Below are 55,044 nucleotides of genomic sequence, written 5' to 3'. Positions count from 1 at the left end.
GGTAAGCGGCACTTGTTCGAGGCCGAGATGAAAGAGGACCGGCGCTCCCACGGGCGCGCCCACCACGAGGCACGCCCGCAGGAAGCGGGATATCCGCGGTCCGAACCGGTCAGCGACCCTGCTTGAGGCGGAGGTAGCACCCGGCCCTGGACACTACGGCCGCCGGACCTGGCTAGGTCGGGGGTTCCTTAGGCCGGAGCCCTAGGACCGGATGGCGGCGTAGAGCAGCATGTCCCGACGCTCACCGCCGATGCTCTGGTGGCTGCGCAGCAGTCCTTCGCGCTGGTAGCCGGCGGCTTCGGCCGTGCGGATGGAACCGGTGTTCCACGGTTCGATGTACAGCTCCACGCGGTGCAGGACTGGCAGAGTCCAGGCGAAGGCGGTGAGCGCGGTCAGTGCCGCAGCGCCCACGCCTCGTCCGCGTGCCGACGGCGCAACCAGGTAACCCGCTGTCGCTCTTCCTGTTTCTACCGCTTTCAGCCACATGCCGATCTGGCCGAGCGCCCGGTCCGTCGCGGCGTCGGCAATGGCGAAGGAGTAGCCCATCCCCTCGGTGAAGCGCCCGTTCTGGTGCAGGATCCACTCCATCGCTTCTTCCGCGGTGGGCCTGGCCGGAATGGTGCTGATCAGCCGAATGTATGGATCCTGTGTGAGCTCGGCGGCGAGGTGTGCGTCGGAGTCGCGGAACGGGCGGAGCACCACGCCGGCGTGCGATGGCGGCGCTGCGGGCCATGCGAGCGGCAGGTGGAGCTTCATGAGTGCGATTCTGCCATTCGTGGCAGTTCCCGCAAGGGCAACCGCCGGATTGCCCCTTAAGCCCGGCGCGTTCCACCCGCGTTTACCCGCGTCCCACCTGCTTAGCCGTGCTATCCGCCGGAGGGCGCGGCTGTTTGCCACAGCCCCATCAGATTCCCCTCGCTGTCCCGGAAGTAGGCCGCGAACCCCATGTCGCCGACGGCCATTTTGGCTTCCACCGTGGACCCGCCCAGGCTGCCCACCTTCTCCAGCGCAGCATCGATGTCCTCGACGTCGAGCGTAATAATAGGTGTCTTCAACTCACCTTCGCGCCGGAACATACCGCCGTTGATCGCGCCCGGTTCGCTCGGCATGCCCTGGTCATCCGTCGGCGTGGTCATGACCATGTTGTAATTCATTTCCGGCATAGGCTGGATGTTCCAGCCGAAGGCCGCGTTGTAAAAGTTCCTTGCCCGTTCTTCGTCTTCCGCGGGAATCTCGAAATGCACTACACGTCCGGTCATTGCGCTCACCTGCATTCTGGTAAATGAACCCGATTACTGAAAGGCGCGGGCGGTCCACGCCCCAAGCGTTAAGTCTAGGAGCGGGCGGGCCGCTTGGGGAGGGGCGTGTGGGCCCAGGGTCCGCGGGCGGTCTGGCCCAGCCTGTCAGTTTGCGGAAAGGTTGGTCGTTTACACTGTGCACAGACATTAGATGAGACGTCATCAAAGAAAGAGGAGTGGACCGTCTGCAGTCGACAATTGATACAACCGCGTTCGGTGCTGGCCACCTCCCCGTCCCAGGAGTTAATTTGCCTGCCCCAGACGTTCCGAGCGTAACCGTGCGCCCGGCCACGCCGACCGACCTCACCACCATGGCGGCCTGGCAGTGCCGTTACGTGCCCGATGGGCTGTTCCCGCAGATGGGCGAGCGCTTTGTCCGCCGCTGGCATGCGAGCTTCCTGGACTCGCCCTTTGGCGTCGCACTGGTTGCCGAGCGCGTTGATGCCCAGGGCACGCAGGCCGTCGGCTTCCTCGTGGGCTCCACCGATCAGTTCCGCCATATTGACGACGTCGTTCGCCGCCACCGCGTCCGTCTTGCCTTGGCAGGGTTGCTGGCTTTGGCCCAGCGGCCCCGGCTCGGCGCCCATTTCGTCCGTACCCGCGGGCGGGCCTACCTCAAGCGCATCCTCACCCCGAAGTTGCATCGCACCCCCGGCGCCGGCCCGGCCGCCGGCGCTGCAGCCGGCGCTGAGTCCCACGCCGCGTCCCGCGCAACGGCCGGCACTACGGCCAACGCTACGTCCGGCGGGCAGATCGCCGTCGTTACTGCGATTGCCGTTGACCCCGCAGCCCGGGGCACCGGTGCCGGCCAGGAACTGATCAGCCGGTTCCTGGAAGATGCGCGGACAGCAGGCGCCGCGCGGGCGGAGTTGGTCACGCTGCTCGGCGAAGGCAATGCGGCGCCCTTCTATGAGCGCCTCAACTGGAGCGCGGTGGACGAGCATCCCACCCGGGATGGCATGCGCGCCCGCACGTACCGCTACGAACTCGGCGACAACGGGCAGTAAGCGCCGCAAACCCGCCGGGCCCGCATGGGCAGAACTATCCACAGATGCTTCATTCGTGCCGTTTTCATTTGTTCATCTGAAGCTGGCCGGAGATGATCAGTAGTAAATCATTTCACCTCCCCGGATGATAGGACGGCTATGACCAGGCAAGTTCCGGACTTTCCGGCAGCTGATGCGCCCAATCGGACCAACGATGCCGGAGAACGTTCTGATCCGGACACAACCGGCGCGGACGAATTCCAGCCGCCCAGCCGGCGGTTGCGCAGGCAGCAGAACGACGGCGAACCGGTGTCCTCCCGGGAGGCGGGCTATCTGCAGGCCGCTCCCCCGCCAAATTGGGTGAAACCGGCGGATGGTGCGGCCGCCGCGCCCAGGGTTGCGGGCGGCATCCAGGAGCCGCGCGCCACGGGCAGCGAGCAGGAGCCCCAGCCGCAGGAGGGCGTGCAAGCCCGGCGCCGGCGGGATCTTCGGGAGACGTCTTTCCTGGTCACGGGTTCGGCCAAGGAGCCGGCCACCAAGGGCTGGCGGGGCGTGCTGGCGAAAATGGGCCTGCGGGTGGAACCGTCCAAGGAAGAGCTGGCCGAGCGTGCCGACGTGCAGCTCGTCAGCCAGCATTGGCCGGGGCCGCGGACCGTAGCCGTCGTCAATCGCAAGGGCGGGGCCAACAAGACCCCCACCGTGGTCATGCTCAGCGCCATTCTGGCCCGCTACGGCGGCGGGCCGGTGCTGGCGTGGGACAACAACGAGTCCCAGGGCACGCTGGGCTGGCGCACCGAGCAGGGCCCGCATGCCTCGAGCGTGCTGGATCTGGTGGACTCGTCCAGCAAGCTGCTCTCCCCCGAATCCAACGCTGCCGATCTTGCCCACTACGTCCATCACCAGGCGGCGGACAAGTTCGACGTGCTGCGTTCGGACGAGAATGAAGAAGGCGACCACGAGGTGACCGCGGAGGAAGTGGACATCGCGCACCGGGTGGCCTGCAAATACTACCGGCTGATCGTGATGGACTCGGGGAACACTTCCCGCTCCGCCAACTGGCGCCGGATGATCGACCACACCAACCAGCTCGTGGTGCCGGTGACCGCGATGGAGGACCGCGCCGAGGCTGCGCGCCTGACCCTGCAGACCCTCGCGGCACGCGGTGACCATGAAGCGGAGCTGGCGCGCAACGCCGTCGTTATTGTGTCCGAATCGACTGACGCCGGCCGCGGCATGACCGGCGAGGCCCGCAAGCGCGCGAAGATCGAGGCGGACCGGATCGAAACCGGTTTCCGCGAATTCGTCCGCGAGGTAGTCCGCATTCCGTACGACCCGGCGCTGGTCAACGGGCCCATCCGGTTCAACGCCCTGCAGCCGGCGACCCAGCGCGCCTGGCTCCGGGCGGCCGCCGCGGTGGCGAGGGGTTTCTAGGCAGCGGTCATGCCTGGAAGAGGCGGCGGACCACCTGCCCCGAGGCCAGCGCGTCCAACCCTTCGTTGATCTCGCGCAACGGTTTGGTGTCTGTGTAAAGCAGCTCCACGGGCAGCTTTCCCGCCCGCCAGTGTTCCAGGTACAGCGGAATGTCGCGCTCCGGCACCGCGTCGCCCATGTAGGAGCCCAGCAGCCGCTTGCCCGCCCCGGCGAACTGCAGGGCCGGGACCGTCAGTTCTGCCGAGGGGTGGGGCAGGCCGACGGAGACCACGGCGCCGCCGCGGGTGACGTGCTCCAGGCAGGAGGCGATGACCTTGGCGGATCCTACCGCTTCCACCACGACGTCGACGCCGTCGCCGGTCGCTACGGCGATCAGCGCTGCAGCGTCGTCCGGCGTTCCCACGGCCGTGGCCCCGCAGTCCAGTGCCAGCTGGTGTTTGCCCGGATTCGGATCAATGGCAATGATGTCGCTGGCCCCGGCCAAGGATGCCGCCATGACCGCCGAGAGTCCCACGGCGCCGAGGCCGAACACCGCAACAGACTGCCCGGCCTGGACCGCAGCCGTATTGAGCACTGCGCCCATGCCCGTCAGCACTGCGCAGCCAAACATCGCCGCCACCGTGTCCGGTACATCATCGTTGATTACGACGACGGATTCGCGGGCAACTACGGCGTAATCGGCGAAGGCGGAAACGCCCAGATGGTGGTTGATCCGCTTCCCCTCAGCGGTCTTCAGCAAGGCTTCGCCGTGCAGCAGGTCGCCGGAGCCGTTGGTTTCGGCGGCACGGTGGCAGAGGGCGGGCCGGCCGGTGGCACAGGCACGGCAACTGCCGCAGCTGGGGACAAAAACCAGCACCACGTGGTCTCCCTCTTTGACGTCGTTGACGCCCTCGCCCACGGTAACTACCCGCCCCACCGCCTCGTGACCCAGCGCCATCGGCAGTGGACGGACGCGCGAACCATCGACGACGGAAAGGTCCGAATGGCAGAGGCTCGAATACGTAATGGACACGCCCAGCTCGCCAGCGCGGGGGTCGGGCCGCTCCAGTTCTTCAATGACCAGGGGCTTTGACTCGGCATAGCGCGTTGCCCCTGTCCCGCCGGGCTGTCCGGGTGGCATGGCAGCGTGCAGGATGGCTGCGATCATCATTCTCCTTCGGGTTGATCAGTCCTAAAAGGTCTGGGCCGGCACAATCTGAACTATGGGGGGCAACGTCCGCGGCGGGCTTTTCGGATTACGGACCGGCAGTCACCTGCTCGGCGGCGAACTCGGCGAAGGTCCGCTTTCCAGCACGATTGCCGGGAACGAGGTTGTTGCCCGATTTGAGCGCAGCAAACATCCTGCCGGGGAAACGCAACGGAACCACCCGCCGTCGTACGCCGAGGGATTCGAGGGTCAGGCGGGCGATTTCTTCGGCAGAGAGTATTTCGGGGCCGCCGATGTCCGGAACCCTGGCGGCTGGACCGGCGGCTGCCAGTTCCGCCAGGTGCACTGCGACATCGCGGACGTCAATGGGCTGGAAGAGGAGGTCCGGGGCGAAGACCAGCGGCAGCCGGCGTTGGGCGGCGAACAGGGCGAAGACGAGTTTGTGGAACTGGGTGGCGCGCAGGATGGTCCACGGCAGAGCGGAGGTTTCGACACGCTGCTCGGCTTCGAATTTGGCCCGGTAGTAGAACATCGGAATGCTGTCCACGCCGACGATCGAGACATAGATTAGGTGCGGGTTGCTTGCCTTGCGGGCCGCTGCGATGAGGTTTTCGGTACCGACGATGTCGCCGCGGCCGTTGGAAGTTGCACAGTGGATGATCGTCTCGACGCCGTCGACGGCCGCGTCGATGCCGTCCCCGGTGTGCAGGTCGCCGCGTGCCCAGGTGCCCGGCTCGCGTCCGGCCGGCTGTTCGTGGCGGCTGAGGATCCGGACCGTGTGGCCGTGCTCGAGCAAGGCAGGTTCGACGGCCCGGCCGAGGGCTCCGGTTCCGCCGGTCAGCAGTACTGATGCCACTGGTCATGCCCCTTTCGGCTGGAACGATTTGGCGCGGACGGCGGCAACGGGCGATGCTGAGGTTGCCCCTTGCTGCTGATCATAGAGGACACGTGATGCGCGCCTACCTGATGTGCATCCTCGTGGTGGTTTTTTATTCGGGAAACATTCTTGTGGGCAAGGCGCTGGCCGACCTGCCGCCCTTCACCATCGCGTTCCTGCGGGTTGCCATTGCGTTCGTGGTCCTGCTGCCGTTCGGGTACCGCGGCGCGCGGCAGGCCGCCCCGCTGTTCCGGCAGCATTTCAAGCCGCTGCTGTTCATGACGGTCACCGGAGTGGCTGCCTTCACCACGTTCCTGTATGCCGCGTTGCAGTTCACCTCGGCTACCAACGTTTCGGTGCTGGAGGCGGCCATCCCGGCGGTGACGGTGGCGCTCAGTGCCTGGCTGCTGCGGGAGAAACTGCGGTGGATCCAGCTTTTCGGGGTGGCGCTTTCGCTCTTCGGGTCGGTCTGGGTGGTACTGGAAGGGCAGGTCTTCCAGCTCGGCGATCTGGGTTGGAATGCCGGCGACGCGCTGATGGTCGGCGCCGTGGCCAGTTGGTCTTTGTACTCGATCGGCGTGCGGAAGTACCTGCACCTGTTCCCGTCCTACGGCTCGGTACTGGTCATGACCGGGCTGTCCGTGCTGATGCTGCTCCCGTTTGTGGTGGGTGAGTGGCTGATCCTAGGCGTGCCGGAACTGGACAGCAGCGGGCATTGGTGGGGGCTGGTCTACCTGGGCGTCTTTCCCTCAGTGGTGGCGCTGATCCTCTACAACCGTGCTGTGGCAATCCTGGGTGCTTCGCAGGCCTCCGTGTACCTGAACTTCCTGCCGGTGGGCACGATGCTGGGCGCCTATTTCCTCCTCGGCGAGACGATCACGGCGATGCAGATCCTCGGCGCGGTCGTGGTGATTGCGGGCGTACTGTTCACCACCCGGGCCAAGCCGGCGGTTGCCGGGAGCTAATTCGAGGGCGGGGACAAAGTCCTTTACAGACTGTCCACCGGTTTACGGCAACCCCTTGACGTTCTACCCATACTTTTTGTGATGCAGGGCACATAATCTAGTCCGTAAGGGCAGCGGAAACACATCGCAGTTTCGTGGCTGCCTCCCACAATCACCTTTCGACTGCATCTGTCTGTCAGTCGCTTAGGTACCGCAATTCGTAATTCTTTAGGAGATTCAATGACCATCGCAGCTGCTCCCGCCAATTCCGTCGCCGAACTCGAGCGCCTGAAGGTCCTGCACAACGGCACCAAGCAGAAGCTGACGTTCTCCGACGCCGAGTTCGAACGCCGCCTGACCGGACTGCGCCGGATCATGGCCGCGAAGGAACTCGACGCCGTCATCCTCACCAGCTACCACGGCATCAAGTACTACTCCGACTTCCTCTACACCACCTTCGGCCGCAACTACGCCCTCGTCGTCACCGCCGACGACTCCGTCACCATCACCGCGAACATCGACGCCGGCATGCCCTGGCGCACCAGCTACGGCGAAAACATCGTCTACACCGACTGGCGCCGCGACAACTTCTACTACGGCCTGCAGGAAGCCCTGCGCCAGCGCGGCATCACCGCCCGCCGCCTCGGCGTCGAAGACGACGCCCTGCCCGTGATGACCCGCGAAAAGATCCAGGCCGCCTTCGCCGACGCGCAACTGCTCGACATCTCCCAGGACGCCATGCGCCAGCGCATGATCAAATCCGCCGAAGAAATCGAAGTCATCAAACACGGCGCCCGCATTGGCGACCTCGGCGGCGAAGCCATCAAAGCCGCCATCCGCGAAGGCATCACCGAATACGAAGTCGCCCTCATCGGCACCGAAACCATGGTCCACGAAATCGCCCGCACCTTCCCCGAACAGGAAGTCCGCGACACCTGGGTCTGGTTCCAGTCCGGCATCAACACCGACGGCGCCCACAACTGGGCCACCACCCGCAAACTCCAGCGCGGCGACATCCTCTCCCTGAACTGCTTCCCGATGACCTCCGGCTACTACACCGCCCTGGAACGCACCCTCTTCCTCGGCCAGCCCGACGAACGCTCCCTGGAACTGTGGAACGTCAACGTCGAAGTCCACAAACGCGGCCTGGAACTAATCAAGCCCGGCGCCGTCTGCAAGGACATCGCCGCCGAACTCAACGAAATCTACATCGGCCACGGCCTGCTCCCGAACCGCACCTTCGGCTACGGCCACTCCTTCGGCGTCCTCTCCCACTACTACGGCCGCGAAGCAGGCCTGGAACTGCGCGAAGACATCGACACCGTCCTCGAACCCGGCATGGTCGTCTCCATGGAACCCATGATCACCGTCCAAGACGGCGAACCCGGCGCCGGCGGCTACCGCGAACACGACATCCTCGTCATCGGCGAAAACGGCAACGTCGAAAACATCACCAAATTCGGCTTCGGCCCCGACAACAACATCATCGACGCCTAAGCTGCCACGGGCGGTGCCGGTCCCGGACCGGCACCGCCTCTTCGCACCCAGATCCTCGCCCCGTAAACGTGGCTGCCCGCGTGTATTCCACGCGGGCAGCCACGTTTAGGGGGCGGGCATCCTGTCAGCATCCAACGAATCGGAGAGACGATGCGCAACAGTGTCTACATGGAGGAGCTGGACTCCTTCACCTACCGCGAAAAGATTTCGGACGGCAAGGCGGCCGTCCTCGTCCCTGTCGGCTCCATCGAACAGCATGGACCGCACATGCCGCTCAACGTGGATGTCCTGCTCTCCCGGGCCATGGCAGGCGGTGTAGCCGAAGCCGTTGGCGGACTGGTCGCAGCCCCCATTACGTATGGCTACAAGTCCCAGCAGCGTTCGGGCGGCGGAAACCACATTCCCGGCACCACCAGCCTGGATGCGTCCACCGTCATTTCCATTGCCCGGACCCTGACCCTGGAATTCGCCCGGCACGGCGTCCGGAAAATCGCTTTCATTAACGGCCATTTCGAGAACTACCAGTTCTTGTATGAAGGCGTTGACCTTGCCGTCACGGAGCTGCAGCGTGCCGGGATCGACGATCTGAAGGTCATGCTGCTTTCCTACTGGGACTTCGTCGACGAGGCGACCATTGCGGAACTGTACCCCGATGGTTTCACCGGCTGGGACTTGGAGCACGGCGGCGTCCTCGAAACGTCCCTCATGCTCCACCTGTACCCGGAGAAGGTGGAGATGGAACAGGTCGAAGATGCACCGCCGGCGGTACTGCCGAACTACGATGTCCTGCCGGTGCGTCCCGAACTGACGCCGGCGTCAGGATGCCTGTCATCCGCCGCCCAAGCCACTGCCGTGAAGGGCGAAATCCTGCTCAAGCGGGCAACTGTCGCCATGGCGACCGCCCTTGATGCAGAATTCCAGGATGTGATCGACAATGACGTTGAGCAAAAATGAGACGAGGCCGGCAGCGCCGGTGGAATACCGCACTGAGCTGAACCCGCCGGAGCCGCAGGAAGAGAAGAAGCGGCGCGTCGACGACGTTGTCATCAAGGCCGCCGCCATCGTCCTGGTGGTTTCGATTCTCACGTTCGCCGTGGCCGTCCCGGATGGAACTGCCGCTGCCATCGGTGCAGCACGGACCTTTGTCACCGAATACTTCACGTGGTTCTTCGTCGCCTTCTCCGCGCTGGCGCTGGGCGTCTGCGCTTGGCTCGCCTTCGGCAGATTCCGCCGCATCCGCCTTGGCGGACCGGATGCCAAGCCCCAGTATGGCAAGTTTGCCTGGTATTCCATGCTCTTCGCCTGCGGCCAGGGCATTGGACTGATTTTCTGGTCCGTAGCCGAACCCATCATGCTCAAGGACGAGAATCCGCTGTTCCCGGCGGGCTCGGCCAGCCCGGTGGACGGGGCGATGGCCTGGTCCTACTTCCACTGGGGCCTGACGGCCTGGGCGATGTACGGCATCGTGGCTATTTGTCTGGCCTACTCGCACCATAACCTGGGCAAGAAGCTCACGTTCCGCGACGCCGTCGTCGATATCTTTCCGCGCAAGTCCCGCCGCGGCGCCGGCATGGTTATCGAGTTGCTGGCGATCCTCGCCACCGTCCTCGGCCTCTCTACCTCGTTTGGTTTTGCCACGCTGCAGTTCACGTCCGGCATCAGCGCCATCACCGGTATCCACGCCAGCGCCCCGCTGTGGATTGCGATCATCGTGGCACTGGGGGTCCTCACGGCAGGGTCGGTTTTCTTCGGCATCAGCAAGGGTATGAAGCGGATCAGCGAGATCAACTCCGTGCTAAGCATCGTGCTCCTGGTCGCTGTGTTCGCGTTCGGTCCGATCATCTACCTGGCCTCCACCTTGTCGCAGACGTTCGGCGCCTTTTTCCAGAATTTCCTGGCTATGAGCCTCTGGACGGATTCCGGCGTCGCAGCGGAAGGCATCGGTTCTTGGCAGGACAGTTGGAACGGTTGGTGGACGGTCTTTATCTGGTGCTGGGTCATCGCGTTCTCCCCGTTCGTGGGGGCCTTCATCGCCCGCATTTCGCGGGGCCGGACCATCGGGGAATTCATCCTGGGCGTCACAGTTGTTCCGTCCCTGATTGTGATGATCTGGATCGGCATCATCGGCGGCGCCGCGCTGTACTACGACAACGCGAATAACGGGTCCATCGCGGATGCGGTTGCCCAGGACACCTCGCAGGGGCTGTTCGTGATGCTCGAGTACATCCCCGCTGTCGGCACCATCCTGCTGGTCGTGGCGACCATCCTCGTGGCAACGTACTACATCACCTCCCTGGATTCTGGCGTGCATGCCCTGGCGGAGTTCGTGTCCTCGGGGCGGACGCCGAGCAAGCTCTTCCGGGTGGTACTGGTGGCGAGCATCGTGGCCATCACCGTGGCGCTGCTGACCTTGGGCGGCACCTCCGTGATCGATACCGTTCAAACCGGCACGATCATCGGCGCCTTCCCCTTCGCCTTTGTCATCATCATCATGGTGGTCAACTTCGTGAAGCGGTTGCGAAAGAGTGAAAGTGCGCAGGTTCAGGCAGCCGCGGCGGAGCAACCAGTTGAATAGAGGAGTCACCGTCTGAACTAGCGTGCCGGGCACCTGACCGGCCGCTACCGACACCATGTGAGGGGCTGCCGCAGCATGCGGCAGCCCCTCCTGAGTACCGGGCACCGGAACCAGGGCAGCTGAAGAGGCTCGGCGACCGGGGCACCTAGCCCAACCTGGATTGCGGGCCGGCAATGTCGGGGAATAGCGGCCGGGAACATAGGCTGGCGGTATGGACTCCCCTATCCAGCGCTACCTGACGCACATCCACGAGGAGATCGCGCGCATTAAGGACGGCGAACCCGCCAGCTACATTCCGGCGCTGGCGGACGTGGATCCGGACAACTTCGGCATCTGCCTGGCCACGGTGGACGGCTACGTCTATGAGGTCGGCGATACGCGCGAAGAGTTCACCATCCAGTCCATCTCCAAACCGTTCACGTACGGGCTGGCGTTATCGGACCGCGGCATGGCAGCGGTGGACGAGAAAATCGACGTCGAACCCTCCGGCGATGCCTACAACGAGATTTCCCTGGCCGAGGGCAGCGGCCGGCCCTCCAACGCGATGATCAACGCCGGGGCGCTGGCGGCGACGTCGTTAGTTAAAAGCGCCGGACCGTACTCGCGTTCCCGCCGGATCCTGAACATGTTCTCCGATTTCGCCGGGCGCGACCTTGCCGTCAGCGAGCGCGTGTACAAATCGGAGCTGGCGCACGGGCACCGGAACAAGGCGCTGGCCTACCTGCTGCGCTCGTTCAACATCATCGAGTCCGATCCGGACCCGGTGGTGGAGGACTACTTCCGGCAGTGCTCGGTGCTGGTGAACTGCCGTGATTTGTCCATCATGGCGGCCACGCTGGCGAACAGCGGCACCAACCCGCTGACCGGCGAGGACCTGCTGGAGATCGGCGAAGTGGAGCGCGTGCTGTCGGTCATGACTACCTGCGGGATGTACGACGACGCCGGAGCATGGATGAGCTCGGTGGGCATGCCGGCCAAGTCCGGCGTGGCCGGCGGCATCCTGGCCGTGCTGCCGGGCCAGGTGGGGCTGGCGGTGTACTCGCCGCCGCTGGACGCGCACGGCACCAGCGTGCGCGGGATCGAAACCTGCCAGCGGCTCTCGGACGACATGGAACTGCACTTCGTCCGGGCCGGCCGCACCGGCAAGTCCGCCATCCGCGCCGGCTACGACATCACGGACTCCCCCTCCGGCATCCGCCGCACCGACGAGGCCGCGGACGTACTGCGCGAGCACGGCCACCGGGCCATGGTCATCGAGCTGAACGGTGACCTGCTCTTTGCCGGCTCCGAATCGGTGGTGCGCGAACTCAGTGCCTTGAGCGACGACGTCGAACACGTCATTTTGGACCTGCGCCGCGTGGACGAGGTGGCCGCGGTGGCGCTGCGCATGCTCGCCGACGTCCGCGAACAGCTCACTGCGGCCGGGCGCCAGCTGGTGCTGATCGACGGCGAAGGCACCTTGGCAGCGGCGTTCATGGAGGTCGATGGCGAAGTCCCGACCTTCACCACCCGCAGCGCCGCGGTGGAGTGGTCCGAAAACGAGCTGATCGCCCGGTACGGCGGCGACCTTGAGCTCCCGGATGCGGTGCGGCCGTCGGACAGCCCCGCCCTCAGTTCCCTCACTGAGGACGATGCTGCGGCGCTCGAGCAGCGGATGGAACCCAAAACGTACGACGCCGGCGACGTGATCCGCCGCGTGGGGCAGCGGTTCGGCGGTGTGTTCTTCATTGTCTCGGGCAAGATCACCACGTCCGTGCCGGGACCGAACGGAACGAGGGTCAAACTCAGTACCCTCTCTGCAGGCATGACCTTCGGCGAACTGGCCCTGGGCAGCGAGAACCGGCAGGAAACCACGGTCAAGGCCGTGGGACCGGTGAAGCTGATGGTACTCAGCGCCGACGAAATCGTCGCGCTCGAAGAGGACGACCCGCGGCTGGCCCTGGAGCTATGGAAGGCGCTGACCCGCGATGCCTACATCCGGGTGGACCAGTACCTGCGCGAAACCGCCGTCCGCATCAGGGACTGACTGCTCCTAGCGGGCCCGCAGCCCCGCAAGGACCGCGTCCACGCCGAAAAGGAAGGCCTCGTCGTCGTTGTCCTGGCGCACGTTTTCGGGCAACAAGCCGGCCGCGGCCAGATCGGCGTGCGTCTGCTCCTCGGCCACGGCGCCAAGAATGAAATGGGTCAGCGTGCGTGCGCCCCAACGCGTCTGCTGGTCGGTCAGGCCGGCATCTTGCAGAAGCGTGCGCAGGGTGGCGATCGCCGGAAGTGCCTCCGGGTTCAGCGCATGCGCCAGCGACACCACGTCGGCACCGTCCCGAACGGCCAGCAGCGCCGCGCGGATGTCCGCGGCCAGCCGGCGAACAGGATCCCCGTCCGCGGATGCGGTGTCACCCGTATCTGCGTCGACCTCCGCCAAAATCTGTTCGGCCAGCACGCCCAGCAGGTCCTGCTTGTTTTTCACGTGCCAATAGAGCGCCCCGGGCTGGACACCCAGATCACGGGCAAGCCGCCGCATGGACAGGTCGCCCAGGCCGTAGTTGCGCAGGATATCCATGGCAGTATCCACAATCTGCCGTCGGGTGAGGCTCATCCATTCCTCCTGATCCGTGCGCCGAAGTCAAACATAGTCCTGTTCCATCATGCCGTAACGGCCGTTGGCCGGCGCGCGTCGCTCCCGGTTTCGCACCTCGGCGGGTGCTTTGCCCAAGCGTCCCCGGCCGCCTGTGCATGCGAAGATGAAGCAGTGACCAGCAAGATGGCTAAACCCGCACCGCGCGCCTACGAGGCGGTGCTCCAAAGTATCGAGGCGGAGCTGCGCTCCGGGGCACTCAAACTCGGCGATCAGCTACCCGGCGAACGGACACTGGCGGAAAGGCACGGGCTGTCCCGGGCATCCGTACGCGATGCCATCCGCATTCTGGACGTGCTCGGAGTGGTACGTACTTCCACCGGCTCCGGTCCCAATGCAGGCGCGGTTATCGTGTCCCAGCCCGCCTCCGGGCTGGCCGCCGCACTGCGGTTGCATGTGGCAACCCGCCAGTTGACTGTCGGCGAGATCGTGCAGACGCGTATCCTGCTCGAAACCGGAGCCGCCGAGGCAGCCACCATTGATCCGGAGAACGAGGCAACCCGGGCCAAGCTCGACGAGGCCGCAGAACTGCTGGAGTTGATGGACGACCCGAAGCTCGCCCGTGCGGACTTCCATTCGCTCGATGCCCGCTTCCATGTCCTGCTTTCCTCGCTCGCCGGCAATGCAGTCATCGAGGCGATGATGGAGTCACTGCGCCTGTCCATCAGTGACTACGTTGCGGAGTCGATCCGCAGCGACGAGGCGTGGGAACCGGTCGCCGACGTACTCCGCGGCCAGCACCACGGCATCTTGGCAGCGGTGTCCGCAGGCGAGGGCAAGCGGGCTTCCCAGCTGCTTCGCGAGCACATCGGATGGTTCTACGCCGAAACCCAGCGCTGAGACCCTGCCAGTCGGTTTGAGGGACGGGCAAGCCTAAAGGGATCAGCGGGTCGTGGACGCCGCCGCTGGCCGGCACGTCACAATCTTGAACACCGTTCAATCTTTATTGACAGAACCCCCGCGCCTCAACAAACTTGAACGGTGTTCAATTACTTCCAAGACCTGGCCGACCGGCAACTGGCCGGCGCCACCCTGACCCTCGAGGAAGCCCTCGCCGTCCTGCACTCCACCGATGAGCAGCTCCTCGACGTCGTGGCCGCCGCGGGCCGGCTGCGCCGCGCGCACTTCGCCAACACCGTCAAAGTCAACTATCTGGTGAACCTCAAATCGGGACTGTGTCCCGAGGACTGCACCTACTGCTCCCAGCGCCTCGGTTCCGCCGCACAAATCCTCAAGTACACCTGGCTCAAGCCCGAGGAAGCCGTGCAGCAGGCCGCCACCGGCATCCGCGCCGGCGCCTCGCGCGTCTGCCTCGTGGCCAGCGGCAAGGGACCCACCGACCGGGATGTCGACCGCGTGGCTTCCATGGTGGAGGGGCTCAAGGACGAGCACCCGCAGGTGGAGGTCTGCGCCTGCCTCGGCATCCTCAAGGACGGCCAGGCCGCCAAGCTCAAGAACGCCGGCGTGGACGCCTACAACCACAACCTCAACACCAGCGAGTCCAACTACGCTGACATCTGCACCACGCACGAATACGCCGACCGCGTGCGCACTGTTGAGCACGCCAAGGACGCCGGGCTCTCCCCCTGCTCGGGCCTGATCGTAGGCATGGGCGAGACCGACAACGAGCTGATCGATGCGGTCTTCGCGCTGCGCGAGCTGGATAGCGACTCCATCCCGGTCAACTTCCTGATGCCGTTCGAGGGCACGCCGCTGGAAGGCACCTGGTTACTGACCCCGGCCCACTGCCTGCGCATCCTTGCGATGATCCGCTTCGCCTGCCCCGCCACCGAACTGCGCATGGCCGGCGGCCGCGAAATGCACCTTCGTTCGCTGCAGCCGCTGGCCCTGCAGGTGGCCAACTCGCTCTTTTTGGGCGACTACCTCACCAGCGAGGGCCAGGAGGCCAAGGCGGATCTGGACATGATCGCCGACAACGGCTTCGTGGTCCTGGGTGCCGGCCCGGATTCTTCCGCCGCGCCCGCTGAGCCCGCTGCGCCTGCTGCGTCTGCTGGGTCCGCTGGGTCCGCTGACTTCGGCAAGATGCAGGCAAACAACGACGGCGGTGTCCCGGCTTCCGCAGGCCAGGTCACCATCCGCCGCCGCGGCGCCGGTACGGAACTCGCCCCCAATGTCTGAAACTGCCCTCGCCGCCGCAGCGGCTTCGACTGCGGGCCCGGCGGAAACCCACGCCGGAACACGCACCGCTGCGCCGTCGCTCATCGCCCGCGACCGCGGTCTGGTCTGGCATCCGTATGCCCCGCTGGACGGGCCGGATCCCTACGCCGTCACCGGTGCGTCAGGAGTCCGGCTCCGGCTTCAGGCCGCGGACGGCAAGCGCTTCGAGGCTGTGGACGCGATGAGCTCCTGGTGGTCTGCCATCCATGGCTACCGGCACCCGGTGCTGGACGAGGCGGTCCGCCGGCAGACGGAGCAGTTCAGCCATGTCATGTTCGGCGGCCTCACCCACGAGCCGGCTGTCCGGCTCGCCGAGCAGTTGGTGGAGTTGGCGCCGGAGCCGCTGGAGCATGTGTTTTTCGCTGACTCCGGCTCCGTCTCGGTGGAGGTAGCCCTCAAGCTGGCAGTGCAGTACCAGGCAGCCGTGGGCCGGCCCGGCCGCCAGCAGTTCCTGGCCCTGCGCGGCGGCTACCACGGCGACACGTTCGCGGCGATGAGCGTGTGCGATCCGGTGGACGGCATGCACACTGCGTTCCCCGGCCTGGTCGCGCAGCAGCGCTTCCTGCCGCGTCCGCCGGCGGCGCGCCTGAACAACGACGGCGGACTGGTCGCCGACGCGTCCGAGGTGTCAGGTTGGATCGCGGAGCTGGAAGAGGCGGCGGCGCGGCATGCGGGCGAGCTGGCCGGCATCATTGTGGAGCCGGTGCTGCAGGGCGCCGGTGGCATGTACAGCTACGCCCCTGAATGCCTGCAGGCCCTGCGCCGGGTGGCGGACGAGCATGGACTGCTGCTGATTTTCGACGAGATCGCCACCGGCTTCGGCCGCACGGGCCGGCTTTTCGCGTCCGCGTGGGCCGGCGTTGCGCCGGACGTGATGTGCGTGGGCAAGGCGCTGACCGGCGGCTACCTGACCCTCGCCGCACTGCTCTGCTCCCGCGAGGTGGCTGCCGCCATCACGGCCTCGGAGTTCCGCGCGCTGCTGCACGGGCCCACTTTCATGGCCAACCCGCTGGCCTGTGCGGTGGCGACGGCATCCTTGGAACTGCTCGAATCCGCAGACTGGCGGAAGCAGGTGCAGCAGGTCCAGCAAGGACTGTCCGCCGCACTGGCACCTGCTGCCGGCTTGGCCTCCGTCCGCGATGTCCGTGTGCTTGGCGCCGTCGGGGTGGTCCAGTTGGACGGGCCGGTGGACATTCCAGCCCTCACCCGCGCCGCTCTGGAGCACGGTGTGTGGGTGCGGCCGTTCCGGGACCTGATCTACACCATGCCGCCCTATATCTCCTCGGCGCAGGATATCTCAGCCATCGGTGCCGGGATCACCGCCGCCATCGCCGGGATGCACGGCTGATGGGCACCATGCAACAGTGGCTCACGGACAAGGCCGATGTACGCACGCGGCGCGGCACGGTGCGGAACACAACCGCCCGAACCATAACCGGCCGAAACTCGGCCACCAGTGACGCAGCCGCGCGGGACACGCTGCTGGATCTGGCCTCCAACGATTATCTGGGCCTGTCCACTGATCTCCGGCTCAAGACCGCCGCCATCGACGCTATCGGGCGCTACGGCACGGGAGCCCGAGCGTCCCGGGTGGTCACCGGCACGCAGCCGGTGCACGCGGAGCTCGAAGAAGAACTCTGCGGGCTGACCGGCCAACCCGCTGCCCTTGCGTTCTCCAGCGGCTACGCAGCGAACCTCGGCATCCTCACCGCCCTCGGCGGCCCCGGCACGCTGATCGTCCGGGATGAACACTGCCATGCCTCGCTGATCGACGGCGCCCGGCTCTCCCGCTCACCCATAGAGGTGTTTGCCCATGGCGATCTCGCCGCGCTGGACCGGTTGCTGGCAGGCCGAAGCCAGCCGCGCGCCGCCGTCGTTGTTGAATCGGTCTACTCGGTGCTCGGCGACGCCAGCGACCTGACGGAAACCGCGCACATCTGCGCCAAACACGATGCCCTGCTCGTTGTGGACGAGGCCCACGGAATCGGCGTCGCCGGCGGTGGACGGGGCGCCGTCCACGCTGCAGGTTTGGCCGGCGCGGAGCACGTGGTGCTCACGGCAACACTTTCCAAAGCCTTGGGCGCACAAGGGGGTGCGGTACTCGGTCCGCCCGCGCTGCGCGCGCACCTGGTCAACACTGCCCGCAGCTTCATTTTCGATACCGGACTGGCCCCGGCCGCAGCCGCTGCCGCGGCCGAAGCCTGCCGGATCATCGCGGCCGACCCGTCGCTGGCGCAGGCCGTGCTCGGCAATGCGGCCGTCATTGCGCAGGTATGCGGAATCGAGCAGGCGGCCGGCGCCGTGCAGTCCGTTCCCGTGGGGCGGTCGGAAGACACCGTGCAACTCGCCGTCCGGCTCGAGGATGCCGGGGTTCTGGTCGGATGCTTCCGGCCGCCGAGCGTGCCGGACGGCAACTCGCGGCTGCGGCTGACGGCCCGTGCCGATCTGGCACAGGAACAGGTTCGGCAGGCCGCCGGGCTGGTCGCCGGCATGGTGGCCGCAATGGCACCAGGAAAGGTGGCAGCGCGATGAGCTTCCACGTGGTTTCGGATCCGGCAGAGGTGCGGGAAGTCATGCGCCGGACCGAGGATTTCCTGCCGACGAACGCGCTGACCTCCGTGGTGCCCCTGGCCCCGGCCGCCCTGCGCATCCTCAGCCGCGCCCGCTGTGCCCTGCCGCCGGTGCTGGCGTCGGCCACCGGCGCCAAGCACCGCCATGTGCGGAAGCTGGTGGCGGGTTTTTTCACCCCCGCGAAAGTCGCCGCCATCGGACCGCAGGTGCGGGAGCTGACCCGGGTACGCACCGTTGCCACCACCGAGCTGCTGCACCACGGACCGGTAGATCTGGCCGACGCGGTGGCCAAGCACATCCCGCCGGTCATTATGGCGGAGCTGACCGGCGTCCGCTGCCCCGATCTGGACATCCTCAAGCGTTGGAGCCGGGACTCGCTGGAACTGTTCTGGGGCTGGCCGGCCGAAGACCGCCAGCCGATCCTGGCGGAGAGCGCCGCGGAATTCTACGGCTGGTTGCGCGGCGAAGTGGCCGCCAGCCGCGGCACCGCGTCGCTCTTCGGCATGCTCGATGCCGCCGGGCTCACGCCGTCGGAAATCTGCTCGCTGGGCTATTTCCTGGTCATCGCGGGGCAGGAAACCACCGCGCAGCTGATCGGGACGTCCTTCTACCGCGCCTTGCAGGAACCGGGACGCTGGCAACAGCTCGGGGCCGGCTCAGGCGCCGCACCCTTCGTGCGGCAGGTACTGGCCACCGAATCCTCCGTGCATACCTGGCGGCGGGCCGTTTCCCGCAACACGCGATTGGGCGGCACCGAGCTCCCCGCCGGCGCGGAAATCCTGCTCGAGCTCAGCGGCAACCATCCCCCGGACACCGGCGGAACTGCTTATTCGCTGGCGTTCGGGCATGGCCTGCACCGCTGTCTGGGCGCCAAACTAGCCGAACTGGAAACCGTGCTGGTGCTTCAGGAAACGGCCCGGGCCCTGCCGGAGGTACGGCTCACCGGGCCGGAACCGGACTGGCTGCGCCTGTTGTCCTTCCAAACGCCGCTCACCGTCACGGTGGAACAGGAGGAAAAATGACCGAGGTTCCCGCCCCGGCCAGTCCGACCGGTCTCGCCGGCCTGCCGCCGGTCATCTTCGTCACCGGCACCGACACCGGGGTCGGCAAGACGATAACGACGGCGGCGCTCGCCACTGCCTTACCGGGCACCGTTTCGGTCTACAAGCCGGCGCAGACCGGCGTGGGTGACGGCGAGCCGGGCGACGCGGACGAGGTGCACCGGCTCTCCGGCGGGGCCACGGTGTCCGAGGGCATCCGGCTGCTCGAGCCGATGGCCCCGGTGGCAGCTGCCGCGCGGCAAGACGCCGCACTGCCGCCCCTCGCGGACCACGTCCGGCACATTGAGCAGCTCGCTGCGGTATCGGACCATGTCCTGGTGGAAGGCGCAGGCGGACTCCTCGTGGAGCTCGACGGCGAGGGCAGGACCCTCGCAGACCTCGCGGCCCGCGTGGGGAACTCCGGCGTCGTCGTTGTCTGCCGCAGCGGACTGGGCACGCTGAACCACACCCTGCTCACGCTCGAGGCCATCAAGGCCCGCAATCTCACGGCCGCCGGACTGGTCATCGGCTCCTGGCCGAGGAAACCTAACGCGGTGGAAGAAGACAACCTGCGGTACTTGCAGAATCTGGACGCGCCATTCCTCGGCGCCATCCCGCAGGACGCTGCCGCCCTTCACCCGGCCCGGTTCCAGGCCGGCGCCGGGGATTGGTTCCGGCTGCGCTAGCGCTAGCTGGTCGCGTTGGCGCAGGCGTCCTGCAGTGCGTTCACAGACTCGGCCGGCACCTGGTCTCCGGCCTGCGCAATGTCACCCATCGGCGTCGTAATTTCGGCTGGCACGCCGGCCTGTTCAGCGGCACCGACGAGGCCGGAAAGCAGTTGCTTCTCCCCTGCGCTGATTGTGCCGTCCGCCACAGGTTTGCAGACCTGCTGGAGCACTTCGTCGACGGCAGCCGATGTGATTCCTGACACAGCATCGGAGGCGGCTTTGCTGGCCGCGTCCTGGGCACCCGAAACGGCGTCATTGGCCGCATCGGTGGCGGCCTGTTCAACTTGGCTGCACCCCGTGATGAGTAGGGAAAACATTACAAACACGAGGGCAAAGCTTCGACGGATCATGCGGCAAGGTTACTACGTACCGATGCCACCGCCCGAACCCAGTTCACTGGCCGTCCGCTAGCACTAAACCACTCCGAAACCTGCCACTTCCGGCGTGTCCGTTTTGCGGAGTTATCAATCCGTTATGTAGGGTGGCAATCACGTCGGCGCTTCCTGGGCCGGCCCCCTCGGAATGGCTTTGCCTAACTCTGCCACCGTTCCGAGTCCGTTCGCTAGACAGATGGCAGAGGCGGGGGACCCACGTTTACCGGGCTCCTCCAGAGCCCTTGGGGTTAAGCCGCAGTTCACCACGGAGCGATTTTCCGAGGTGGAACGCGGCCGGGTGACTCCCATCCGAACCCGACAGCTTACCTCGCAGGCATTGGGAGAGGCTACAACCTTGTTCAAGAACAATCACGCACGCCATCGTGCCGCCGCGGTCCACAGCAACCCGTTCAGCGGAGTTTCGAAGGCCGTTTCGTCCCACGCCGGTACCGTTGGCCGCAGTGCCGCAGTTGTCACCGCTGCCGGTGGCCTGATGCTCGGCGCCGGCCTGCCTGCCAACGCAGCATCCGACGTATCCTCCAGCGACTTCGCCGCATCGGCCCAGGCCGAGACTGTTGCCGCTCCGGCCGCAGCTCCGGCGCCCGCGGCGGACGCTGCAACCCACACCGTCAAGGCCGGCGACACCCTCGGCAACATTGCCGCGCAGCACGGCATTGAGCTGAACGACGTCTTCGCTGCCAACGGCCTCGGCTGGGAATCGGTCATCTACCCGGGCGACGTCATCCAGCTCTCCGGCGCCGCACATGACCCGGCAGCCCACGCTGCTCCGGCACCGGCCGAGGCACCGGCTACCCAGGCCGCGCCGCAGGAAGAAGGCTTCACGGTTGCCGCTGCAAGCGCCAACATCGAGCCGGCTTCCGTCAGCACGGCCAGCACCTCGGGCATCGTCGCCACCGCCAAGTCCATGGTCGGCACCCCGTACGTCTGGGGCGGCACCTCGACCAGCGGCTGGGACTGCTCCGGCTTCGTGCAGTGGGTCTACGCCCAGCACGGCATCGATCTGCCCCGCGTCACCACGGCTCAGGCCGCGGCTCTGACCCCGACCAGCAACCCGAAGCCGGGCGACCTGGTTCTCCAGAACGGTGGAAGCCACATCGGCATCTACCTCGGCGGCGGCCAGATGATCAGCGCCCTGAACCCGGGCGAGGGCACCAAGGTGCACCCCACCAGCTGGATGCCCGTAGACGGCTACTTCACCAAGTAAGCCCTGCGGCCGCACAGCGGCACACTATATATGGGCATGCTCCTATATATAGGTATGCACCATATAGGTATGCACCGTCGGATTTTCCGGCGGTGCATACCGCGTTAAGTGGGGCATCTTATGTGGTGCGCACCCCCTTTGGGGAGCCGGCGGGAATACTGCTTCCACTATGCTGGTTAGTCTTGCTATCGTCGCCTGGCGCAGGCACCGCTTCCCCCAAAAACCATTGAGGATACCTTCCGTGAGTCAACAGTCCCCGGCCGAACCCGCCGTCGTAAATTCCGGCGCCGCGCCATCACACGGACCGGGAATCGACGGCTCCGACCACAGGCGGCGGAACAACCGGGTAATCCGGTTGCTGCTGGCTGCCTCATTTGTGGTCATCCTCAACGAGACGATCATGAGCGTCGCGCTGACCGAACTGATGGACGACCTCGGCATCACCGCGCGTGCCGCCCAGTGGCTGACCACGGCGTTCATGCTGACCATGGCGGTGGTCATTCCGATCACCGGCTTCCTGCTGCAGCGCTTCAACACCCGGCCGGTCTTCACCACGGCCATGTCGCTGTTCTCCGCCGGCACACTGATCGCCGCGATAGCGCCCGGGTTCGAGCTGCTGCTGCTCGGCCGGATTGTCCAGGCCTCCGGCACCGCCATCATGATGCCGCTCCTGATGACCACCCTGATGACCCTGGTGCCTGCGGCCGAGCGCGGCAAGACCATGGGCAACGTCTCCATTGTCATCTCCGTGGCACCGGCCATCGGCCCGACCATCTCCGGCATTATCCTCAACGCCTTGTCCTGGCGCTGGATGTTCTGGCTGGTGCTGCCGATCGCCGTCACCATGCTGATCATCGGCAACCGGCGGGTGGACAACGTCACCGAACCGAGGCCCGTGCCGCTGGATCTGTTCTCCGTGGTGCTTTCCGCGTTCGGCTTCGGCGGCCTGATCTATGGCCTGAGCCTGGTCGGCCACGGCTCCGGCGAGGCCGGCGAGGCTGTTTCCGCAATGCCGATGTGGACCTCCTTCGGCGTCGGGCTCGTGGCCCTGTCCGCCTTCATCCTGCGCCAGCTGCGGCTCCAACGGCGGGACCGCGCGCTGCTTGACCTGCGCACCTTCCGCTCCAGCACCTTCGCTGTCACCGTAGGCCTGATGATCATCAGCATGGCCGCCCTGTTCGGCACCATCATCCTGCTCCCGATCTATATGCAGCAGGTGCTTGAGCTCGAACCGTTCCAGATCGGCCTGATGCTGCTGCCCGGCGGGCTGCTCATGGGTCTGCTGGCGCCGTTTGTCGGCCGGCTCTATGACAGGTTCGGGCCGACCGTCCTGCTGGTACCGGGAACAATGCTGGTCAGCGCGGTGCTGTGGTTCCTGTCCACGCTGACCGAGAACACCTCCCCCTTTACGCTGCTGGCCGCGCACATCGTCCTAAGCATCGGCCTGGCCCTGCTCTTCACCCCGCTCTTCACCGCCGGCCTCGGCGCGGTCAAGCCGGAACTCTACTCGCACGGCAGCGCCATCATCGGCACGGTCCAGCAGGTGGCCGGCGCCGTCGGGACGGCCCTGTTCGTGACCGTGATGTCCATCCAGTCCGCCGCCCTGGCCGCGGACGGTTCGGCGGCCACCGTGGCGGTGGCCGGCGGCGTGCGAGCCGCGTTCCTGGCCGGCGCGATCATCTCGGTCTTTGCCGTGGCAGCAGCCTTCTTCGTCCGCAAGCCCGCGGACAACCAGGTAGCGAACCATGCAGCAACGGAACCGACGGATTCCGCCGGCGCGTTGGCTGACGGCACTTGAGAGGTCTGCCCGGAGGCTCCGCCAAACGGTATACCGTAGAAAGAGCAAGTGCGTTCGTGCCGCTGGCCATCCGGGAGTTCGAGTCCGTCAGCTCCCGGTGACCGCCCCGCCCGCCGTGCGGTAGCGCAGGAACACTACACCATTACCGAAACGGCGTTCCTCCAGCAGTTCGAACTGCATCCGGACACCGTCGGGCAGGAACCGTTTGCCGCCGCCCACCATCACCGGCGAGACCAACAGGTGGCACTCGTCGACCAGCCCGGCCCGCAGCGCGTGCGCGGCAAGTTCGGCACCGGCGACTACCAGATCCCGTTCGGCCGATGCCTTCATCCGCCGGATCTCCTCAGGGTCGAAGCTGCGCTCAATCCGGGTCCTCGCCGACGGTACCGTTTCCAGGGTGGTGGAGTAAACAGTCTTGTCCGCGTTCTGCCAGATCCGGGCAAAGTCCTGCTCCACGGCCGGCAGTTCCGGATCATCCGCCAACTCCTCCCACACCACCATCACCTCATACATGCGGCGCCCGAAAAGGTAGGTGCCGATCGGGCGCGTCAGGTCGTTTACAAAGGCATGGACTTCCTCGTCCGGCATGCTCCAGTCGAAGTTGCCCTCCGCGTCCGCAATATAGCCGTCCAAGGAGGTGATGCCGGAGTAGATCAACTTGGCCATGGCGCAATTCTGCCACCCCGAGCTGCATCCCTTAAGATCAATGGGTCCCCCTTCGCAGCCAGCCACTGGCGGAAAGTTCTTGATGCGCTCCACTGAACAAGCTGTCTCCAACTGGCACACCCAGAAGGACTTCAGGCTCAGCCCTGCCTGGAAGCTGCTCTCCGCGGCACCGTGGACCATCGCCTTCTTCCGCGCCGAGTTCACGCCGAACCGGCCGCGGATTGCGCTCGAGGAATTCCACGCCGCACTGGCTGCCTTCCTGAAGGAACTCCGGCACGAGAACCTGAATCTGAACGAGCAGTGGCAGGCGGCCAATTATGCCGATTCCTGGGTGCGCAACCAGTTCCTTGCACGGCCGATGGTGGACGGCCAGTTTGTCTACGAGCCCACCGCGCAGACCCAGCGGGTGCTGAACTTCATCGACGGCTTCACGCAGGAGCGGACCAACCTCAACAGCTCCCGGCTGAGCGCCCTGCTGAACAGCATTGAATCGCTCGCCCACGAGTCCGACCCGGATCCGGCGGCGAGGATCCGGCAGCTCGACGCGGAAATCGCCGAACGGCAGGCACAGATCCAGGCGCTGGAGACCGGCCAGGAACCCGCGGTCCTCCCGCATGAAACCTCCGTTGCCGCGGCCCGGAGCATCCTCGATCTGGCCTCAAGCCTGCCGGCGGACTTCAAGCGGATGCGCGACGGCGTGGAGGCCATGCTGCACACCATCCGGCAGGAGATCATGGAGTCCAGCGTGGCCAAGGGCGTCGCCGTCGGCCAAGTCCTCGAGGGCGACCGCCAGCTGCGCAGCACCGCCGAGGGCGAGACCTTCCGCGGCTTCACGGAGTTCCTGAACAACCCGCAGCAGCAGGCCCGCTTCCGCCAGGCTGTCCGGGAAGTGCTCGAACGCGATTTCGTGTCCGATCTGAGCTCCGACGAACGCAACACCCTGGCCAACCTGGTGCGGGAGCTGCGCCGCCAGGCCTCCGAAGTCCACGCCATCTACGGCCGCCTCTCCGAAAGCCTGCACACCTACGTCCAGAGCGACGAGTTCCGCGAGTCGATGCTGCTGCGCAAGGCCATCCGCTCGGCCGAGCTGGCCGTGGCCCACTCGCCGGACCTGAAAACCAGGACGCCGGCGGTTCCCGTGAACCTGTACCTGCCGGAGTTCGAAACACTGGCCGGCATCGGGGTCTTCAACCCCGAGGACCATGTCCCACCGCCCCGGCTCGCGGAGCCGCCGGCGCTCAGCGACGCCGACATCCACCGCACGCCCAATACGCCCAAGGCCGACGCCGGTGCCATCCGCCAGGCGATCACCGCAGCTACCGCTGCGGCAAAGGACGGCAAGGCCACGCTGGGCGCGGCGTTCGGACTGCTGCCGCCCGAGCACCGCCACATCAACTCCATTCGTGGCCTGGTGCTCACGGCCCGCCAGACGGACCAGGACATCGGCGACCGGTTCGAGGTCCTCACCTACAAACAGATCGACGGCGTCGAGCGCACCGCCTACCTCCCGCTCGTCACGTTCCACAAAGATTCAACAGGTTTAAAGGATGAGAGTAAATGACCGAGACCGAGGCTGACATCGCCGTAAGCGGGTACCGCGCGGAGCGGCAACTGTTCGACGGCGACACCGGCACCTTTCCGCTGCAGCTGCGCCAGACGATTGTGCGGTTGCTGCGCGGACCGTACATCGACGGCGTTGCCGATCCCCGGCTGTGGACCACCGTGCTGGACAACCGGCAGGTCATCGCCGACTACCTGTGCGAGATCTTCCTGGTCCTCACTGTGGATCCGGACCGAAAGATCGCCATGCTCACCCCGGCCGAAGTGGACGCTCCGCACACCTCGGCCATCCAGCCCCGAAAGCCGCTGCGGCGCGAGGAGACACTGCTTGCCCTGCGGCTGCGGCTGCTGCTGGACCGGCACGCCGGCTCCGGCACCGACGCCACCATTTCGCGCGCCGCCGCCCGGGAAATCCTCGAAGAACACCGGCAGCCGGGCACGGTGGACGACAAGCGGCTGGAAGAGCTGACCGATGCCTCCATCTCCCGCCTGCTGGCGTTGAAGCTGCTGCTGCCCACCGAGCTGGCCGGCGTGTACCGGGTCAGCAACGCGTTGGCCATGGCGCTGCCGTTCGACAGCATCGACCAGATCCCGGCCTACATCGAGGCGTTGTCCCGCAGCGACCCCCAGGAACTGCTGGACCCAGACCTGCTCGACCCGGAACAGCTGGATCCTGAGGTACTGGATCCTGAGAGCACCACCGCCAACGGCGCCGCAGGCAACGAGGAGGAACTGTGAGCATTGCCCAGACGCTCCCGCTCGGCGAGGAGATCAATCCCGGCCAGTACCGGCTGAGCAAAATCCAGGTGATCAACTGGGGCACGTTCCACGGCCGTCACACCATGTACGTGGACCGCGCCGGCACGCTGCTCACCGGTCATCCCGGCGTGGGCAAGTCCACGCTCTTCGACGGCATCCAGCACATCTTCTACGCCGCGCCCCGGCTGAATGAGTCCGCCAACGAGGCCAGCAACCGCAAGGACCGCCGCACCACCTTCAGCTACATGCGCGGGCGGAAAGCCAAAACCGCTGCGGGCACCACCTACCAGCGGCCCAGCGCCACCTGGTCCGCCATCGCGCTGGTCTTCGATGACGGCCTCGGCCGCCAGGTCACCATCTCCGCGCTCTTCGACCTGCCGGCCAACGGGCTGGAAGGCCAGGTGGGCAAGCACTACGTCATCCACAACAAGCCACTGGACACCGAGGCACTGGAAAACCACGGCGGCCGGCGGTTCTCCCCCACCTCCCTTCACGCGGCATTGCCCGGCTGCGAGGCGTTCGACGTGCACAAGGCCTTCGCCGAGCGGTTCCGGCGCAGGCTGGGGATCGATAATGACAAGGCCTTCAGTTTGCTGCGCACGCTGCAGAACGGCAAGGGCCTGGACAAGGGTGTGAATAAGTTCTTCCGCTACGAAGTGTTGGACATCCCGTCCACGCTCAAGGCGGCCGCGGGAGCCATCGAGGACTTCAGCCACCTGCGCGGGATCTACCGCCAGCTGGAAGAAGCCACCGGCCAGCGCGATGCCCTGGCGAAGGTACCGGCGCAGCACCTGCGCTACCGGGAACTGCGCGAACAGCTGGAGCGGAACCGGGAACTTGCCCAGGTGCAGCTGCCCCGGGTGCGCCAGCAGCTGGCGGCCGGGCTCCTCGAAACCGAGACGGCCAGACTCGCCGGTCAGCGCGAGGCGAAGACCCTGGGTATCCAGGCGGAAGCCTCAGCGAAGGAGAGCCTGGAGGCGCAGGTTCAGCGGCTGGACGAACAACATGCCAGCCATGGCGGCCGTGCGATCGAAGCCCTTGAGCGGGACATCCGCGCTGCCTCGGTGGAACTGCAGCAGCGCGAGCGCATCCGGACTCAGGTCCAGCAAGACATTGACGACGCCGGGCTGCAGCTGGAGTGGTCCGCCGAAGGTCTGGCATCTGCCCGCCTGCAGTCCGCCGCCGCCGTCGAGGAGCTCACCGCCGAAGCAGCTGCCGCCAAGACGCTCGAATACGAGGCCGTGGCCGCAAGCATCAACGCCAAGGACCGGGAGAAGAAGCTCCGCGCCGAAATCGCTTCCTATGCCCGGCGGGGCAACAATATCGACGGCGCCAGCGCAGCCGCCCGGCGGCAAATCAGCGCCGAAACCGGCATCGCACCCGAGGACATGCCGTTCGCGGGCGAGCTGGTGGACATCGCCCCGGAGCACCTGCCGTGGCGGCCGGCCGCCGAAAAGGCGCTGCGTTCGCTGGCCACCACGCTGTTGATCCGTGGCGAGGATATCCGGACGGTGACCAAGGCGATCGATGCGCTGGACAGCCACGGGAAGCTGCGCTGGATCAATATCGCCACTCCCCCGCGGCCCGGCACCGCCGGAGACCGCGATCTGGTTGGCAAGCTCGAGTTCAAGAACTCCGAGGCCGGCGACTGGCTGAGGCAGAAAATCACCAGCGACTACGCCTTCACCTGCGTGGACTCCGATGCCGAACTGCACCACGAGGACAAGGCGATCAGCCTCGCGGGCACCCTCAAGCTGAACAAGAACACCTTTGAACGGGACACCCGGAAAGTCAATCCGGGCGACTACCTGCTCGGCTTTAACAACACGGACAAGATCGCCCTGCTCGAAGCACAGGCCGAGCGAATTCTGCAGGAGCATACGGACGCCACCGAACTGGCGGACCAGCGGAGCAAGGCCAAGGACGTGCTCGCCGGCCGGCTGGACGCGCTGCATCGCGTCGCCGCCGACACCCGTCCATGGTCCGACGTCGACAGCAGCTCCCAGCGTGAGGTGCTGGAGGGCCTGCAGGACCGCCTGCGGGAAGCGGTGGACAGTAGCGCGACCCTCGCGGAAATCCATGCCGAGCTCAAGGCCGCCAAGTCCGAGCTCGAGGCCAGCGTGGGCCGGCTGGCCGTGCTGCGTCACGACCTGCAGGAACTGGACAAGCAGTTCCGCAATGCCGAATCCGCCAGGGACAACACCGCCCGCCGGGCCGAAGAAAACCCGCCGGCGGACTGGGCCGCCGAGGCCATCGGCCGCTACCTGGAACCACTGGGCGAACCCACGGGGCTGGAGGAGCTGGAAACCGCCTTCCACCGGCTCGCCCTGGAACTCAAGGACGCCGCTGCCACCCTTAGCGATGAGCTCCATAAGACGGAGACGGCGCTGACGGATACGTTCAAGTTCTTTGCGCGCGACTGGGGCGAGCATCTGAGCGCTTCCTTTGGCACCGGCGTCGAAAGCGCCGCGCAGTATGAACAGCTGTACCACGACATCATTTCCGAGGGCCTGCCGCAGCGCGAAGAGGAGTTCCGCGAGTACTTCAACAACCGCTCCTACGAGCGCTTTTCGGATCTGCTGCAGATGCTGGAGGAGGAACGCCGTGCCATCGAGGAGCGGATCCTGCCGCTGAACCAGATCCTGGACGACGTCCCCTTCGACAACGGCAGCCACCTCAAGCTCGAAGTCCGGACCAGCGTTCCGGAGGAAGCCCGCACCTTCCGCACCGATCTGAAAAATGCGCTGGGCAACGCCTATATCAAGCAGACCCCGGAGCAGATGGCCGCCAGCTACAAGGCGTTGGAGCGTCTGGTGGACGCGCTGAACGATCCGGCGAAACAGCACTGGCGGGACACCGTGCTGGATGTGCGCCAGCATGTCACCATCAGCTGCAACGAGCACCGGCCCAACGGGGAGATCGAGACCGGACTGGAACCGGGCACGCTCTCCGGCGGCGAAGGCCAACGCTTCACATCGTTCATCATGGGCGCCGCCTTGGCCTACCAGCTGGGCATTGCCAGCCAGGGTTACAGCACCTACGGCACGGTGATGATCGACGAAGCCTTCATCCAGGCGAACTCCGAGTATGCCGGCGCCGGCATCAACGCGCTGCAGGAATTCGGCTTCCAGCTGCTGCTGGCAGCGCCGGAGGACAAGGTCGACCTGTCCCGGCACCTCGGCTCCATTACCGACATCATCAAGCATCCGGACGCGAATGTTTCCGGCTTCGTGGCAACGGGGGCCTCGCCGGCAACGGCCACGGCGATCGTGCTGCGCTGACCTAGACTGGTCGGATGCCAGAAGAACCCGTCATCACTGTCACCGGCCACGAGCAGTACCGGGCGTGGCATGCCAAGGACTTCCCGCCGGTGGAACAGCTGCGCCGCAATGTCTGGTCCATTCCGGTACCGTTTCCGGAGAATCCGCTGCGGTACACGATCAGCTACCTGCTGCTCGGCACCGGAGCGTCCGTGTTGATTGATCCGGGCTGGGACAGTGACGGGGGCTGGCAGCATCTGGTGTCGGGGATGGAGCAGGCGGGTATCGCACCCCGAGACCTAGCCGGCATCGTAGTCACCCATTACCATCCGGACCACCACGGCATGACGGCCCGGCTGAAGGATGCTTCGGGCGCCTGGCTGGCCATGGGCGGGAACGAATGGATTCCGGATCCGTCGCGCGATGTGGAGGACGTCCGTGAGGCGGACATGTTCCGGCTCAGCCACTGGGGCGTGCCGCAGGACCGTCTGGAGGAACTGACGTTTTCCCGCCGCGCCGACCGCCCCCGGCTGCTGGCGCCTGATCTCCCGCTGGCCTCCGGCGAAATGCTTCCGGTTGCCGGGCTGAACATCCGCGCCGTCTCCACCCCGGGTCACACCCCGGGCCACCTCTGCCTGGTCGATCAGGACAACGGGCTGGTCTTCAGCGGCGACCACGTCCTGCTGCGGATTTCCCCGCACATCTCCCTCGAACACGAGGGCCTGCCAAACCCCCTGGCCGATTACTTCGACTCGCTCGCCGCCATTGATCTGGGCGACGACGTCGAAGTCTGCCCGGCGCACGAGTACCGCTTCACCGGTTTGTCCCGCCGGGTGGCCCAACTTGCACGCCACAATCAGGCCCGTTCGGACGAGGTCCGGCTGGTTCTGCAGGAGCAGGGTCCTGCCTCGGTCTGGGAGGTCGCGCGCGAACTGACGTGGTCCCGCGGCTGGGCATCCTTAAACGGGTTCTCGCTGCGGCTCGCGTTGGCTGAAACCGCCAGCCACCTGGTGTATCTGGAGTCGCTCGGGCATGAGGTGGACGTCGCTGTCGATTTCCCCGAGCCGGCTATCGCTACCGACAGCCTCCGCTGACAGCCGGACTGGCGCCACAGATGGCTAGCGCGGGTTCGTGGACCGCTTCTGGCGCCGGTCCCGCTCCTTCGCGACGTCCAGTTCCTGCTGCAGCGCGGCGTTGATTTCCTCGAGCCGCAGGACTTTGTCGACCCCGGCCAGGTTCAGCCCGTCGTCCACCAGCTCCCCGATCCGGCGCATCCGCTCCACGTCGTTCACGCTGTAGCGGCGGGTGCCGCCCTCGGTGCGCTCCGGTTCCACCAGCCCTTTGCGTTCGTAGAGCCGCAGAGTCTGCTGGCCCACGCCAACCAGGTCCGCGGCGACCGAGATGCCGTAGACGCCTTGCTCCGCCCGCAGCTGCTGCTCGTCGTCGTTGCTCAACTTCTTCCTCCGTACTTCTTGCAAATATTGTAGCGCAGAGTCATAATATCTGTGTCGGTGGACATAGATAATCTGCCGAACCTAAGGGAGAAGAACTGAAGGAGGCAACCATGTTGATGCGAACTGATCCGTTCCGGGAGCTCGACCGGCTGACCCAGCAGGTCTTCGGAACACAGACCCGTCCGGCCGCCATGCCGATGGACGCGTGGCGCGAAGGCGACGAGTTCATTGTGGAACTCGACCTGCCCGGCGTGGATCCCTCGACCATTGAGCTGGATGTCGAGCGCAACGTTCTCACCGTTGCCGCCGAGCGCAAGTCCCGGCTGGATGACGACAAGGAAGTAGTAGCCGCGGAGCGGCCTATCGGCACCTTCAGCCGGCAACTCATCCTTGGCGACACCTTGGACATGGATAAGGTCACAGCCAATTACGACGCCGGCGTGCTGGCTCTCCGGATCCCGATCCGTGAGCAGGCCAAGCCCCGCAAGATCGAAATCCAGAGCAGCGACACACAGCAGCAGATCAACGCCTAATTCCAAGGAATACGGAGGTACGCAAGGAGGCTGACACCCCAAGCAGGATGTGCGGTTGCCCTGCCTGGCTGCAGGGCAACCCTTCCTGCGCTGATCGCCTTGAGCACCCTCGTTCCGTGCGGACGGCAGTCCTGCAGAGGAGAAGGAGATGGAAGACCAGGATCTTTACGCGGTTCTGGGAGTGGACCGCGACGCAGACCAGGAAGAGATCCGCCGTGCCTATCGTCTGCTGCTGCGCCGGCATCACCCCGACCTCCAGCTCTCAGCAGATCCCGAAGCAGCCAGAGCGGCAGCCCGCAGTATGGCCCGCATCCTGGACGCTTATGGAGTGCTGGGCGACGCTCGCCGCCGGGAGGCCTACGACAATCGCGGAAAGCACCGCGCGCCCACGCTTCCGGATACGCCGCCGAGGTCCCGCGGACGCCATGTGGCGGTAACTGTGCAGGACCAGGATCCGGTGGTCCTGGGCTGGACGGCGTCCCCGAAAGATACGGTCTGGCTGTTCCCTCCGGTCTCACCTCTCCGCCCTCCGCGGGACGTGTTTGATCTGCTGGTCCGGCGATGGTTCCTGGGCTAGCGCGACCCGATAATCACGAGAAAGGACTGCAAAGTGTCGAACTGGCGGCGCTACGATTCAACCCTGTTTCCCATCTTCCATGAGCGCTTCGAGGAACGCTGGGGCGAGGGCACAGCCCCGTTCCTGAATCCCAGTGTGTTCGACGAGGACCAGCCGCGTCCCCGTGCCCAGTGGATTAATGTGGACACCGGCGCCGCCGTCGCCGTCGTCCCTATCTGGGAGGATGACCGCAAGCACCGGTCCTTCGCCGTTTTCTATCTGCCGCCTGCCGGCGGCATCTGGGTCCTGCGGCCCGGTTTCACGCAGTACATCGAAACAGAAACCCAGGACGACGTCGGGCAACTGGCCCTCCGCAATGATTCCTTCAAGAAAGCCGTGGCCCACGCCGAGGAGTTCATCTTCGGGCCCGAAGGGAAGCAGTCGCCGTCGTAAATTATTTCCTGTACAACTGAACCTTCAACGGGGTCTTTGCGTCTCCTGCAGTAACTGGCGCGCGCCTTGCGCACCATCGGAAGCAAGAGGAGACTCTGATGCCTGCCGTTCGCGATGACCCCACGCACTCCCAGTTCATCATTTTTTCGGACGGAACCGTCGCAGGGACCCTGACCTACCGCATCAAGGGTGCAGAAATCTGGTTCCTCAAAACCACCATCGACCGGGGCTTCAGAAACCAACACCTGGACACCGCCCTGATCATCAGCGCTCTGGACAGTGTCCACCGCCGGCAACTGATGGTGCGTCCCATGGACGCACTGGTCAAGAAGACGATGTATGAACATCCCGAGTACTTGCACCTGCTGCCGCACCGTCCCCATGCGCCCGCCCGGCACGGGCGTCATCCCGCCGTAAACCAGACGCGCCGCCATCCGGTTGCATAACGGACGCATCCGCGCGCTGGTGATGTAGCCCGCTTGCGCCCGCCACCGCTCAGCGCCTCCTTTTTGGCGAGGTCGGCAATGCGATGCAAAATGAACGCTATCCGGTCGGAGCCGGGTCCTAGGCTGAAAGCATGAACAAAGATCAGCCGCCGCAGAGCCGTTGGATCCACCGCACCCGCGCCTCAGAGGCCGGCGCCGGACCGGCGGAACCGTCGGGAAATCTGCAGGACGCAGCGGAAGTCGCGCGGCTGTTTTGCGAGGCGTTGATGGATCCCGCCCATTTCCGGAACACGCTCGAAAGCCTGGTGGCGCCCGGCTCCGGGGAGTACTGGGGCGATTTCGGCGCCGCTGCCCGGGAGCTGCAGCATGTCCCGGACTGGGACACTGCCCCGGTGGCCGAGCCCGCTGCGGGAAATCCGGCAGTGGCTTACGTCGGGATCTTTCCGGCAGGGGCGGCAGGAAGGACACCAGGCAGCGGCCATCCGGTCGACGGGGCCGCCGTAGTCACTCTGGTGTGGCGGGACCACCTCGGAGCGTGGCTGGTCCATGCCTTCGGCCAGCCGGCTGAGCCGGCAACGGCCGGCGAAACCACCTGACTTCGCTCCCGGCAGTTCACCCGTTTGGGGGAGCAAGTCCGCTCCGCCGGGGGATCTTCCGCCGGCCCGCCGCGGGAAGACTGAAGTCATGACTACTCATTCAGCACCTTCCCGCCCCCTCAAAACCGACGCCGGCGGCGGCGTCATGACCCGGATGCCACTGGCGACAGCGGCCGCGGCTTTCCTCTATGCGGGAATCGCAGCCCTCTTGTTGCTCAACGGCGACCGGCTGCCGCTGCAGGATCCGCAGATCCCCGCAGCCGTGGCGCCGTTGAACGGGGCGGTGGGCGATCTCCTCAACTACACCCTCCCGGCTTTAGCCGCTATCGGCGGCTTCATCGCCCTCGCGGTCCACGCGGTCCGCAGACCTGGCCGGGCACTGGCCATCTCCGCCACGGCCTTTGCCGTCATCTACACCGCGCTGGTCCTGCTGGTCATGGTGGACAGCCGGATCCTCACGCTGCTCGGCTATTTGCCCTATCTGGCCTTCAACGCCATCATGAATCCCGGCGTCCTGGCCTCGATGCCCGAGCAGGGCTGGCCCATTCTCCTGCATCAACTGGCGGCCGTCGGCGGCGTGGGGCTGTGGCTGTTTACCGCCGCAACGGCCGTTCGGAAATATTACGGTGCCTGCGTCAAATGCGGCCGCAAGCACGACGGCGGCGGCTGGCTTTCCGCTGCATCGGCGGGTAGGTGGGGCACACCCGTGACCATTGCAGCAGCAGCCATCCCGGCCGTTTATGCCATCATCAGGTTCGCCTGGGCGGCAGGAATTCCGCTGGGCATCAGCTCCGACTTCCTGCACCGGATGCAGGAGAACGGCATGGTCTATGCCGGCCTCGGCCTGGCGTCCATGGCTTTCGCTGGCACACTCCTAACCCTGGGCCTGATCCAGCACTGGGGTTCGGCCGTCCCGCGCCGGGTTCCGCTGCTGGGCGGGCGCCGAATTCCGATCCTGCTGGCCGTGCTTCCGGCGTCATTCGTCGCCGTCGTCACTGTACCGGCTGGGGCGGAGCTGATCCGGCTTGGGTTCAGTGGCGCCACCGGCGGCATCCCCTTCGACTGGACCAATTGGGGAACCATCGCCCCGGCGGCACTGTGGATCTTCTGGGGCCCGCTGCTGGGTGCGGCGACACTCGCCTATTACCTCAAACGCCGCGGAACCTGTGGCCGGTGCGGACTGGATGGCTGACCGCGGATCGATGTTAGGCAAGAATGGGCCTATGGCGGACTCCGGCCGGACACCGGCCAAACGGGCAGGGCAGGTCTTCAGGCACTTTGTGTTCATGATGATCGGCGCCCTGCTCGCCGTTCCCTACATCGCGGTTTTCATCTGGGGCACGCAACTAGCCGACTCGCCCAAGGCCGGCCCGCTGTCCGCCGTCGTCGCCTTTATCCTCCTGTTTCTGCTGCTTGCAGTTCCGGCGTTGCTGTCCGTCACGCATGCGTTGGAACGCACCGCGGTGCGCGAATTGCTGGACGTCGAGCTGCCAGAGCCCATCGATAGCACAGTGCACGGCCGGCGGTGGCGCGGAGCAGCCTGGTATCTGGTGCATTTGATGGCCGGCGGACTGACCTTGGTGGCGGCGGTGTTCGCCATTCCTGTCATGGTGACGCTGTCCGTCACGCCGCTGACCGGACAAACCCTGGTTGCTGACCAGCTATCCGCGGTCCTCTCCCCCTTCGCCGACCGTACGACGGCGGTGCTTTGGTCCCTGGCGCTGGGCGCCGGGGTCGTTATCTTCACCATCCTGACGGGCATGGCACTGCGGCATTGGGCCGGCGTCATGCTGGGCCCGTCCTCCGCGGAACGCCTGGCCCTGGAAGAAGAGGCTGAACGCGCCGCTGCCCGGCGGAATGAGCTGGCCCGTGAACTGCACGATTCGGTGGGCCATGCCTTGACGGTCACCACCCTGCAGGCGACCGCAGCGCAATCGCTGCTGACCCGGGATCCGGACGCAGCAGTACGGGCGATGCAGGCCGTGGCAGACACGGGCCGGGCCGCATTGGCTGAGCTGGACCACGTCATCGGCATCCTGCGTGACCCGGACGCCAGCGCCCATTCACTGGACGGCGGGGCCGGTACGCTGGCAGAGTTGTCCGGCTATTTGGACGTGCTCGCCAGGCAGGGGCTGGAGATAGAGCGGAACTTCGACCCGCGCCGGTTGGACCGCCTTCCTCCCGCGGTCTCCACCGCCGCATTCAAGATCCTGCAGGAAGGCCTGACCAACGTGCTCAAATATGCCAGCCCGCAGCAATGCACCCTCACGATCAGCGCGGAGACGCAGATGCTGCACCTGGACCTGAGCAACCCCGTCTCCGGCGTCCCGCAGCTTCGCGGCGGGGGACGTGGTCTGGCCGGTATTACAGAACGTGCCCGGCTCGCCGGCGGCAGCGCACAAACGTCGCTGACCAAGAATATCTGGTCCCTGGTTGCCAGCTTCCCGTTGGACTCCGGGCAACCGGAAGGCGAGCAGCGCGATAAGGCGCAGTCGATTCAGGGGCCCAGGTGAACGCACCGATCCGCATTCTTCTCGTCGATGACGAGCCATTGATCCGTTCCGGCCTGTCAGCCATCCTGTCACTCGAAGACGATTTCGCCGTCGTCGGCGAGGCAGGCGACGGTGCAGAGGCCTGGACCGAAGTGCGCCGGCTGGAACCCGATCTTGTCATGATGGACGTCAGGATGCCGCGGATGGACGGGATACAGGCCACTAGGGCGATGCTGGCCAACCCTCAGGAACATAACGTTCCGCGGATCCTGATCCTCACCACCTTCGAAAGCGATGACTACGTCTTTGAGGCGCTCAAAGCGGGGGCTGACGGCTTCCTGCTGAAGCGGGCCAAGCCTGCCGAACTGATTCAGGCGGTACGCGCGGTGGCACACGGGGAATCCATTATGTATCCAGCGAAGTTGCGCGAGCTTGTAGCCCAATATGGCAGCCGGGGACGGGATCTCATCGCCGAGGCCGGCCTGAGCAGGCGCGAAGCGGCGGTCCTGCGCCAGCTGGCCCAGGGGCACAACAATCAGGAGATCGCCCTGTTGATGCACCTTGGTGTGGAGACGGTCAAGACGCATATCAGCGCGATCCTGTCCAAACTCAACGTGCGTGACCGGACCCAGGCCGTGATCGTAGCCTATGAATCCGGCTTCGCGCAGCCCGTCCGACAACCGCCGCCAGTTAACTGACAGGGCTGTCGGAGTAGCCTGTCTCCCGGCCGCAACATTCGACCTCGGCTGTCACTGATTCCAGTCCGCTGCGCGCACCTTCAGTCTTGGCATTCCCCAGCCTCACGGCCCTGCAGGCCTCATCCACTCCTGTTAACCCAGATCAATTTTCTGCGCCCCGCCCGATCCGAGTTCCGCCGCAGCGGCCGCCGCTAGCGCAACTTGCCCCCTCATCGAGGACGGCCTACAGTCTGGGCATGGACAAGTCGCCGGAAAGCAGTTCGGACAGGACTAGAAAAATCGACACGGGCGAGGTACCGGAGAAACAGCTGCACCGGTGGAAGGGCGAAGGCGGTGCCTTGCCTCCCGAACCAGAGACAGACTCGGACCCAGAAGCCGGATCCGGGTCCGAATCACGCCCGGAGACGGACGATGGTTAAGGCGATTTAGTCGCTGGCCGGTACGGGCGGCTTGATCCCGGATGGTGCGAGCAGGGTCGAAAATCCACGGCCGAATGGTCAAAGCGGACGAGCACGCACGCCCAGAATTCAGAGGTCCCGTCTGCATTGTCAATTAGCAGGCATTTTCCCGTTACCAGAAACTCCCCAGACTCTTTGTCTAAGATGTGGGGCTGGAGGACCGCGCGCCATTTAAGGACTGCGTGGCGAACAGGCAACGAAAGCAGGCATATCCCATGGCAGGATTCAGCAAGTTTGGCAAGATCGCCCAGGAGCTAGCACGCAACCCGAAGGTCAGGCAGGTGCTGCAGAATCCCAAGACAAAGCAGACCGGAGCCAAACTGGTTGAGCGGGCCGCTGATGCCGCGGACAAAGCCACCAAGGGCAAGCACACTGACAAGATCCAGCGCGCCCGCCATGAAGCCAGGAAGCGGCTCATCGGGGGCGACAACAACGGCAATCCCGGAGTCGGCGGAAATAAGCCTTCAGCGTAGTCAAGCGTCGGCATAGCATATCCACAGGGGCCCATCCGAGCTTGCCATCGCCATAATAAGCATGCTTGGCTTTAGTGGTTACCCATATTTGGAAGGCACGAACGAAAGCATGATTGACAGACCGAACGCAGTACCTTCGACCTTGAACGCACCTTCACTCGCACAGTTTCTTCCCGCGGACGCATCGCTGCTTCACACCATGAGAAACAGGGTGCACTGTCGCAGGCCCATGCAGGTGGTCGATGCCGATCGCCTCTCCGTCACCGAACCCCTGCTGGTCGGGGCGGAACCTTCAGGCGCCGCAGCGCGCCCCGCGTTGGCCGATGCACATCAGGTCACGACGTACCGCTGCGAATGCGGCTTCACCCTCGAGGAACCGGCATGAACGATCGAGACCGCCCCGGCAACATCCGCGAAGAGCAGCAGACCCAGGCCGGGGGTGCAGTTCCCGCAGGCTACGTCGGCAGTGGCGACCCGGCAGCCGATCGCAAACCAGAGGACGCACTCACCGAATCAACCGAGGAGCAAGATCCGCTGAAACGGAACCAGCAGGACTGAGCATGCGGACTCCTGCAGCCCGGAGGAACGTCGTTTCCGGGTTGCTCTTCGGGTTGGGCGTCATCGCCTTTCTGGACGAAGTGGTTTTCCACCAACTCCTGCATTGGCATCATTTCTACGACGGCAGCACCACGGCGGCCGGGCTCGTTTCGGACGGCCTGTTCCATGCCTTCAGCTGGTTCGCCACGATCGCCGGATTGTTCCTGTTCGCTGATTTACGACGGCGACACGAGCTGCGCCGCCGGCTGTGGGCGGGTGCAGGGCTCATCGGGGCTGGAGCCTTCCAACTGTACGACGGCCTGGTCCAGCACAAATTGCTGGGCCTGCATCAGATCCGCTACGACGTGGACCTATTGCCCTACGACATCGGCTGGAATATAACCGCAGTCCTGCTGATGGTGGCTGGCGCGGTTCTGTTGTTCCGCGGCCGGTCCGCCCGGGACAGCCTGGAGAACGATGCATGAGCACGGCGGCTTCCTGCTCGAAGCGGCGCTCTTCCTGCCGGCGCTGGTAGCAGTCGCCGCGTATCTCTTCTCGGCCGCTTCTCCACGGATAGCCGGAGGGTGGCCGAAGCGCCGCTCGGCCTGCTTCATTCTCGGCGCGATCACCGCCGTTTCAACCTTTGCAGGCCCCTTCGCGTCGCTCAGCCATCAGGATTTCGCCGCAAACGTCGGCGCCCATCTGCTGGCCGGTATGGTGGCGCCGTTATTCCTTGTTATGTCCCGGCCGATCACCTTGGCGTTGCGCACACTGGAGGTGCTTCCGGCCCGGCGGCTGTCTGCGCTGCTCAAGAGCAAGCCTGCACGGGTTCTATCCGATCCATCCGTTGCTGCGGTGCTGAATGTGGGTGGCATGTGGGTGATGTACCGGACGGACCTTTACCAGGGCATGCAGGACTCCGCCCTTATCCATTGGCTGGTCATGGGCCATGTGCTGGCTGCCGGCTACCTTTTCACCGCAGCAATGGTCGGACGGGATCCGGCTCCGCATCGTCCGAACCACGGCTACCGATGCGCTGTGCTGGTCGCGGCCATCGCTGCTCACAACGTCTTGGCCAAGAGCCTGTACGCCATGCCGCCAGCCAGAGTCCCGATAGGCGAGGCAGAAACCGGAGGGCAACTCATGTACTACGCCGGCGGCACGGTTGAACTGGCGCTCATTATCCTGCTGTGGCACCAGTGGTACCGCACCGGCGCACGCAAGGTTCCTGCCGCCGTCGTACGCAGTTCCAGTACAGGGCCGGCGGCATGACATCCGAGCAGGACAAGCCGCGGGAGCTTGCAGAGGACCGTTTTGTCGGCAGTAAGGATCTCACGCGGTGGAAGACACCGGTAGGACGGTTTTTCGCCCGCGCGATGGAATGGGCCAGCCGTCTGCTCGGTCCGCATACCGCGCTCGTTATCACGCTTGCGGCCGGTGCCATTATTGCCGCTGCGCTGACTGCTCTTTCGGCCGAAGTGTACGAGGCCGTTGCCGAATCCGACGGCGTCGCCGTGCTGGACCAACCACTATTGGACACTGCTCTGAAGCTGCGGTCGCCGGAAGCCGACGCGGCGATGACGGCCTTCACGAATCTCGGCGGCGGGATCGGCATGACGGTTCTAGCGGCCCTGGCACTTCTCGCGCTGACGCTTCAGCGAAGATCCTGGACGCCCCTGGTTCTCATGGTCGCGGCGGCCAGCGGTTCCCTGTTGATGACCATTGCCGGCAAGAAACTCATCGGGCGCACCCGGCCGCCGCTTTCCTCTGCGGTGCCGCCCTTCGAACATTCGCCGTCCTTTCCCAGCGGCCACTCGCTCAACTCGATCGTCATTGCCGGCATCGTCGCTTACCTGCTGGTCCTGGCGCAGCAATCGAAGCGCGCCCGAACGCTGACTATCGCGGGCGCCGCACTTTTCGCCCTCGCCATGGGGCTGAGCCGGGTTTTCCTGGGCCACCATTGGTTTACGGATGTCCTGGTCGCCTGGACGCTCGGCATCGCCTGGCTTGCCACCGTCATCACAATCCACCGCCTGTTCCTGACCGCAAGTCACCGCGGGGCGGGCAGCCGCCGGCGGGCCAGAGCAGGCCCGCCGTGAGCCGAAATCCGATCGGGCGTGCTGCCGTGGGCGCTCCCAACTGGGCCTTAGCGGCTACGGGATAGGACCGGCAGGGGTGGAACTGGCCCCGGCCCGGGAGTACCGTGGAAGCATCAGCCCGCCTACGTGGGACGGGCGCGCCCGCTGGAGGACAGCAGCCATGAAAACACCAGCATTTCCGCAGGAGAACGACCGCCGGCACAGCGAGGACGCGGTGGAAGGAGAGCTGGAGCAGATTCCGTACGTCTCCCATCCGCACTCGCAAGACGCCGCCGAGGGCCCCGATACCGACGATAACGGCGGCTGATCAGGTCCTAGGCCGGTACGCCGATTCCCGCCGCGCCGTGACAGGCTCCACGGACCCGAAGGAAGTTACATTCTTCTAAGTTTCCTGCTGCCGGGAGTCTCTGCCCAGTACAAACCGGCCGCGACGAACAGCAGGCCGACAACGGCCGCTCCGACGAAACTGGCGTAAGCTCCCCACAGCACCGCAGTCGCTCCGCAAAGCACCAGTAGCCAACCGGCTACAAGGGTGCGATGGGGAACGGCCGGAGCCGGAGCGAGGGACAGGGTTAGTGCCAGGGCCGGATCATCCGCCCTGAGCTGCTGCTCAAGCAGGAACAGCTGCTGACGCTCGTAGTCAGAAAGCGTCATGGCCGTCTCCGACTTCTGCAAAGTCGAGACGTACGCATCGTTGCGTGTGGTACTTCATTGGCTTCTCTCTCATTAGAGGCCGATGACCAAGCTTTTGGCCGGAATAAGAGTACGAAAATTCGCCCCGCGGAGCAACGGGCAACCCCATGCGTCGAAGCCGCGTAACAAAACTCATTCCGGCCGGTCCCGGAATAGCCCTTGGCAGCCTTGTTGGGCCTGCCTAGGCTGGGAGTGCAGGCCCAACCGCAGACCACTCAGCCGAAGGAAAGAAGGCAGAACATGTCTGAAGAAAACCCGAATACCGCGGCCCCCGACAACGCATCGGACGGGATTATTGGCAACCAGGACGATACCGAAGGCGGAGCCCGCCGGCTTGAGCAGGACGAGGACCGCGCGCACGGCGGGGATCCAGAGAAGGCGGAAGAACTGGAAAAGAAGGCCTTCGGCGATTCAGACAACGACGGCGACGGGGACGCGCCCTACGTGCAGTTCCCCGGCTAGCTGCAGCCGCCTGTCCTAGGACGAAACATCGAGAACGGAAGCCGGGCCGATCCGCCGTCGTTGGTCGATCGGTCTGGCGGGGCAGTCGTAGCGTTGGACCATCAGATCCTTCGCCCAGGCCTTCAGCCATATTGCTTCCACAACGGCATCAAGCAGATACACGGGGCTGATGCGCCCTGTGCCACCGTAGATCAGATCGACCGCAGCGAAAGTCCCCGCCGTTCCCACCCCGATTCGCCGGGCGGCGGCCAGTCCTTCCGGTGACGTCCGGCCGCGCAGTTGGGCATAGCCAGCGCCAGCTGCCAAGCCGCCCACGCATTTGACCAGCCAGGCGTCAGTTTTAGGCCCTGACACCGCCTCGAAACTGCGGTAGTGCAGCAACGGCCAGAGACCTGCCGCCATGTTGAACAGGCCATGGGCCACCGCCAGCCGGGATCTCTTCATGATGCACCTTTCGCCGGCCAGCAAGAAGTGATGGCAGCACCGTCAGCACTGCCATCACTTCCGAGCGGCTCCGCTTGTTCTTCGATGGGACTAGGTGTGCCGGACGGTTGAGCGGTTGCGGGTGAGCAGAACGCCGAGGGCTATCATCGCAACGCCCAGGACGAAGTGCAGCCACGTAACCGCGGTGTTCACCGGGATGAAATTGGCGGCGGTTTCGTGCCCGATGATCAAGCCGTACAGCCACAGGACCAGGTAGATGGCCCCGCCCCAGATCAGGTAGTTGCGGGCGCCCGAAATACTCTTCGCCATGGCTATGCCGGCGATGCCGAAGAGCAGGTGGACGATGTTATGGAGGATGGAGACCTGGAATATGCCCAGAAGCATCGACTCCGATTCATGGCCGGCGAAGGACATCTGGTCGTAATTGGTCGTGATGCCGGGGATGAACCCCAGAATGCCGACCAACAGGAATACGGCCCCGACGGCCATGGCAGCCTTCTGCACATTGCTTTTCTCGTTGCCGCGGGCTTCAACGCGGCCTGATGATGCGGTCATTGCGTCGTTCCAATCTGTCCTGTTGCGGTCCTGCTTGACCGCAATGATTGATTCACGCCGAGCTACGCTCTCCCCTAATGCTAAGGCAACTTAGTATTTTTGTGGGGATACGACCATAACATTCAGGGCACGGATTTCCAGGGCACCGCCGGCCACGCCACAGAACGATGTATGCCAAGGTCTTCACTGGACCAGAACTTACGGGTCGAAGTGTGTGGCGGGATCGCTTTGACCAGTTGACGCGACTATGCCGGCGGCTATGTCGCGAAGTTTGACGTTCCGGCTGCTCGAGGCAGAACGCAGGATCTCGAAGGCCCGGTCCTGGCTGCAGCGGTTCTGCCCCATAATGATGCCAACCGCGAGGTCTATCGTCGTACGGGACTCCATCGCAGCCTTTAGATGGGCGGCAGTTTCGGCCTGCTGGGTGAGGCGTATGGACAATGACAGCCCTTTCGAAGCCTGTCCGGCAAATGTCTCCGCTGCCTTGATCGCCTCTTCGTCGAAATTGTCGACTACGTGCGAATACAGATTGAGCCCGGCATTTGCCTCCCCGTCCAGGGGTATGGGGACCGCGAGTACCGAACGGATTCCGTGCTGTAGCACTGCGTCTGCATAGTCATGCCAACGGTCGTCCGATTTAATATCGGCTACGTAGATGGTTTCCTTTTCCCTGGCGGCGCGCAGGCAAGGCCCGTCGCCGAACTGGTACTGGATTTCATCCATGTTCTTGGCGTGTTCACTGCTGCTGGCTACCGTCGCGGCCGATTTCCGCCGCAGGAGCGTAACACCACAGAGGATCTCTGATTCCGATCCGGACAGGCTCTTGGCGGCGAAACGCGCAAATTCGTTGAGGAACTGCCCTACATCTTCGCTGTCCAGCACGAGGTCCTGAAGGTACTCGTGGACGGAGACATCCGCAGTCCCGTGGTCCATGTTGTCTCCGTCCACCGCAAGCTCACCCCGCCAGTTGCCGCAGTACGTACTGCAGGATGCCGCCGTGCCGATAGTAGTCGGCCTCACCCGGAGTATCGATGCGCAGGTCGGCGTCGAACTCTCTGATCGTCCCGTCCTCGGCAGTGGCGGTCACCCGGACGGTCCTCGGCGTCGACCCATTGTTGAGCTCCGTGACACCCTCGATGGCAAACGTCTCAGTGCCCGTCAGGCCCAGCGACTCCGCGGTCTCCCCCTGAGGGAACTGCAGCGGGAGTACGCCCATGCCAATCAGGTTCGAACGGTGGATGCGCTCGAAGCTCTCTGCGATGACGGCCTTCACACCCAGCAGCGCGGTGCCCTTGGCCGCCCAGTCGCGTGAGGAACCGGAACCGTATTCCTTGCCGGCCAGGACTACCAGCGGCGTGCCGGCTGCCTGGTAATTCATCGAGGCATCGTAAACGGAGGCCTGCGGCGCGCCATCCTGGCTGAAGTCCCGGGTGAAGCCGCCTTCGACGCCGTCCAGCAGTTGGTTCTTGATGCGGATGTTTGCGAAGGTACCGCGGATCATCACCTCGTGGTTGCCGCGGCGGGAACCGTAGGAGTTGAAGTCCTTGCGCTCTACGCCGTGCTCAAGCAGGTACTTGCCCGCAGGAGTGTCCGATTTGAAAGATCCCGCGGGAGAAATGTGGTCGGTGGTGACGGAATCGCCGAGTTTGAGCAGGACACGTGCACCGGAGACATCTTCTACCGGCCGGGGCTCGGCCTGCATGCCGTCGAAATACGGTGGCTTGCGCACATAGGTGGACTGCTCGTCCCAGGCGAAGGTGGCGCCCTCCGGCGTGGGCAGCGAGCGCCAGCGCTCGTCGCCGTCGAAAATCGTGCTGTAGCTGGAGGTGAACATGTCCTCGTCAATGGAGGAATCGATGATGCGCTGGACCTCCAGAGGATCCGGCCAGACGTCCTTGAGGAACACATCGTTGCCGGCTTCGTCCTGGCCGAGCGGATCGTCCTCAAAGTCGAAATCCATGGTTCCGGCCAAGGCATAGGCGACCACCAGCGGCGGCGAGGCAAGGTAGTTCATCTTCACGTCCGGATTGATCCGGCCTTCAAAGTTGCGGTTTCCGGAGAGGACAGCGGAAACGGCCAGATCATTGTCCGCGATGGTCTGCGAGATCTCCTCTTCCAGCGGGCCTGAGTTGCCGATGCAGGTGGTGCAGCCGTAGCCCACCAGATAAAAGCCCAGCTTCTCCAGGTACGGGGTAAGCCCGGATTTCTCGTAGTAGTCGGTGACCACCTTGGAGCCCGGCGCCACCGAGGTTTTGACCCAAGGCTTGGAGGCCAGCCCCTTCTGCACAGCATTCCGTGCCAGCACCGCGGCGGCAAGCATGACGGACGGATTCGACGTGTTGGTGCAGGAGGTGATGGACGCGATGGTGACCGCGCCATGGTCCAGCATGAAGTTCCTGCCGTCCGACATGGTCACCTCGACCGGATGCGTGGCGCGGCCGGAGTCCGGATCGGTGCGCTTGAACGTCAGGTGCGACGGGTTCTTGATCTTGCTGCCGGCATCGGTATAGGTGGGCGGGTCCGACGCAGGGAAGGACTCCTCCACGGCCTCGTCCACATTGGGGCCTTCAGCTTCCACACTCTCGTGCACGTAGTTTTCCAGGTCCCGGTGGAACTGGACCTTCGAGTTGGTGAGTTCGACCCGGTCCTGCGGGCGCTTGGGGCCGGCGATGGAGGGCACCACGGTGGACAGGTCCAGTTCCAGGTACTCCGAATACTTCACTTCGTTGGCCGGATCATGCCACAGCCCTTGTTCCTTGGTGTAGGCCTCCACCAAGGCCACCTCATCGTCGGAGCGCCCGGTCAACCGCAGGTACTCCAGCGTGACGTCGTCGATCGGGAAGATGGCAGCCGTCGAACCGAATTCCGGACTCATGTTGCCGATGGTGGCGCGGTTTGCCAGCGGGACTGCGGCCACGCCTTCGCCGTAGAACTCCACGAACTTCCCGACGACGCCGTGGTCGCGGAGGATCTCGGTGATGGTGAGGACAACGTCCGTGGCGGTAGCTCCGGCTGGGATCTCACCGGTCAGCTTGAAGCCGACAACCCGCGGAATCAACATGGACACGGGCTGGCCCAGCATAGCCGCCTCGGCCTCGATGCCGCCTACGCCCCAGCCGAGCACGCCGAGCCCGTTGACCATGGTGGTGTGCGAGTCCGTGCCCACACAAGTATCCGGGTAGGCGCGCAGCACGGTGCCGTTTCCGGTCTCCACCTCGCGCGTCATCACCGTGCGGGCAAGGTACTCCAGGTTGACCTGGTGGACAATGCCCATACCCGGCGGCACTACCTTGAAATCATCGAAGGCCGTCTGGCCCCAGCGCAGGAACTGGTACCGCTCGCCGTTGCGCTCGTACTCAATCTCGATGTTGCGCTCTAAGGCACTGGAGTTGCCGAACACGTCGATCTGGACCGAGTGGTCGATGACCAGTTCGGCCGGCGCCAGCGGATTGACTTTCTTGGGGTCGCCGCCGAGTTCTTCCAGCGCCTCGCGCATCGTCGCCAGGTCGACCACACAGGGGACGCCGGTGAAGTCCTGCATGATGACACGCGCAGGGGTGAACTGGATCTCCGTGCTCGGTTCCGCTTCCGGATTCCACTGGGCCAGTGCCCGGACGTGGTCCGCGGTGATGTTGGCGCCATCCTCGGTCCGGAGCAGGTTCTCCAGCAGGACTTTGAGGCTGAACGGCAACCGGTCGGCGCCGTCCACGGCATTGAGCCGGAAGATCTCATAGTCGGTCCCGGCGGCGTTCAACGTGCCTTGTGCACCGAAAGTATTTACAGAAGTCATGGCCTAGATTCCCTTCGACAGCGATGGGCAGACTTACAGCTAGGCTATGGCTCCGGTCCAGTTTTGTACACGGGGACGGGAAGACGGCAACGGGTTCAGCCGGTGGTTAAAAGAAGCAGGGCGGGAAATTCTTCCCGCCCTGCTTCCGGTCCCAAGACCTCAAATCACAAAATTATGCAACCTGGATGTTGACAGCCTGGGGACCCTTGGGGCCCTGCTCCGTCTCAAAGGTGACCTTCTGGTTCTCGTCGAGAGAACGGTAGCCACCGGAGTTGATAGCGGAGAAGTGGGCGAAAACATCGGCGCTGCCGTCGTCGGGCTCGATGAAGCCGAAGCCCTTTTCAGCGTTGAACCATTTCACGGTACCTGTAGCCATTTTTGTTCATCCTTCTGCTTGAAACTCATCCCGACTGTCGGGAAGTTTCAGTCGCGGCGTTCTTTTCCCGCTTCTACAGAAAAAACGGCTGGCCCAGATAGGTTCGCCGCTCAGAATACAAAATGCGCAACACAACAACTTCCTCCACTGTACAGGGCTCCTGAAGCCCTGCTCACCACTGCTCCCCGGCCGAGAGCCGATAGCGGGCCGGGCCGCGTTCCCGGCCCACCGACGTCGTGCCTCTGTCCCTAGGCCAGATGCATGCCCCCAGTCACGCCGATGATCTCGCCGGAGACGTAGCGGGCATCGTTGGAGGCGAGGAAGACAAAGGCACCGGCCACTTCGGCAGGCTGACCTGCCCGCCCCAAGGGCGTGCTGTAGCCAAAGGACGCCAGCTTCTTCGGGGTTGTCGTCGCCGGCTGCAGCGGTGTCCAGATAGGACCGGGCGCAACGGCATTGACCCGGATCCCCTTCTCCCCCAGCAGTTCGGCCAGGCTGAAAGTCAGGTTGTTGAGGGCTGCTTTCGTGGCCGCGTAGTCCATCAGGCTTGTGGAGGGATGGTGCCCCTGGATGGAGGTGGTGTTGATAATGACCGAGCCGGGCTTCAAATGCGGCAGCGCAGCCTGGATCATCCAGAACGTGCCGTAGACATTGGTTTCAAAAGTCCGGCGCAACTGGTCCGGCGTAATATCCTCGATGCCATTGGGCTGGCCGAGGTGGTAGCCGGCGTTGTTGACCAGGATGTCCAGGCCGCCCAGCTCGTCGATCGTCTCGGCCACGGCGGACTTCGCATAGTCCTCATCGCGCACGTCGCCCGGGACACCCAGTGCGGTGCGCCCTTCAGCCAGGATCAGGTCGAGGCAGTTCTGGCCGTCTTCCTCCTCTTCGCGGAGATAGGAAATAGCGACGTCGGCGCCCTCCCGCGCGAACGCGAGGGCAACCGCACGACCAATGCCCGAGTCGCCGCCGGTGATCAGCGCCTTCTTGCCCTTCAACCGGTCGTTTCCCTTGTAGCTGTCTTCGCCATGGTCGGGCCGCGGCTCCATCTCCTCGGTGAACCCGGGGTATTCCTGGGTTTCGGTGGACACATCCACGGCTGGCTCCCGCGGGTTTTCCTTGTCCAGCGTCTCCTGCGGCTCATTGCTCATGCGGTCCTCCTCGATGGGTACGCCTTCACGCTATAAGCCGACCAGCACCCCAGCAAGGCTTACGACGGCGGGGGCACCGCCGTCGTACTCTTTTGGGTCTTGACGTGGCTTTGTATGGTGGGGACATGGCTGCTAATCGACCCATTGGATTCTGGCTCAGACTGGTTGACGGACTGATCAACGAGCAGTTCGACGCGACAGTGGAGGAGCACGGCGTGACCCGCCGGCAATGGCAGATCATGAACCTGCTGGCCGAGGCCCCCGCCACGGCGGCGGAGCTGAATGAATCGCTCAAGCCCTTCTTCAGCCAGACCGCCGAAGAGTCCTCCACCGAGCATTTGGACGAACTGTTGGAAAGCAATTGGATTAACGACGACGACGGCAAATACTCGCTGACCGAGCTGGGACGCAACAGCCTGGCGCTGCTGGGGGATGTGGTGGACCGGAACCGCAAACAGGTCACCGAAGGCATTTCCGATCAGGAGTATTCGGCCACCATTGACGTGCTGCAGCGGATGGCGCGGAACTTGGGGTGGGAAGGCTAAACTCCGGGCAATCCGGGGTAGTCATGGCCGGGCCGCGCAGATAGGCTGGCAAGTAAGCAAGGATTCCGCAGACACTCGTCGAAGGATTGCTGATGGGCTTTGACCAATACCATGAGCCGCCGGAAGAACTCTCTGCCGAGACACGCACCTTTGCCCGGATGTGCGCCAATCTCACCGAGGAAGCCGAGGCCATCGGCTGGTATGAGCAGCGGATTTCCGTGGAGCCTGACGCCGCCGCCCGGAACATCATGAATAACTCTCTGACCGAGGAATACAAGCACTTCAGCATGGAGCTTGAGCATCTCTTCCGAGCCAAGCCCGTGTGGCGGGAGATTGCCCGCGGAATCCTCTTCCAAGGTGGCGATATTGTCACGAATGGCGAAGCCGCCGAAAAAGCCGCCACTGAAGGTAGCGGAGCCAGCGCGGCGCAGCCGGCGACGGCGGCTTCGGATCCGTCCTTGGGAATCGGCAGCCTGAAGGAGTCACGACCATGACGATGAACCACCTCCTGCGCGAGCACGCCCCGATTACAGACGGCGGCTGGCGGCTGCTCGATACCGAGGCCAAGCAGCGGTTGACCGTTGCCCTCGGTGCAAGGAAGCTTGTCGATTTCTTCGGGCCGCTCGGCTGGGACTATTCGGCCACCAACGTAGGCCGGACAGAGCCCCTGCCCGGCACCGATGATAATGGCATTGCTGCCCGCCGACGGCGCGTCCTGCCGTTGGTCGAAATGCGCGCGGAATTCAACGTCTCCCGCTCCGAGCTGCTGGACAATGACCGCGGCGCAGTGGACGTGGATCTGAGCAACCTGCACGAGGCTGCCCATAAAATAGCCAGTGCGGAAAACGTAGCGGTCTTCCACGGTTGGGAGCAGGCGGGCATCGAGGGGATTACCGAGGCCAGCCCGCACCCGCCGGTTCCCCGCGTGGAAGATTTCAACGACTATCCGAAGCGCATTGCAAAGGCTGTCGCGGTGCTGCTGAAGGCGGGCATCGGTGGACCCTTCGGTCTGGCTCTCGGGCCGGGCCACTACACAGCCGTGGTAGAGACAGCCGAACGCGGCGGTTACCTTCTGTCCGAGCATCTTCGCCGGATCCTTGAAGGACCCATTGTGTGGGCACCCGGGGTTCGCGGCGCAGTGGTGATGAGTCTGCGGGGCGGCGACTTTTTGTTCGAGTCCGGGCAGGACCTCTCCGTTGGCTACGACCATCACGACGCCGATAACGTCTACCTCTACCTTGAACAGTCCTTCAGTTTCAGGGTGGCGACGCCGGAAGCAGCCATCCACCTGAGGAGCGCAAACGACTAACTGCCTGCTTGCCTGTTATGCGGCGGGGCGGTAGAGGAAGTCGATGCGGCCGAGCGCCTGTTCGAAGATTGACAGCGGCTCGGGCAGCTCGTCCGGCTGCTCTGTTGCCGGTGCCGGTGGTGTGCCGGGCAGTGCTGGTGCGGTGGATTGGTAGGTGTGCCCGGTGGGGGTGGTGGTTTCCACGGTGTGCCGTGGGCCGGGGACAGTTTGGGTGTGCCAGCCGTCGGCTTCTTTCGCGAGGTTGCATGCTTCGCATAGTGGGGAGCCTAGAGATTTCGGACAGTGGACCCTCATAAAATTAGAGGGACTACTGAAATGAGGAACGTGCAGAATGTCTGCATCACAACGACGGTTCACCCAGGAATTCAAGGACGATCTGTGCCAGGAGGTCATCACAACCTCCAAGACAATCAAATCCGTTGCCGAGGAGAACGGCGTCGGGGCCGAGACTCTGCGGACCTGGCTGAAGAAATACCGTAACGCCGGAAACGTGCCCGATGAGGACGAGGCCCTGAGCGTCTCCGAACGAGCAAGGCTCAAGGAACTCGAGCGCGAAAACCGCGAGCTGAAAGCCGAGGCCGCGTTCCTAAAAAAAGCCGCAGCATACTTTGCACGGGAGCCACGGTAGTGGCGAAGTATGAATTCATCGACTCCCAGCGCAACGACCCTGCCGGCACCAGTCCGGTGGTGAAGATGTGCCGGTGGCTTGGCGTCTCCGCGTCCGGTTTCTATAACTGGCTCTCCCGCCCGCTCTCGGCCACCGCGGCCCGCCGGCAGGCGCTCACCGCCCGCGTGCGGCACTTCTTCACACGATCCGACGGCACCTACGGCTACCGGCGGATCCACGCCGATCTGGCCGACGAGGGCACCGGGTGTTCGCCGGAGCTGGTGCGCCAGATCATGCGCGATGAGAACCTCATCCCGTGCCAGCCGCGCCCGTTCAGGACCACGACCGAGGCCGATGCCGACGCTGCGGCAAAGATCCCGGATCTGATGAAGCGGGACTTCAGCGCGGACCGGCCCGGGACCAAGTTCGTCGGCGACATCACCTATATCCACACCTGGCAGGGCTTCGTCTATCTGGCCACCGTCATCGACTGCTACTCCAAGAAAGTCGTGGGCTGGGCCATCGCCGACCACATTCGTGCGGAACTGGTCGAGACTGCCTTGCGCAACGCCGCCGAGACGAGCGTGATCGAGCCCGGCGCGATCTGGCATTCGGACCGCGGCAGCCAATACACCTCCGCCTCGTTCCGGGCCCTGGTCGCGGGACTGGGCATGCGGTCCTCGATGGGCCGGACCGGGGTTTGCTGGGATAACGCGATGGCCGAATCCTTCTTTTCCGCTCTGAAAAACGAGCGTGTTTACCGCACGGTCTACGCGACGAAGACTCAGGCCCGCAGGGACGTCATCCGCTATATCGAGGGCTTTTACAACTCCCGCAGGAGGCATTCCGCACTCGATTACCGGTACCCCAACAACGTCCACTACAGTTACCAGCAGCCAGCCCTGGCAGCATAGGAAACCGCTAATTCCGCTGTCCGAAATTCGCTAAGCAGCCCATAGGCCTTGCCCATTGACCTCGCTGGTGTCCCCGGCGTCGCGCCAGGGCACGACGTGGTCGTGGTGGCGGATCGGCGCGTCGCACCAGGGGGTGCGGCAGAGCTGGTCCCGGGCCTGGATCACCCGCTGCATTCCGGCCGGCATCAACCGTGCCCGCGAATCCATCCCGAGCAGCTGCCCGGTACCGGGCGCCGTGTACAGCCGGCGCACCCACACTTCCACCTCGGCCGCATCGCCGGGGCCACGTCTGGAGCCAGGAGGTCCTGTCGGCGGTATTCGTTCGTCCGTTTTTGGCGGTACGGAACCGGTAGCACCGTTCCCGTTGCCGGCATCCGCGGGGCCGGCAACGATCTTGTCTTCCTCGGGTCCCGTTAGCGGACTGCTGGCCGCGGGGTGATCTGTGCCGCCGTTCCCGGCGCAGATGGTGTCCGCGCCGACGCCGTCAGCACCGTTGCCGGTGTCGTTCTCGTGGTCGGTGTTCTCGGTGCGGAGCAGGTCGCGGGCCCATTGGGCGGGGACGATGCCGTACCCGGCCAGGTGGGCCGGCTCGGAGTCGCCTTGGAACAGGGTGCGGTCGGTCATGACCAACTGGACCTCGATTTTCGCCGGGCTCCGGGCGGGCTGGCCGGTGACGCGTTCGACGAGGATGTCGGCCATCAGCTGGCCCCGGCCGCGTTCATCGCCCTGCGCCTTCAACCGGTCGGCCGCCTTGACCAGGGCGGCGGTAACGGCCACGCCCTGCACCACCGGAGCAGGGCGCTCACGTAGGCCATGGTGTCCGGCGCCGGACGGCAGGAAACATGGCGTCCGGTTTCGGCTTTCGCGGCCCGGCGGACCACCGCGTGCGGGTCCAGCCGCAGCGCGGCCTGCTTCGCCAGCGCCCCGATCCGTTTATCCCCGCACCCTTGCAGCGTCGTCGGATCAGCACACAGTTCCCGGTCCACTGTGGCGCGGTCCTCCACCGCCAGGCAGGCGGTCTCGCGGACCAGGATGCTCGCCCGCCACTCATTCAGCCGGCCCTGGGCCAACGCCTGATAGGTGTACGGCATTTCCCTGACCAACGTGGTCGCCATGCCCAGATGCTTACCGCCCCGGTTCGGGGAGTCCTTCCGGGCCAGGCCGACCTCCTTCGCCAGCCCCCGCCCCCGCTTCTCCGCGGAGATCCCGGCCGCGGCCCGGGCCTCCCGGCGGGAGGCAACAAACGCCTCCGTCTCCCGGGCCTGCGCGGCAGCCAGGGCGGCCTTGAGTTCCTCCATCGCGGTGATCCGGTCAATCCGCACCCCCTCGGAAACCTCCTGGTCCAGGTCCGGGAGCCCGGCGGCCCAGCCGCGGACCAGCACCGCACCCGGATCGCCGGGAACCGGCGTCACCGGCCCCATTTCAGCTGGAACGATTGACTCGAACATACATTCGATTCTACCGTCCGCGTGACGAAGCGCACAATAAGGAGAATCGGGGGTGGACAACCATCGGCATGGGAAATCAAGGTTGCTCGTCGTGCCAAGATATTGACTTCGCGGAGGCGGCGGATATGCGTTCGTCAATATGCTTTCGTGGATGCCGAGCGCGGCGCGATGGGGGTCATCAAAGTGGTTGACTAGCGCGTCGCGCTGGTGTGTGCTGGCACTACCGGACCTAGGGGGAGCCATGGACGCCAGCGACGAACTGATCGAACTCGAAGAACGCGGCTGGATAGCCCTGTCGTCCGGAGGCCGGACCGCTGCCGAGTTTTACAAGACGGTACTGGACGCGGAGGTGGTGATGCTTCTGCCCGGCGGGACACGCCTGACAGACCGGACACTGACCATCGAGGCCATGAGCGGGGCACCGTGGTCGGACTTCCGGCTCGAAGTCCCCCAGGTTTTGTGGCCCACTGCGGAAACAGGTGTCATAACCTACGGCGTTACCGCGCATCGCGACGGCCAGCCGGAATATTCGGCCCTTGTCAGCACCTTGTATGTCCGGCGCGAGGACGGTTGGAAAGTGTCCTTTCACCAACAAACCCCGCGCTCATAAGCACGGGGTTTGGGGTGATTGGCTCCGAAGCTGTTTAGCCTTCGCAATCGCGGCAGTACAGTTCGCCGCTCTTTTCGCGCGCTACTTGGCTGCGGTGGCGGACCAGGAAGCAGGACGAGCAGGTGAATTCGTCTTCACGTGCCGGAACGACCTGGACAACAAGCTCTTCGCCGGAAAGATCGGCGCCGGGTAGATCAATACCCTCGGCAGTATCCGAGTCCTCAACGTCAATGAGCGCGGTCTTTGCACCACCGGAGCGCTGTGCCTGCAGCGCTTCCAGAGACTCGTTGCTCTGGTCGTCGTCCTTGTTGCGGGGTGCGTCGTAATCGGTTGCCATGCGGGTTTAGTGCTCCTGATGGTATTGGTGTTTTGACCTATATGTGAGCGCCCATTTTAGCTGTTCGGGCGAAAATTTCAACATCGCCTGCACAACGAACTGAACGCGTAAATAATTCCTAGGTTTTTAAGTGCCGTTCGGGGCCTCCGGCAGCTCCCCTGAACCGCCGGGACCAAGGTAGCTTATACCCTTACTTTCGGCCCGGCACGCTGTTAGGTTATAGGAACCTCCGCCACGGTCCTGATTCGCGGACCAGCGGCGGCGGGGAACGATTCATTCCGGTGTCCACGACTCAGGAGGAAGTATGAACGACTCCCCCAAGCATGACGAACTCCCCTTGCCCGACTATGATCACATCCCCCTCGGCACGTTGCCCACTAGAATTACGGCGCTGGATGAGCAGGGAGTAAGCACTTTACTGGCCTACGAGCGCGAGCATGGCAATCGCCTGCCGGTCACCCAGGTCCTCGAACAACGGATCGAGGCATTGCGGAACGGCGCAGAACCCAGTGGTTCCGTGGCGCAGGACCTGCCTGAAGTGAGCCGGCATCAGACAGGGTCTCCCGTATCGCCAGCCACGTCCGGGCCGCCCGTCAATCCCCCGTCGCAGGGAGATCCATCCAATCCGGCACAGCCTCGCTGACCAGTCGGGCGGCCGCCACAGGGCGGCCGCCCTTTTTGTATGAACTCTCATGTTGGAGCCGGAATCAGTGACGCGCGAAAATGCCCCTGAAGTGTGCGCCGATGACCCTGAACTTTCGCGGCTGGTGCAGCAGCTGTCCGCCGGGGCGGCCGGACGGCCATTGACCGGCCACAGTCATCAGACAGGGAAAGCCCACTGACCGACGGCGGACCAGGCTGTCCCGGCCGCCACGGCGCAGGAAACGGCAATCACCAAGGCGAAACCGGCCAGCCACACACCGGAGGGAAGGCCTGTGCGCCGTGACAGGATGTAGGCATCGGAGTTGCCCAGGAGCTGGCGTCGGCGCGTATGGACGCTCACGACGTTCAGCCAATCCCGAACCGCCCCGACCAGCAGCGCAATCCCGATGGCCAAAGTCGCATGCCCGAGGAACGCGGGCGGCGCGAAAAACACCATCAGCTCGGAGACGAGCGCCATTCCGACGGCGATGACTGCACCCTGGACATTGCGGATGAACAGCAGCGTTACCAGCAGCAGAACCGCGCTCACAGACAGTGCAAGCGAGGACCAGCCGTTGAAAGCAGCCCACACCAGCGCGGCCCCGACGACGGCGGGAACCGGATAACCCCAGAAGCCCGTCCACGCCGCTGCGGCCCTCCCCGAGCCGCGGCTGATCATCGCACCGGAATGGTCAAAGCGCAGGTGGATACCCCTGACAATCCGCCCCGTAGTCAGCGCCGCGAACGCATGTCCCAGCTCGTGGACCACGGTTACGAACAACCCGAAGTACCGCCACATTGGACGCGGCACGGAGAGCATCAA

The 55,044-nt window shown here is 64.8% G+C and carries 62 protein-coding genes and 1 riboswitch (2 of these 63 only partly in view); of the genes, 41 read left to right on the top strand and 21 right to left on the bottom strand.

Annotated features, from left to right (window positions below):
- Positions 1-126, top strand: partial view of a hypothetical protein gene (locus tag J5251_RS08145; protein ID WP_208575708.1) — the end only. Its footprint begins 360 nt before the window's first position; only the last 126 of its 486 coding nucleotides appear in the window; its start codon lies beyond the left edge, outside the window; it ends in the stop codon at positions 124-126.
- Positions 127-201: 75 nt separating this feature from the next.
- Here J5251_RS08145 and J5251_RS08140 read toward each other — a convergent pair whose 3' ends face one another.
- Complete coding sequence (locus tag J5251_RS08140) at positions 202-756, bottom strand: GNAT family N-acetyltransferase (RefSeq protein ID WP_208575707.1); 555 nt, start codon at positions 754-756, stop codon at positions 202-204.
- 110 nt (positions 757-866) lie between these two features.
- Positions 867-1,259, bottom strand: a complete 393-nt coding sequence (locus tag J5251_RS08135) for a VOC family protein (protein WP_139006757.1) — start codon at positions 1,257-1,259, stop codon at positions 867-869.
- A gap of 287 nt (positions 1,260-1,546) precedes the next feature.
- On the opposite strand from J5251_RS08135, the gene J5251_RS08130 reads away from it, so the two are divergent.
- Positions 1,547-2,305: a GNAT family N-acetyltransferase gene (locus tag J5251_RS08130; protein WP_208575706.1), complete on the top strand. Its 759-nt coding sequence runs from the start codon at positions 1,547-1,549 to the stop codon at positions 2,303-2,305.
- A gap of 138 nt (positions 2,306-2,443) precedes the next feature.
- Positions 2,444-3,715, top strand: coding sequence for a MinD/ParA family ATP-binding protein (locus tag J5251_RS08125; RefSeq protein ID WP_208575705.1), 1,272 nt, complete (start codon positions 2,444-2,446; stop codon positions 3,713-3,715).
- Between the two features lie 7 nt (positions 3,716-3,722).
- Here J5251_RS08125 and J5251_RS08120 read toward each other — a convergent pair whose 3' ends face one another.
- Positions 3,723-4,862: a zinc-dependent alcohol dehydrogenase family protein gene (locus J5251_RS08120; protein ID WP_139006807.1), complete on the bottom strand. Its 1,140-nt coding sequence runs from the start codon at positions 4,860-4,862 to the stop codon at positions 3,723-3,725.
- A gap of 88 nt (positions 4,863-4,950) precedes the next feature.
- Positions 4,951-5,718, bottom strand: a complete 768-nt coding sequence (locus tag J5251_RS08115) for an SDR family oxidoreductase (RefSeq protein ID WP_208575704.1) — start codon at positions 5,716-5,718, stop codon at positions 4,951-4,953.
- A gap of 95 nt (positions 5,719-5,813) precedes the next feature.
- Between J5251_RS08115 and J5251_RS08110 the strand changes: the two genes are divergently transcribed.
- From J5251_RS08110 to glsA, 5 genes are all read left to right on the top strand, one after another.
- Complete coding sequence (locus J5251_RS08110) at positions 5,814-6,704, top strand: DMT family transporter (RefSeq protein WP_208575703.1); 891 nt, start codon at positions 5,814-5,816, stop codon at positions 6,702-6,704.
- Between the two features lie 219 nt (positions 6,705-6,923).
- The gene (locus tag J5251_RS08105; RefSeq protein ID WP_139007413.1) at positions 6,924-8,180 is read left to right on the top strand and encodes an aminopeptidase P family protein; all 1,257 of its coding nucleotides are present in this window, start codon (positions 6,924-6,926) and stop codon (positions 8,178-8,180) included.
- Positions 8,181-8,330: 150 nt separating this feature from the next.
- Positions 8,331-9,134, top strand: a complete 804-nt coding sequence (locus tag J5251_RS08100) for a creatininase (RefSeq protein WP_208575702.1) — start codon at positions 8,331-8,333, stop codon at positions 9,132-9,134.
- Positions 9,115-10,755, top strand: a complete 1,641-nt coding sequence (locus tag J5251_RS08095; RefSeq protein ID WP_208575701.1) for a BCCT family transporter — start codon at positions 9,115-9,117, stop codon at positions 10,753-10,755. Before J5251_RS08100 ends, J5251_RS08095 begins: the two co-directional genes overlap by 20 nt.
- A 211-nt stretch (positions 10,756-10,966) precedes the next feature.
- The gene (gene glsA / locus J5251_RS08090) at positions 10,967-12,781 is read left to right on the top strand and encodes a glutaminase A (protein WP_208575700.1); all 1,815 of its coding nucleotides are present in this window, start codon (positions 10,967-10,969) and stop codon (positions 12,779-12,781) included.
- A 6-nt stretch (positions 12,782-12,787) separates the two neighbouring features.
- On the opposite strand, the gene J5251_RS08085 is transcribed toward glsA, so the two are convergent.
- On the bottom strand, positions 12,788-13,348 hold the full coding sequence (locus tag J5251_RS08085; RefSeq protein WP_208575699.1) for a TetR/AcrR family transcriptional regulator C-terminal domain-containing protein: 561 nt from the start codon (positions 13,346-13,348) through the stop codon (positions 12,788-12,790).
- A 153-nt stretch (positions 13,349-13,501) separates the two neighbouring features.
- Here J5251_RS08085 and J5251_RS08080 point away from each other — a divergent pair, with 153 nt between their 5' ends.
- From J5251_RS08080 to bioD, 6 genes are all read left to right on the top strand, one after another.
- Positions 13,502-14,227, top strand: coding sequence for a FadR/GntR family transcriptional regulator (locus tag J5251_RS08080; RefSeq protein WP_348272970.1), 726 nt, complete (start codon positions 13,502-13,504; stop codon positions 14,225-14,227).
- Between the two features lie 141 nt (positions 14,228-14,368).
- Positions 14,369-15,526: a biotin synthase BioB gene (gene bioB / locus J5251_RS08075; RefSeq protein WP_208575698.1), complete on the top strand. Its 1,158-nt coding sequence runs from the start codon at positions 14,369-14,371 to the stop codon at positions 15,524-15,526.
- Positions 15,519-16,913 carry an adenosylmethionine--8-amino-7-oxononanoate transaminase gene (locus J5251_RS08070; RefSeq protein ID WP_208575697.1) on the top strand — a complete coding sequence of 465 codons (1,395 nt, stop codon included), beginning with the start codon at positions 15,519-15,521 and terminating at the stop codon, positions 16,911-16,913. The genes bioB and J5251_RS08070 overlap by 8 nt, the downstream gene beginning before the upstream one ends.
- The gene (locus tag J5251_RS08065; protein WP_244250845.1) at positions 16,913-18,097 is read left to right on the top strand and encodes an 8-amino-7-oxononanoate synthase; all 1,185 of its coding nucleotides are present in this window, start codon (positions 16,913-16,915) and stop codon (positions 18,095-18,097) included. The genes J5251_RS08070 and J5251_RS08065 overlap by 1 nt, the downstream gene beginning before the upstream one ends.
- The gene (locus J5251_RS08060) at positions 18,094-19,158 is read left to right on the top strand and encodes a cytochrome P450 (protein WP_208575696.1); all 1,065 of its coding nucleotides are present in this window, start codon (positions 18,094-18,096) and stop codon (positions 19,156-19,158) included. Before J5251_RS08065 ends, J5251_RS08060 begins: the two co-directional genes overlap by 4 nt.
- Positions 19,155-19,862: a dethiobiotin synthase gene (bioD, locus tag J5251_RS08055; protein WP_208575695.1), complete on the top strand. Its 708-nt coding sequence runs from the start codon at positions 19,155-19,157 to the stop codon at positions 19,860-19,862. The genes J5251_RS08060 and bioD overlap by 4 nt, the downstream gene beginning before the upstream one ends.
- 2 nt (positions 19,863-19,864) lie before the next feature.
- Here bioD and J5251_RS08050 read toward each other — a convergent pair whose 3' ends face one another.
- Positions 19,865-20,254 (bottom strand): hypothetical protein, encoded by a 390-nt coding sequence (locus tag J5251_RS08050; protein ID WP_208575694.1) that lies wholly within the window; start codon positions 20,252-20,254, stop codon positions 19,865-19,867.
- 200 nt (positions 20,255-20,454) lie between these two features.
- Positions 20,455-20,629, top strand: a riboswitch (cyclic di-AMP (ydaO/yuaA leader).
- Positions 20,630-20,633: 4 nt separating this feature from the next.
- Between J5251_RS08050 and J5251_RS08045 the strand changes: the two genes are divergently transcribed.
- Together J5251_RS08045 and J5251_RS08040 are read left to right on the top strand one after the other, a co-directional pair.
- A complete protein-coding gene (locus tag J5251_RS08045; protein WP_240793161.1) occupies positions 20,634-21,503 on the top strand; it encodes a LysM peptidoglycan-binding domain-containing C40 family peptidase in 870 nt (289 codons plus the stop codon).
- 232 nt (positions 21,504-21,735) lie between these two features.
- Entirely contained in the window at positions 21,736-23,301 is a 1,566-nt protein-coding gene (locus tag J5251_RS08040; protein ID WP_432264421.1) for an MDR family MFS transporter, read from the top strand.
- An 87-nt stretch (positions 23,302-23,388) separates the two neighbouring features.
- Here J5251_RS08040 and J5251_RS08035 read toward each other — a convergent pair whose 3' ends face one another.
- Positions 23,389-23,967 carry a dihydrofolate reductase family protein gene (locus J5251_RS08035; protein ID WP_208575692.1) on the bottom strand — a complete coding sequence of 193 codons (579 nt, stop codon included), beginning with the start codon at positions 23,965-23,967 and terminating at the stop codon, positions 23,389-23,391.
- Between the two features lie 82 nt (positions 23,968-24,049).
- Here J5251_RS08035 and J5251_RS08030 point away from each other — a divergent pair, with 82 nt between their 5' ends.
- Genes J5251_RS08030 through J5251_RS08015 form a run of 4 tightly spaced genes read left to right on the top strand, consistent with a single transcriptional unit; the run spans position 24,050 to position 30,640 of the window.
- The gene (locus tag J5251_RS08030; RefSeq protein WP_208575691.1) at positions 24,050-25,528 is read left to right on the top strand and encodes a DUF3375 domain-containing protein; all 1,479 of its coding nucleotides are present in this window, start codon (positions 24,050-24,052) and stop codon (positions 25,526-25,528) included.
- Positions 25,525-26,265 carry a DUF4194 domain-containing protein gene (locus tag J5251_RS08025; RefSeq protein ID WP_208575690.1) on the top strand — a complete coding sequence of 247 codons (741 nt, stop codon included), beginning with the start codon at positions 25,525-25,527 and terminating at the stop codon, positions 26,263-26,265. The genes J5251_RS08030 and J5251_RS08025 overlap by 4 nt, the downstream gene beginning before the upstream one ends.
- Positions 26,262-29,567, top strand: a complete 3,306-nt coding sequence (locus tag J5251_RS08020) for an ATP-binding protein (protein WP_208575689.1) — start codon at positions 26,262-26,264, stop codon at positions 29,565-29,567. Before J5251_RS08025 ends, J5251_RS08020 begins: the two co-directional genes overlap by 4 nt.
- A 14-nt stretch (positions 29,568-29,581) precedes the next feature.
- Positions 29,582-30,640 carry an MBL fold metallo-hydrolase gene (locus J5251_RS08015; protein ID WP_208575688.1) on the top strand — a complete coding sequence of 353 codons (1,059 nt, stop codon included), beginning with the start codon at positions 29,582-29,584 and terminating at the stop codon, positions 30,638-30,640.
- A 24-nt stretch (positions 30,641-30,664) separates the two neighbouring features.
- Here J5251_RS08015 and J5251_RS08010 read toward each other — a convergent pair whose 3' ends face one another.
- Positions 30,665-31,000, bottom strand: coding sequence for a MerR family transcriptional regulator (locus tag J5251_RS08010; protein WP_208575687.1), 336 nt, complete (start codon positions 30,998-31,000; stop codon positions 30,665-30,667).
- Between the two features lie 110 nt (positions 31,001-31,110).
- On the opposite strand from J5251_RS08010, the gene J5251_RS08005 reads away from it, so the two are divergent.
- The 15 genes from J5251_RS08005 to J5251_RS07935 all read left to right on the top strand — a co-directional run bounded on the left by J5251_RS08005 (position 31,111) and on the right by J5251_RS07935 (position 40,648).
- Positions 31,111-31,533, top strand: coding sequence for an Hsp20/alpha crystallin family protein (locus J5251_RS08005; protein ID WP_208575686.1), 423 nt, complete (start codon positions 31,111-31,113; stop codon positions 31,531-31,533).
- A 148-nt stretch (positions 31,534-31,681) separates the two neighbouring features.
- Complete coding sequence (locus J5251_RS08000) at positions 31,682-32,110, top strand: DnaJ domain-containing protein (protein ID WP_139006146.1); 429 nt, start codon at positions 31,682-31,684, stop codon at positions 32,108-32,110.
- A gap of 33 nt (positions 32,111-32,143) precedes the next feature.
- A complete protein-coding gene (locus J5251_RS07995; RefSeq protein WP_208575685.1) occupies positions 32,144-32,542 on the top strand; it encodes a hypothetical protein in 399 nt (132 codons plus the stop codon).
- A 98-nt stretch (positions 32,543-32,640) separates the two neighbouring features.
- Positions 32,641-32,988, top strand: a complete 348-nt coding sequence (locus tag J5251_RS07990; RefSeq protein ID WP_208575684.1) for a GNAT family N-acetyltransferase — start codon at positions 32,641-32,643, stop codon at positions 32,986-32,988.
- A gap of 131 nt (positions 32,989-33,119) precedes the next feature.
- A complete protein-coding gene (locus J5251_RS07985; RefSeq protein ID WP_208575683.1) occupies positions 33,120-33,584 on the top strand; it encodes a hypothetical protein in 465 nt (154 codons plus the stop codon).
- Between the two features lie 88 nt (positions 33,585-33,672).
- Positions 33,673-34,776 carry a hypothetical protein gene (locus tag J5251_RS07980; protein WP_208575682.1) on the top strand — a complete coding sequence of 368 codons (1,104 nt, stop codon included), beginning with the start codon at positions 33,673-33,675 and terminating at the stop codon, positions 34,774-34,776.
- Between the two features lie 31 nt (positions 34,777-34,807).
- Positions 34,808-36,097 (top strand): sensor histidine kinase, encoded by a 1,290-nt coding sequence (locus J5251_RS07975; RefSeq protein ID WP_171059425.1) that lies wholly within the window; start codon positions 34,808-34,810, stop codon positions 36,095-36,097.
- A complete protein-coding gene (locus J5251_RS07970) occupies positions 36,094-36,774 on the top strand; it encodes a response regulator transcription factor (RefSeq protein ID WP_139006140.1) in 681 nt (226 codons plus the stop codon). Before J5251_RS07975 ends, J5251_RS07970 begins: the two co-directional genes overlap by 4 nt.
- A 673-nt stretch (positions 36,775-37,447) precedes the next feature.
- Positions 37,448-37,705, top strand: a complete 258-nt coding sequence (locus J5251_RS07965; RefSeq protein ID WP_139006139.1) for an Rv0909 family putative TA system antitoxin — start codon at positions 37,448-37,450, stop codon at positions 37,703-37,705.
- A 235-nt stretch (positions 37,706-37,940) separates the two neighbouring features.
- Positions 37,941-38,090, top strand: a complete 150-nt coding sequence (locus tag J5251_RS07960) for a hypothetical protein (RefSeq protein ID WP_171059424.1) — start codon at positions 37,941-37,943, stop codon at positions 38,088-38,090.
- Positions 38,087-38,263, top strand: a complete 177-nt coding sequence (locus J5251_RS07955) for a hypothetical protein (protein ID WP_208576240.1) — start codon at positions 38,087-38,089, stop codon at positions 38,261-38,263. Before J5251_RS07960 ends, J5251_RS07955 begins: the two co-directional genes overlap by 4 nt.
- Before the next feature lie 2 nt (positions 38,264-38,265).
- Complete coding sequence (locus tag J5251_RS07950; protein WP_139006138.1) at positions 38,266-38,727, top strand: DUF2243 domain-containing protein; 462 nt, start codon at positions 38,266-38,268, stop codon at positions 38,725-38,727.
- Positions 38,720-39,514, top strand: coding sequence for a cytochrome c oxidase assembly protein (locus tag J5251_RS07945; protein WP_208575681.1), 795 nt, complete (start codon positions 38,720-38,722; stop codon positions 39,512-39,514). Before J5251_RS07950 ends, J5251_RS07945 begins: the two co-directional genes overlap by 8 nt.
- A complete protein-coding gene (locus J5251_RS07940; protein ID WP_208575680.1) occupies positions 39,511-40,341 on the top strand; it encodes a phosphatase PAP2 family protein in 831 nt (276 codons plus the stop codon). Before J5251_RS07945 ends, J5251_RS07940 begins: the two co-directional genes overlap by 4 nt.
- 160 nt (positions 40,342-40,501) lie before the next feature.
- Positions 40,502-40,648: a hypothetical protein gene (locus tag J5251_RS07935; RefSeq protein ID WP_208575679.1), complete on the top strand. Its 147-nt coding sequence runs from the start codon at positions 40,502-40,504 to the stop codon at positions 40,646-40,648.
- A 65-nt stretch (positions 40,649-40,713) separates the two neighbouring features.
- Here J5251_RS07935 and J5251_RS07930 read toward each other — a convergent pair whose 3' ends face one another.
- The gene (locus J5251_RS07930; RefSeq protein WP_208575678.1) at positions 40,714-40,995 is read right to left on the bottom strand and encodes a DUF3040 domain-containing protein; all 282 of its coding nucleotides are present in this window, start codon (positions 40,993-40,995) and stop codon (positions 40,714-40,716) included.
- Between the two features lie 279 nt (positions 40,996-41,274).
- Between J5251_RS07930 and J5251_RS07925 the strand changes: the two genes are divergently transcribed.
- Complete coding sequence (locus J5251_RS07925) at positions 41,275-41,496, top strand: hypothetical protein (protein ID WP_208575677.1); 222 nt, start codon at positions 41,275-41,277, stop codon at positions 41,494-41,496.
- Between the two features lie 15 nt (positions 41,497-41,511).
- Here J5251_RS07925 and J5251_RS07920 read toward each other — a convergent pair whose 3' ends face one another.
- The 6 genes from J5251_RS07920 to J5251_RS07895 form a co-directional block, all read right to left on the bottom strand.
- Entirely contained in the window at positions 41,512-41,940 is a 429-nt protein-coding gene (locus J5251_RS07920) for a hypothetical protein (RefSeq protein WP_205676830.1), read from the bottom strand.
- A gap of 90 nt (positions 41,941-42,030) precedes the next feature.
- Complete coding sequence (locus tag J5251_RS07915) at positions 42,031-42,495, bottom strand: DUF4383 domain-containing protein (protein ID WP_208575676.1); 465 nt, start codon at positions 42,493-42,495, stop codon at positions 42,031-42,033.
- A gap of 198 nt (positions 42,496-42,693) precedes the next feature.
- A complete protein-coding gene (locus J5251_RS07910; protein WP_139006133.1) occupies positions 42,694-43,428 on the bottom strand; it encodes a GAF and ANTAR domain-containing protein in 735 nt (244 codons plus the stop codon).
- A 22-nt stretch (positions 43,429-43,450) separates the two neighbouring features.
- The gene (locus tag J5251_RS07905; protein ID WP_208575675.1) at positions 43,451-46,285 is read right to left on the bottom strand and encodes an aconitate hydratase; all 2,835 of its coding nucleotides are present in this window, start codon (positions 46,283-46,285) and stop codon (positions 43,451-43,453) included.
- A gap of 172 nt (positions 46,286-46,457) precedes the next feature.
- Positions 46,458-46,661, bottom strand: coding sequence for a cold-shock protein (locus J5251_RS07900; protein ID WP_139006131.1), 204 nt, complete (start codon positions 46,659-46,661; stop codon positions 46,458-46,460).
- Positions 46,662-46,909: 248 nt separating this feature from the next.
- On the bottom strand, positions 46,910-47,809 hold the full coding sequence (locus J5251_RS07895) for a glucose 1-dehydrogenase (RefSeq protein ID WP_208575674.1): 900 nt from the start codon (positions 47,807-47,809) through the stop codon (positions 46,910-46,912).
- A gap of 125 nt (positions 47,810-47,934) precedes the next feature.
- Between J5251_RS07895 and J5251_RS07890 the strand changes: the two genes are divergently transcribed.
- The 3 genes from J5251_RS07890 (at position 47,935) to J5251_RS07880 (ending at position 49,663) form a co-directional block, all read left to right on the top strand.
- Positions 47,935-48,354 (top strand): MarR family winged helix-turn-helix transcriptional regulator, encoded by a 420-nt coding sequence (locus J5251_RS07890; protein ID WP_208575673.1) that lies wholly within the window; start codon positions 47,935-47,937, stop codon positions 48,352-48,354.
- Between the two features lie 92 nt (positions 48,355-48,446).
- Complete coding sequence (locus tag J5251_RS07885) at positions 48,447-48,848, top strand: hypothetical protein (protein WP_240793158.1); 402 nt, start codon at positions 48,447-48,449, stop codon at positions 48,846-48,848.
- A complete protein-coding gene (locus J5251_RS07880) occupies positions 48,845-49,663 on the top strand; it encodes a family 1 encapsulin nanocompartment shell protein (RefSeq protein WP_208575672.1) in 819 nt (272 codons plus the stop codon). The genes J5251_RS07885 and J5251_RS07880 overlap by 4 nt, the downstream gene beginning before the upstream one ends.
- Before the next feature lie 15 nt (positions 49,664-49,678).
- Here the strand turns inward: J5251_RS07880 and J5251_RS07875 are convergent, their stop codons facing one another.
- On the bottom strand, positions 49,679-49,846 hold the full coding sequence (locus J5251_RS07875; protein WP_208575671.1) for a hypothetical protein: 168 nt from the start codon (positions 49,844-49,846) through the stop codon (positions 49,679-49,681).
- A 148-nt stretch (positions 49,847-49,994) separates the two neighbouring features.
- Between J5251_RS07875 and J5251_RS07870 the strand changes: the two genes are divergently transcribed.
- A protein-coding gene (locus J5251_RS07870; protein WP_139007412.1) for an IS3 family transposase occupies positions 49,995-51,184 on the top strand; the annotation gives its coding sequence in 2 pieces (ribosomal slippage) (positions 49,995-50,265 and positions 50,265-51,184; 1,191 coding nt in all).
- Positions 51,185-51,214: 30 nt separating this feature from the next.
- Here the strand turns inward: J5251_RS07870 and J5251_RS20640 are convergent.
- Positions 51,215-51,961, bottom strand: a complete 747-nt coding sequence (locus tag J5251_RS20640; protein WP_208575670.1) for a hypothetical protein — start codon at positions 51,959-51,961, stop codon at positions 51,215-51,217.
- Positions 51,919-52,632 carry a DUF222 domain-containing protein gene (locus J5251_RS07860; protein WP_208575669.1) on the bottom strand — a complete coding sequence of 238 codons (714 nt, stop codon included), beginning with the start codon at positions 52,630-52,632 and terminating at the stop codon, positions 51,919-51,921. The genes J5251_RS20640 and J5251_RS07860 overlap by 43 nt, the downstream gene beginning before the upstream one ends.
- Positions 52,633-52,873: 241 nt before the next feature.
- Here J5251_RS07860 and J5251_RS07855 point away from each other — a divergent pair, with 241 nt between their 5' ends.
- Positions 52,874-53,242: a nuclear transport factor 2 family protein gene (locus tag J5251_RS07855; protein WP_208575668.1), complete on the top strand. Its 369-nt coding sequence runs from the start codon at positions 52,874-52,876 to the stop codon at positions 53,240-53,242.
- 34 nt (positions 53,243-53,276) lie between these two features.
- On the opposite strand, the gene J5251_RS07850 is transcribed toward J5251_RS07855, so the two are convergent.
- From J5251_RS07850 to J5251_RS07845, 3 genes are all read right to left on the bottom strand, one after another.
- Entirely contained in the window at positions 53,277-53,579 is a 303-nt protein-coding gene (locus J5251_RS07850; RefSeq protein ID WP_139006126.1) for a DUF4193 domain-containing protein, read from the bottom strand.
- 415 nt (positions 53,580-53,994) lie between these two features.
- Positions 53,995-54,129, bottom strand: a complete 135-nt coding sequence (locus tag J5251_RS20470; RefSeq protein ID WP_279633613.1) for a hypothetical protein — start codon at positions 54,127-54,129, stop codon at positions 53,995-53,997.
- A gap of 270 nt (positions 54,130-54,399) precedes the next feature.
- A protein-coding gene (locus J5251_RS07845; RefSeq protein WP_208575667.1) for a M50 family metallopeptidase crosses the window boundary here: on the bottom strand, positions 54,400-55,044 show its 3' portion. The gene runs 129 nt beyond the window's last position; only the last 645 of its 774 coding nucleotides appear in the window; the start codon falls outside the window, past its right edge; it ends in the stop codon at positions 54,400-54,402.

The organism is Arthrobacter crystallopoietes (genome assembly GCF_017603825.1).
Lineage (GTDB): Bacteria > Actinomycetota > Actinomycetes > Actinomycetales > Micrococcaceae > Crystallibacter > Crystallibacter crystallopoietes_B.
The sequence above is the reverse complement of the archived record's forward strand: the minus strand, read 5'-3'. Positions and strand labels throughout refer to the sequence as shown.

Coding starts and splice junctions, on each gene's coding strand:
- J5251_RS07930 (WP_208575678.1), bottom strand. CDS start 40,995: ATGACGCTTTCTGACTACGAGCGTCAGCAGCTGTTCCTGCTTGAGCAG.
- J5251_RS07910 (WP_139006133.1), bottom strand. CDS start 43,428: ATGGACCACGGGACTGCGGATGTCTCCGTCCACGAGTACCTTCAGGAC.
- J5251_RS07980 (WP_208575682.1), top strand. CDS start 33,673: ATGACTACTCATTCAGCACCTTCCCGCCCCCTCAAAACCGACGCCGGC.
- J5251_RS08125 (WP_208575705.1), top strand. CDS start 2,444: ATGACCAGGCAAGTTCCGGACTTTCCGGCAGCTGATGCGCCCAATCGG.
- J5251_RS07890 (WP_208575673.1), top strand. CDS start 47,935: ATGGCTGCTAATCGACCCATTGGATTCTGGCTCAGACTGGTTGACGGA.
- J5251_RS08025 (WP_208575690.1), top strand. CDS start 25,525: ATGACCGAGACCGAGGCTGACATCGCCGTAAGCGGGTACCGCGCGGAG.
- J5251_RS08135 (WP_139006757.1), bottom strand. CDS start 1,259: ATGACCGGACGTGTAGTGCATTTCGAGATTCCCGCGGAAGACGAAGAA.
- J5251_RS07950 (WP_139006138.1), top strand. CDS start 38,266: ATGCGGACTCCTGCAGCCCGGAGGAACGTCGTTTCCGGGTTGCTCTTC.
- J5251_RS08015 (WP_208575688.1), top strand. CDS start 29,582: ATGCCAGAAGAACCCGTCATCACTGTCACCGGCCACGAGCAGTACCGG.
- J5251_RS08105 (WP_139007413.1), top strand. CDS start 6,924: ATGACCATCGCAGCTGCTCCCGCCAATTCCGTCGCCGAACTCGAGCGC.
- J5251_RS08050 (WP_208575694.1), bottom strand. CDS start 20,254: ATGATCCGTCGAAGCTTTGCCCTCGTGTTTGTAATGTTTTCCCTACTC.
- J5251_RS08035 (WP_208575692.1), bottom strand. CDS start 23,967: ATGGCCAAGTTGATCTACTCCGGCATCACCTCCTTGGACGGCTATATT.
- glsA (WP_208575700.1), top strand. CDS start 10,967: ATGGACTCCCCTATCCAGCGCTACCTGACGCACATCCACGAGGAGATC.
- J5251_RS08120 (WP_139006807.1), bottom strand. CDS start 4,862: ATGATCGCAGCCATCCTGCACGCTGCCATGCCACCCGGACAGCCCGGC.
- J5251_RS07940 (WP_208575680.1), top strand. CDS start 39,511: ATGACATCCGAGCAGGACAAGCCGCGGGAGCTTGCAGAGGACCGTTTT.
- J5251_RS07895 (WP_208575674.1), bottom strand. CDS start 47,809: ATGAGCAATGAGCCGCAGGAGACGCTGGACAAGGAAAACCCGCGGGAG.
- J5251_RS07975 (WP_171059425.1), top strand. CDS start 34,808: ATGGCGGACTCCGGCCGGACACCGGCCAAACGGGCAGGGCAGGTCTTC.
- J5251_RS08085 (WP_208575699.1), bottom strand. CDS start 13,348: ATGAGCCTCACCCGACGGCAGATTGTGGATACTGCCATGGATATCCTG.
- J5251_RS07990 (WP_208575684.1), top strand. CDS start 32,641: ATGCCTGCCGTTCGCGATGACCCCACGCACTCCCAGTTCATCATTTTT.
- J5251_RS08100 (WP_208575702.1), top strand. CDS start 8,331: ATGCGCAACAGTGTCTACATGGAGGAGCTGGACTCCTTCACCTACCGC.
- bioD (WP_208575695.1), top strand. CDS start 19,155: ATGACCGAGGTTCCCGCCCCGGCCAGTCCGACCGGTCTCGCCGGCCTG.
- J5251_RS08110 (WP_208575703.1), top strand. CDS start 5,814: ATGCGCGCCTACCTGATGTGCATCCTCGTGGTGGTTTTTTATTCGGGA.
- J5251_RS07880 (WP_208575672.1), top strand. CDS start 48,845: ATGACGATGAACCACCTCCTGCGCGAGCACGCCCCGATTACAGACGGC.
- J5251_RS08005 (WP_208575686.1), top strand. CDS start 31,111: ATGTTGATGCGAACTGATCCGTTCCGGGAGCTCGACCGGCTGACCCAG.
- J5251_RS08065 (WP_244250845.1), top strand. CDS start 16,913: ATGGGCACCATGCAACAGTGGCTCACGGACAAGGCCGATGTACGCACG.
- J5251_RS07855 (WP_208575668.1), top strand. CDS start 52,874: ATGGACGCCAGCGACGAACTGATCGAACTCGAAGAACGCGGCTGGATA.
- J5251_RS07850 (WP_139006126.1), bottom strand. CDS start 53,579: ATGGCAACCGATTACGACGCACCCCGCAACAAGGACGACGACCAGAGC.
- J5251_RS08060 (WP_208575696.1), top strand. CDS start 18,094: ATGAGCTTCCACGTGGTTTCGGATCCGGCAGAGGTGCGGGAAGTCATG.
- J5251_RS07905 (WP_208575675.1), bottom strand. CDS start 46,285: ATGACTTCTGTAAATACTTTCGGTGCACAAGGCACGTTGAACGCCGCC.
- J5251_RS07945 (WP_208575681.1), top strand. CDS start 38,720: ATGCATGAGCACGGCGGCTTCCTGCTCGAAGCGGCGCTCTTCCTGCCG.
- J5251_RS08070 (WP_208575697.1), top strand. CDS start 15,519: ATGTCTGAAACTGCCCTCGCCGCCGCAGCGGCTTCGACTGCGGGCCCG.
- J5251_RS07935 (WP_208575679.1), top strand. CDS start 40,502: ATGAAAACACCAGCATTTCCGCAGGAGAACGACCGCCGGCACAGCGAG.
- J5251_RS08000 (WP_139006146.1), top strand. CDS start 31,682: ATGGAAGACCAGGATCTTTACGCGGTTCTGGGAGTGGACCGCGACGCA.
- J5251_RS20470 (WP_279633613.1), bottom strand. CDS start 54,129: ATGCCGGCTCACTTCAGGCAGGTCCTGCGCCACGGAACCACTGGGTTC.
- J5251_RS07925 (WP_208575677.1), top strand. CDS start 41,275: ATGTCTGAAGAAAACCCGAATACCGCGGCCCCCGACAACGCATCGGAC.
- J5251_RS08030 (WP_208575691.1), top strand. CDS start 24,050: ATGCGCTCCACTGAACAAGCTGTCTCCAACTGGCACACCCAGAAGGAC.
- J5251_RS07885 (WP_240793158.1), top strand. CDS start 48,447: ATGGGCTTTGACCAATACCATGAGCCGCCGGAAGAACTCTCTGCCGAG.
- J5251_RS08095 (WP_208575701.1), top strand. CDS start 9,115: ATGACGTTGAGCAAAAATGAGACGAGGCCGGCAGCGCCGGTGGAATAC.
- J5251_RS07860 (WP_208575669.1), bottom strand. CDS start 52,632: ATGTTCGAGTCAATCGTTCCAGCTGAAATGGGGCCGGTGACGCCGGTT.
- J5251_RS07965 (WP_139006139.1), top strand. CDS start 37,448: ATGGCAGGATTCAGCAAGTTTGGCAAGATCGCCCAGGAGCTAGCACGC.
- J5251_RS07955 (WP_208576240.1), top strand. CDS start 38,087: ATGAACGATCGAGACCGCCCCGGCAACATCCGCGAAGAGCAGCAGACC.
- J5251_RS07915 (WP_208575676.1), bottom strand. CDS start 42,495: ATGACCGCATCATCAGGCCGCGTTGAAGCCCGCGGCAACGAGAAAAGC.
- J5251_RS07900 (WP_139006131.1), bottom strand. CDS start 46,661: ATGGCTACAGGTACCGTGAAATGGTTCAACGCTGAAAAGGGCTTCGGC.
- J5251_RS08140 (WP_208575707.1), bottom strand. CDS start 756: ATGAAGCTCCACCTGCCGCTCGCATGGCCCGCAGCGCCGCCATCGCAC.
- J5251_RS07920 (WP_205676830.1), bottom strand. CDS start 41,940: ATGAAGAGATCCCGGCTGGCGGTGGCCCATGGCCTGTTCAACATGGCG.
- J5251_RS07985 (WP_208575683.1), top strand. CDS start 33,120: ATGAACAAAGATCAGCCGCCGCAGAGCCGTTGGATCCACCGCACCCGC.